Genomic DNA, 57671 nt, shown 5'->3' with positions numbered 1-57671 from the left:
TATCTCTTTCTTTGGCTTTTGATCTTCAGCCAATTGAAACATACTCCTGCGGGTCTTTTGCAGGACAATGTTCATAAATACTTTCAAACTATGGATTATATACAATCGGGCGGCGCCGATTTTTCCATTCACAATCATGATTATAAATTAGACCCGAACAATCAGTTCGGAATTTTCAATGTTCCTTTCGCGTATTTGATTCAAAACAAAATCTATATGACTTTCCCTTGGCTTTGGGTTTATTTGAACTCTCCCGGTTTGAAATCATTCGGATTTTTCGGGATTTATTTGATTGCAGGCTTTGCCGGTTTTTTGTCTGTTTTTTCTCTGAGATCTCTTCTTTCCCGTTTTACGGAGAATCAAAGTCTGATTAGAAATACATTATATTTTTATATATTTTGTTCTTCCTTGGTTATCTATTCGATTTGGTTTTATGAAGGAACATTATGCAGTCTCTGTCTGTTTCTATTCTTGAGTTTGGAATTAGGAAGAAAGACCGAAGATCATCATTTTAGTTCTGCTTTAAAATTCTTAGTAAGTTTGATCCTACTTTCCATTCTCGTTTTGCTCAGAACGGAAGTGCTTTTTTTTGCGGTTCTTATCTACTTCGCAATCATATTCCGTTCTTTTTCAAATCTGAAAAAGAAACTGGGTTATCTGGTTCTTTATGCAATGGTTCCTGGTTTTGTGTTTTTGTATTCGAACCATTTGATTTGGAACAATCCGCAAGGTTTGAGATTTCTTGGTACACATTCTTTCACTTTCTATGAAAGAATGGTTCGTGTTTTCGAATATTTCTTTTTTGAAAAGTATTGCATGTTGTTTTATCTTCCTACTTTTTTTCTTACCTTTTTTCTATTCAAAGATTGGAAAAGTTTGCGAAAGGAAACATTCTTTCGTATTTATCTGGCTTGTTTGGTATTTATGGTGGCGATTCCTCTTCTGTCTCCCCAACAACAAGGAAGCGATATTATGCCTAGATATTATTTTCCCGCCGTTCCTTTCCTGGCATTCTTTATTTTTTACACAATCGACAGATACGTTCCCAATCGGAAAAAACTGATTCACTCGTTTGTATTCATACAATCTGGTATCTATCTTTCGATCACAATTCTGGTTCTTGTTTTTACGAGCAGACGAATGGATCGTATTTATAAGGAAATTTCACCTTATATCGGTCAGACGAACGTGGTTTCCAATGAATTTGTCGGTCATTTGGTTCAAAATGCGGAGATTCGGAATGTTTATCAGGGAGAGGGACAATTTCAATTGAAGAGATTGACTAAATTACTTTCTCAAAATGGGAAAACATCTTTTCATTTTTTTATATGGGAACCCAGTTACTACGAATACTATCATAAGTATCTGAATGCAAATTATGAAAAGATCGCAAAAGTAGAGGATATTTACATTTACCGCTACAAGGGAAATATTTCAAAATAGGGAATTGAAACCAATCTACTCCCTATTTTTTGATACGATCTAGTTTCCGATCCGAGATTCTAAAAATCGTCCGTAACCTTTTTCTTTACCGAGGCCGGCACTCGGTTTTCCTTCTTCGAAAGCGAGTTTTCCATTCACAAACACTTGTTTTACGGTCGAATCGTTTCTTCTCACCCAACGTTTGAAATCTCCCATAAAAGGCATTGAGGCTTCCACATCCTTGGCAAGTGAATCGTCCAATTTTGACGGATCGATTAAAACCAAATCCGCTCGTTTTCCTTTTTGGACATACCCTGCATCAATTCCGAACCAATCTGCAATTTCTCCCGTTAAGCGGTGCACAGCAGTTTCCATGTTCATAAAAGGGTCTTTTTCTTTTTCCGCATCCTTTACCAATTTCATCATTCGTAACGGAAAATTGTAATGTGCCATTCCCCGTAAATGCGCTCCCGCATCGGAAAAGCCAATCAGGATATCGGGATGAGATACGATTTTACGAAGTGGTTCCGTTCTATGGTTTGCCATCACTGTATACCAGCGGATCGAATTTCCGTATTCCGCCACCAAGTCAAGGAATGCATTTACGGAATGAACTCCTCTTTCTTTGGCAACTTGTTCTATCGATTTTCCGAGCAAATCGGGATTAGGTGATTCAACGATTTTGGTTTCTCTGAAATCCCTGTGAAACACTCTTGGCAAAAACCAATTGGTCCATTGTCTTTTGAACCAGGATCTGTATTTCGGATCTTTCATCAGTTTTTTCCGTTCGAGCTCGTCTTCTATATGATTTGCCGCCGCACCAGCACCAAACTCTTCAAATACGACTACGTCCATTCCATCCGCGTACAAATCGAACGGTTCCGGCAAAGACTGATAACGGAAGTCGGCACCGAAAAATTTATTCGTAATTCTTCCAATCACTCCTAATAATTTATAAAGGCCCGGATCGTATTTTACATCCATCATGGAAATGATGGTAGTTTTGAGAGGTTTTGCAAAAACTCCGAATGCCTCCCATAAAAACAAAAGCAAATTGATCTTGGTTGAAACATTCGGAACACCTTGAAAAATTTTTCCGCGTTTGCGAAGAGTTTTATTTAGAAATTTATATTCGCTCCAAGGCGCGAAAGTCGAAGGTAAGGGACGGGAACGGAATCTACTTCCGTCCATCTTGTCCCAAACAAGAGTATTGATGGACATCCCCATAAAACCTTCGTTCAACGCTTCTTCTAAATGATCGTTCATTCGATTGAGCTCTTCTTTTGTTGCCCTTTCTCCTTTGGTGAGAGAACGTTCTAGTCCCATCACGTGAGCACGAATCGCAGAGTGTCCTGCAAAAGATGTTACGTTCGGTCCTAAAGGAAGATCGTTTAAGTGTTGTTTGTATTCTTTGGCGGAGTTCCAGTTTTTTCCCTTTTCCAAAATCGCAAGTACATGCTTGCGGGGGATCGCTTCCACTCTACTGAACATATCCGCAAGGTCCACAGGATCACCCAAAGCCAAACTCAAAGAACAGCTTCCCAAAGAAATCGTCGTGACTCCGTGACGGAGAGATTCGGAAAGATCGGGGGAAACTTCTACTTCCGCATCATAATGAGTATGAAAATCGATAAAACCCGGAGTGAGCCAAAGACCTGTGGCATCGATTATTTTTTCACCGGGAAGAGCAGACAGAGTGCCAGAAGAAAGATCTTCTACTTTGCCATCCAGAATCCGAAGATCTCCCACAAAGGAAGGATTTTTGCTTCCGTCAAAAATACGGGCATTGCGGATCAAGGTCGCTGACATAGTAAGCCTCCGAAGAACCATAAAAGTATGGCAGAATGTCATACTTTTGTCAATCCGCAATCAAGAATTTTGTTCGTTTTTAATAGAGAATTTTCCGGATGGAATGGTTGTGCCTGTCAGAGAAGAAGATAAAGTTTCCGTCCGTAGTGATGGATGTGTCGCAATTGGAAGCGTTGCAAAATCTGCTGGTTCCTGGGATTCCTATCGTTCCGTCCAGAAGTCCTGCGCTCTGAGGCGTCGCAATTGTGGTAATACCATTAGGAGAAGAAAGGGACATTTTTCGAAAACTTTTTCCGGACCCTTCCAAAAGATAGAGAAAACTTCCATCCATGGTAAGTCCATAAGGAGAATCCAGTGTGGCGGAGATTCCCGTGGAATTGTCCGAGTTCCCACTAGCGCCTGTTCCTGCAACAATCGATTGTAAGGAAGAAGTCAGATTGTATTTTAGTATCGTATGGTTCCCCGAGTTGGCAATATAGAGGTCGTTTCCGTCGGTAGTAATTCCGTTAGCATTGTTCATACCTGTCACGGAAAGAGAAGAAGTGACTCCCGTAGCAATCACGATTTTTTTTATCTTATTATTGGCGCGATCCGTAACAAAGAGATTGATACCGTCTGTCGTAAGATAGGTGGGGGTATTGAGCCTTGAGGTTCCGATTCCTCCGTCTACGTCCCCCGAAACTCCGGCAGCCCCTGCCATAAGTGTAATGGTTCCCGTCGAAATATTGATCTTGTTCACTGTATGATTATTGTAGCTGGTAACGTAAACATTTACTCCGTCTGTTGCGATTCCATGAGGACCGGGATTTGCGGCAAGCGTAGTTACGGAATTGTCACCTAAATTCTGTTTGCGGATCAGGTTACTGGTAAGGTCCGCTAAAAATAAATTCTGTCCGTCCGTTGCAATCGCGATCGGATTATTGAAGTGAGCTGCGGTTCCGATTCCGTTATTGGACCCGGAAGTTCCGTCTCCGCTCAAAGTCACGAGAGATGCAAAACTTTGATTTAAGGTAGGGGGATTGGGTGTGGAAAACAAAGTTCCGTTGAATACGAATCCACTCACACAGTCAAATGTTACTACCGCATGAGCACTTGCCAAATTTCCGAAAGGAGAACCTTCGACCGAACACACTTGAGTGCTTGGTTGCGTAACGACGGAAACGGAATAAGCGGAAAGATCCGTGAGCGCGGTAGCAAAATTATTATAGCCGGAACTGTTCAGACTTAAAGTTTCTGAACCGTTGTTTTTTAGAATTAGATTTCCGTTTAAGTTTTTAATAAACACCCTTACAAAATAATATCCCGGTATGTCGATGTTCTTATTGATGACTCCCACAGTTACTGTGCTTAGATTTTTGAAAGAACTATCCTCGGTTGATGAGGAAATTGAAATCGTATAACTGGTATCAGTTTGAACTCCTACGGTTCCGCGCGCTCCTTCTATCGTCACTGTTTGCGGAACGGTTCCTCCTGTGGGAGAAAATTCCAGATAAGATTTGTTACATGGTGTGCTTGCGGAAAATACGGGAGCGGATTCCACTATAGTTCCTCCGTTTGCGGTATCGCTACTTTCCAGACAAAGATACACTGACTTTTCAGGATTTTCGGAAAGTGCTACTGTGAAGTTTGCTCTCACTCCGAATTCATTTATGTTGCCACTGATTGCACTTACAACCAGGCTGCCTGTCGCCGCTTCAGAAGATGAGGAATTGACGGAGGAAAGAAGCGCTAGTACCCCTTGAGTCGGTTTAACATTACAAAAGGAAACAAAACCTAGGAGTATTAGATACAAAAAGGGCTTCACGATCTTTTTAACAAAGGAGAAAGCCCGGATTCTCTAATTTCTTTCTTCAGCCATGGAAATAAGTTCTTTCCCGGCGATTTCCCTATTTCCTTCTCTGCTTGAAACTTCTTTTGCTTTATGAAAAAGGATTTGAATTTCGGCATCCGAATAGAACCTCCCTTCACTCTCCAAGATGTGACGGATTGCTTTGGTTCCTGACTGATTTGTGAAAGAAATTTTTTCTCCGTCGGTGCGTCCCACAAATTCGGGTGAAAAGCTACGATAGGCGCCTTTTTTTTGTCCCAAAGTTTTGGTAACCCCGTCTTGGTGGATTCCGCTTCTATGGGAAAAAATATCCTCTCCAATGATGGGAGTTTTTTCCCCGATCGGAATCCCCGTCATTTCAGAGATCTTTTTGGCGGTGGGGTAGATTCTGTCAAAATGGATTCCCGACTCTTCTCCATTTTGGTAAAGCGCAACTGCAGTTTCATAAAAATTCGTATTCCCCGCCCTTTCACCTAATCCATTTAAGGCGACTTCTATTTGGGTGGCGCCTGCATAAAAACTTTCCACGGAAGTCGCTGTTGCCATTCCCATATCGTTATGAGTGTGCACGGAAACTTTGATATGATCCGGAGTCACTGCCTTGATTTCTCTTACCATCTCTACAAAAAGAAAAGGTCTGTATCTCTCCACAGTATTGGGTAGATTGATGACATTCGCGCCAGCTTCAATGGAAGTTTGAAATGCTTTTTTTGCAAAATCCATTCCGTCCCGGGCATCTCCGAAATGTTCGCCGGAAAATTGAATGCTGACGTCTTTGCCTGCAATCTTTCTTGCAAACGAAACGGAATCGTATATTTTTTCCAAAACCTGTTCGTAACTGATCCTTAATACCTGTTCGATGGCAAAGGGACTCACCGGATAGACTATATGCAATCTGGGAGTCTTTGCGTTTTGGATGGCTTCCCATGTGGTTCGGATTTCCTTTTCATTTGCACGTGTTAATGCTGCAATCGTGACGGATTCGGTAGCTCGTGCGGAAAGAATCTTTGTTGCTTCGAATTCCAACGAATTGGAAGAAGGGAAACCTACTTCGATGCCGGGAACATTTAAATCAACTAACAAATCAAATACGATTTGTTTTTCTTCGATGGTCCAAGGCTTTTTCAAAGCTTGATTTCCGTCTCTTAAGGTAACGTCTTGTATCCAAACGGTTCTATTTTGATGGTTCATTTTTTCCTCACTTTCCTTTGGCCCCTAGACCCGTCGGAGAGGAGGATTTTTACTAGCTCGTGCCAATAAAAAAGCCCACGACCCCGAAGGGAGTGGGCTTGTATGCAAACCTCTGTCTCCCTCGAACTAGAGTAGTTCGAGGAGGAGGAGAGAAGAATGCATGTATGCAAAAGATTTCATATCTATCTCTATAGACGGACTAAACTATCGATTCGGTCAAGATTTTTTTATAAAAACTTTACGGTTTAATTCTTTTCTTTATGCACCAAACGGAATTTGGTGAGGTTATGGCAGAACCAGTACTACTTTCTATTCTTTTCGCAGACCGGGTCATTACGGAAAATAATAATAAAAAAGGAATCATCGGTACTTTCGACAGGTTCATGTCTCCCAGTTTTCCCGTGATTTTCCCTCCTTGGGGAATTTACGTTGCGATTACAAACTTGATTGGAAAACATCAGTTTGTTTTGACTCTGACTGTGATTGATACGGATCAGGTTGTATTGCCGATTGAAGGAGAGTTTGAAAGCGCGGGCATTGACGGAGTTGTAGAGCTCACTCTGAATTTGAACGGAGTGTCTTTTCCGGAAGCAGGGCGTTATAATCTTTCCGTACATGTCGACGGGGAACTGATCGGAAGTAGGGTTTTGAAAGTGGATTTGTTGAACCAAATCGATGTTTGATGGGAAAACCCCAATGGGGTCAATTGGATTCTGTCGGAGATATTGCAATCTATCGGTTCAGTAACACGATCAGCAAACTTACCGTTCCGATGAATAAACAAAGCGGAGTGAAAATTTTTTTATCCTGTTTGGCAAAATCAGTGTCTTTGACTTTTCTGAAAAGACCCACATAACGAAATTCACCGATGGCACGCAGATAGAATATGGTTGTGATTCCAAGGTCCGCATAATGGATATAATTTCGGGGAATCCATTCATTGAAATTACCCAAGTTTCCCAAAGTCGCTAACGCAAATAAAAATAGTCCGATTGCTACGATAATGGTAGCAAAAACTCCAGGGAAAAAAAGTTTTTTGCCTTTTAGATTTGCGGGAATAGCGGAATGGCTTCCCCATTTTCCACCTAATGCCCAATAAATATGTATGCCTGAAATTGCGAAAAAGATAAATGAATTTACGAAAACTAAAAAAACGGTCATGCCCCAAAGTCCTCTTTTTCTAATGATCGTCAATTCTTATCCAAACTCGGATTGCAAGGAAAGCCCTTAAAAAAGGAAAATTATTTTCCTATTCTTTACCATGCCTTTCTCCAGTCTGGAACCTAAGACGAAGGTTACCCTTGCAAAAAAAAATAGAAACATTCTCGGATCTTTCCCTAAGCCCTCCCCTCCAAAAGGCAGTGAAAGAATCAGGTTATACCCAACCAACTCCGATCCAAATTCAAACCATACCGTTACTTTTAGACGGACACGACCTTCTAGGTTGTGCGCAAACCGGTACGGGAAAAACGGCCGCGTTTGCTTTGCCCATCTTACACCGATTGACATCGGAAAATAGAAAAACATTACCGAAACAACCTAGAACTCTAGTGCTTGTTCCTACTCGCGAACTTGCAGTTCAAGTTCATGATAGTTTTAAAACCTACGGAAAATACCTGCCTATCAAAACAGCTGTTATATTCGGAGGAGTGGGGCAAAGTCCGCAGGTGAAATCGATTGCAGCGGGAGTCGATGTACTTGTTGCAACTCCCGGGCGTTTGGTGGATTTAATCGATCAAAGATATATTTCTCTGGCAGGAATCGAAGTATTTGTGTTAGACGAAGCCGATAGAATGTTAGATATGGGATTTATTCATGCCATCCGCAAAATCATAACTCTTCTCCCGAAAAAACGTCACAATCTGTTTTTTTCAGCTACCATGCCTTCGGATATTGAAAAACTAGCAGCATCCATGCTTGTAAATCCTGTTCGTGTGGAAGTAACTCCTGCATCGTCCACTGTCGAACTCATTAAACAATCGGTGATGTATGTGGATCGGGATGCTAAAAAGGATTTATTGCTTAAGCTTTTTAAAGACAAAGCATTGAAACGTGTAATTGTTTTTACAAAAACAAAACATGGTGCCAATAAGGTCGCCGAACTACTGAGCAAAAGCGGAGTCGCTGTGGATGTGATCCACGGAAACAAATCGCAATCGGCACGCCAACGTGCATTGGAAGATTTTCGTACAGGAAAAAATCGTGCGTTGGTAGCGACTGATCTTGCCGCCAGAGGAATTGATATTGATGACATCACCCATGTGATCAATTATGAAATCCCTTATGTTCCCGAAACTTATGTACATAGAATCGGTAGAACGGCTCGCGCGGGTGCACAAGGAATTGCGATTTCCATCTGCGAAGCCGATGAACGCTCGTTAATCAAAGATATCGAAAAGGTAATCGGAGTGAAAATTCCGGTAGATAAAGATCATGGTTTCCATTCTCAGAAAGTGGAAGATCATACGGGAAAAGCTCCGAAGGAACACGGTTCCGGTCAATTCAAACAACGCAGAGGCGGTGGCGGTGCCCCTCCTTCCCGAGGCGGCTCATCGGCTGGCTATAAAAAACCTTCTAAAAAACAAGGTCGAAGCCGATAGGAAAAAGTTTATAAAATATGAATCATATCTTTTCCGATAGAATCTCTGATGTTCCGAAATCATTTCTTCGGGAAATTTTGAAGACAACCGTCAATGAAGACGTGATTTCCTTTGCAGGAGGATTGCCCAACCGGGATCTATTTCCGATAGGAGAGATCAAAAAAGCTTCCGTCAAAGTTTTGGATGAGTTCGGCGGAGATGCTTTGCAATACAGTAATTCGGAAGGATATCTGGAACTTCGAAAATGGATTAGCGACCGTTATGCGTTGAAGATGGGCATTTTGGTAAATCCTGACAATATTCTTATTACCACAGGATCTCAGCAAGGTTTGGATCTGATCGGCAAAACATTGATCAACGAATCGGAGTATGTCGCTATTGAAGAGCCCGGTTATTTGGGTGCCATCCAGGCATTTTCCCTTTATCGTCCCCGATTTTTGCCCATTCCTTTGCATTTTGACGGATTGGATTTGAAAACACTTCAATCGACATTTCAAAGTTATGCGGTTAAGTTGATCTACGGAGTTCCCAATTTCCAAAACCCGTCCGGGCTTTCCCATTCCGACGAAAATCGGGACGAGGTGGCGAAAATCATCTCGAATTCAAACACCATTCTTGTAGAAGACGATCCTTATGGAGAATTGCAATTTCAGGGAGAAAAAAGACGTAGTTATTTTTCCAGAATCCCCGAACAAACCGTTCTGCTCGGATCATTTTCCAAAATATTCGCTCCATCTCTCAGGATCGGATGGATGGTCGCACCGGATCGTTTGATGGAAAAGCTGATCATCGCAAAACAAGCGTCTGACTTGCATACGAATTATTTCGGACAGAGGATTTTGCATCAGTATCTGACGGACAATGATTTGGATCTCCATATAACGAAGATTAAAGAAAAATATTCGAAACAAAAAGAGGCCATGATTTCCGCTATAGGAAAATATTTTCCCAAGGAAATCAAATATTCCAATCCGAATGGAGGGATGTTTTTATGGGTGATTTTGCCTGAACAACTGTCTTCGCGCGTCGTCTTTGATTTGGCAATTAAGGAGAAGGTTGCATTTGTTCCCGGAGATCCGTTCTACATTAACAGAACCAATGCGAATACGATGCGACTTAATTTTTCCTGCGTGGATGAAGAAACAATTGAGACGGGAATCAGGAGACTTGGCAAAATCATTTCTGATTTTATATCTTAAAACCAATAGTTTTAGCTTTACTCTTTCCGCTCTATCTTGGCATTTAGGGAATAGTTATTTGTTTTAGTAGAAAATGACAAACAAAAGAGCCTTTATCCCTCCCGAGCTTGCTCACGAACTTGTAAAAAATATCCGACTCCTCGCATTATCCGGCAAAAAGAATTTCCGGCAATATCTTTATGACCCGTTAGTTTATGCGGGTTGGGAAAGAGACAAAGCTCATCTAGCTGCATCCACAGGCAAGCTTATGGACAAGATCCAGGAAGATTCGGCCGATCCGGCTTACCAACATGCGATCGCACTTCATTGCAAAAGACTGATCTCCCAAGGATTGACGGAAGGATTTTCCGCATTGGGAGATTCTTGTATTTTCTTTTTGGATAAAATGCAGGAAGAGCCGAATCTTGCCGCTTCAAACGAAGCCACCGACTTTGTGTTAGCTGTGGAGAAGTCATTAAAGGATTTTGCAAAAATCACAAGCGATACTAATGAGAAAAAATTCGAAGAGTCCATTCAGAGTCTTTCCATTGAAGATATGAAGTCTGCGTTTGATCCGGTTCGTTTGGACGGAACCCGCAAGAAAGTTTATTTGGAAACGGAACTGCATACTTTGTATCAACAGGTTCTTGTCGCAACCAAATCAAATAACCTGGCAAAATGTAAAAAATTACTTTCCCGCTATATTATAACTTATAATGAATCGGAAAATTATAATAAATCCGAAGTGGAAACCTTGCTCATTGCTCTGGACAAAAGAGAAAACGGTTTTCGTCAAAATCTTTGGGATTCTCTTGCAATTGAAATTTATTATTCCGTGACACGAGGAATTATGGAAGGCAATGCCAAAAAAGCCATCCTTGGAATTCGAAAATATGCATATATATTTGAAGGTGATCCCAATGCAAAATTCTATTATGAAATAGACGCATTGGAACGAAAGTTATACGGTATCATACAAACTAAAGATTTGATGAAAGATCTAAGGAAAGGAATGTAATGGCTAATATAAAAATTTCGGAAAAACCTGACGGAGACCGTACTATTATGCAGGTAGCAGGTGAGATTGATGCAAAGACTGCCCCGGAACTGAAAGTAAAACTGGAACTTGCGATTGGAAATGGCGCGGTAAAAATTGTTTTGGACTTTTCTTCTCTTACATATATTTCCTCTGCTGGCATCGGCGTATTGAACTCGATCCAAAAGTTTTTAAAAGACAAATCGGGAGAAATCATTCTCTGCGGTCTGACGAAAGAAGTAAAGGACACAATGGATCTGATGTATTTTACAAAAAAAGTAAAAGTATTTGCAAACGTGGAAGGAGCCTTGGCAAGTTTATAGGTTTTGCCTGTGAAGCCTGAAAACGAAAAGACTTATATCTTTCCCAATGATTTGGATTCCTTATCCGAAGTGAGAAGAGAGGTAAGGTCGTTCTTGGGAGAAAATTGTCCTGATCTGACCAAAGGCAGGATCGTATTTTGTCTGGATGAAGTAATAACAAATGTTATAGAACATGGGTTTCCCGAACCGAAAGAATCGGGAATCCGACTTAAAATGCAAAACCGTTCCAAAGAATGGAAATTCATCATCAACGATGAAGGAATCTATTTCGATCCGACAAAATTAAAAAGTGAAACTTGGAGGGAATTGTACGAATCCGGTGCTGACGGCGGATTTGGGATTCGTTCCGTTAAAAAAATCATGACAGTCAGTTATAAACGTTTGAAATCTCCTCCTGAAAACCAACTAACGCTTGTATATTCTAAGGAAGCCAATGAATAAGAAAAAAATCCTACGTACCGTTTTGCCAGGAATCCGAACCAAACTCAGTTTTTTTACGGCCATTCTTGTGATTTCGATTTTGGCAGTTACTACCGCAATCCATTACAATCAACAAAAGAATGCTTTGGAAGACAAGCTGGATGCTGAACTCAAAACTCCTTTGGAATATATCAATTCTGCGGTTTTGGATTTGGAAAATCTGAATCGAAGCCTTGTGATGATCGAAGAGTTTAAGGTTCGGGTTCGCGAGAAGAAAAAAGAGCTGAGTCGGTTCAAACGAACGGTTGTTAGTAAGGAGACGGGATTTTTGGGCTCTCTTAAAGCCTTAGGTCAATCCATGGGATTGAATGTAAAACGCGGGAATGTATATCATAGTGTAGATACTTATTTCACCCGTTATTTGTCCGAAAAGGAAATCGAAGATTTTGAATCCAAGGTTAGAAACGAACTTAGAAAAGAAACGGGTGCCCCGATTGATCCTGTTACTTATGAAAAAATCCGTGGTCTTGCGGAAAAAACCGCAGCGGGTAGAATCAGTGCGGAAAGATCCCGTTCGCGTATCGAGGAAATAGATGAAGAATTGCAAACGATCGAACCGGAGCTGATTCGGAATGATTTGGATCCTAAAAAAAGGAAATTGTTTGTCTCTGAAAAGGAAAAACTTGCCAAAGAACAAAGGTTAAATGAAAAAACAATTCCCGAAGGAGAAAAGAAAGCGCTTTATTTTGAAACTCTTTTGACAAAAGCTTTGCAGAATTTTTTTCGGGGCTCTTATAAAGATAGGATTTCTTCTTTGGGACTTATGCCTGATAAGATCCGGATTTTTGCATATGACAGAGTAGGTAAAGAAACTTTGGATACCGGATTACTTTTTCCTCAGTCCTCCGGTACCGGTAAAAAACTACTCACTCAGGAAAGTTTCTTAAAAAGCAAAAAATCTTTGTTCGATGATAAAGACGCAATCGGACTGGTTCAGGAAAAATCAAGGCCGGAAAACTACGAAGTCGGTGGCCGTCAATACGAGGTCGTGTTTCGACCGGTATTTCGTAATCCGAATACTGCCGAAAGAGCTAGGAGGATCTATGAAATTTTCATATCGGACGAAAATGGCTTTAAAAGTTATTTGGAAGAAGATAAAAAGACTTCCGCAGATATCAGGGAAATCGCGGTTAAATTGAAGAGCCGTATAACGGATCTTAAAAAGGAAGGAAAGGTAAAGCCCGGCTCAGATTCAGAATTCCGTAATTTAGCAGAAGGTTATCGTAAGCTGATAAAAAAAAGAGAGTCCAAATTTGAAGAACTGCAACCTAACAATCCTACATTCGAGAAAGCGGAAAAAAAGTGGAAAGAGGAATATCTTTCTTTGCAGGAAAAAGGTAAGATTACAGCAAAAGAAATTTTAGATTGGGAACAGCAGCTGAAAACTCCTCAGAAAGAGGGAGAAAAAAAATTCAGTACGGAAGAGATACAAGATAAGATTCGAAATTTGGAGGCATTCGCCGAAGAAGTGAAAGACTCGATCGTTCGCATGGAAGCAGGTAAGAACGACTGGACAGGATTCAAGGAACGGATATTAAACGATTCTTTTTTGGAAATTAGAAATGCAGCATTGGAAGATTTCGCATTTGTCCCTTTTAAAACAGGTCCTTCGGGACTAGTTCGTTATTATAAAGACAGTGAAGAACGAAAAACAAACTCTGCAAAGGCGAAGTTATTTCGAGAATGGATTTTGTCAGGTAACTCCGAAACGGATTTACCAAAACCCAGAGGAAAGATTTCTTTCGCAGATTCCGGAATTTTGGTTCGAAGTAGAACGGAAGCGGAAGAAATGATGTGGGAACTCGATTCTACTCCGCTTCTTGTTGAAAGCAAGGATGGTTCGGGGTTGGTGTATGATCTTTTGCGAAAGGACCTACTTGGTTTCAATATCATACTTTTGGATCGAACGGAAGGTTATCGTCAGATCCGAAACAACAGGGAAGAATCCGTTCGTTATGCGTCGATCATCGGAGTCGTTGCAATCCTTTTGGCCTATCTACTCGCTTGGCTTTTTGTCCGTAAAATCAAAACCATCAGTAGAAAAACGGAAGAGATCGAAAAAGGAAATCTGGATGTGGAATTTCCTTCTGCCGGTTACGATGAGATCGGGATATTGAGCGAATCTCTCAACGATATGGTGCACGGATTGAAAGAGAGAGAGGAGATGCGGGGAGAACTTGCCGCCGCAGAAGAGATCCAAAAACGCTTGTTACCCGAAAAACTGCCTACCGGATTGGAAGACAAGATCGAACTTGCCGCATTTTACAAAGCGATGGCAGGTGTCGGCGGGGACTATTATGACTTTATTGAGCTGGCGGACGGAAAGCTGGTGTTTTGCATTGGGGATGTTTCCAATCATGGAGTCGGTCCCGCCATTGTTATGGCACTTTTCCGAGCACAGATTCGATCCATCTTCAGAAGAGGGGAAAGGAATTTAAAAAAAATCCTTTTGGAAGTCAATGCCAGTCTTTATGAAGATACACCTGATCATATATTCGTTACTTTTTTTCTTGGGGTTTTCGATCCTTCCAATTCCCAAGTGGAGTATGTTTCCGCAGGGCACATCAAGCCTATGTTATATGATGCTTCTAAAAACAAAATCCATGAATTGCCTGCGGGAGGACTTCCTCTTGGTATGGATGAAAATTCATTTTTTGAAACAACAATTGAAAGAAGATCTCTTGTGATGGATGCAGGTGATATATTTTTCGAATATACCGACGGATTTGATGAAGCGCGCAGTCTTGACGGAAGTTTTTTTGGAAGGGAACGTGTCGCTAAATTGTTGTTAACGCATGGAGGTAAAGCTGTTCCGGAAGTAATCGCTCAAATGGTTACTGAAGCCGAGCTGCACACATCGCAAAACTTGAGTAAGCCTGGTATGTCCTCTTTATCGGATGATATTGCCATGATTGCGATTAAAAAGAAATGACTTGGGGAATTTGAATCGGGTTGTCCGGCGAAGGGAAGCGAGAAATTGAGGTGAAGAGGGAGTCGAAGGTATACCATCCCCGCCCTATTGACATTGGGTGGGGTTAACCGCCCGCCACCCAATGACTTCTCTTTATCATACCGCCTTCTTTCTGTAAAGCGATATCGCCTTTTCCCGCAAAAAGTTTCAAAAAAATTCGCCTTTTTGCCTCTATTTCCTAACGGCAAAGAGATGAAAGAGTCCCCATCCCGATCCGAAAATCAAAATTCCGGTTGGAATGAGGAGGGTGAAGGGAAGTGCGATTTCTCTCGTTAAAAAAATCAAAGCCAGGATAGAGCCGAATAATAGAACAGATACGACCCAATTTGGGAATCTGGGTTTGATTCCCCGAGCAGCAAATATAAAGAGAGCGATGGTGGGTCCGAGCGTATAGGAAAAAATAGTAAGTCCAACTTCCAGGATTCCTTTTTCTAATCTTTCTCCCATAAAGAATGGAAGGAGTGAGGAAAAAAACAAAATCACTCCGAAGATAAGAGAAAGTATTTTCGGTGTGAGGTAACGATCCATTTCCCAGTCGCGTGCCCAAGTGAGAGAGAGAGAATTGATTGTGGATGAAAGAGAAGACATGGCACTGGCAAGGATCGCGGAAAGAAGTAAGCCTAGAAAAGGGGAAGGGATTTCTTCTACGATAAACATACTGAACGCTTTGTCCGGGGCTATCGTTTTGCCTTGGTAAAATCCCGAGAGTAAGGTTCCGATTCCTAAAAACAGTAAAAACTGAAAAAATACGAATACTCCGCTTCCGATCAGTATCTTTTGGCCTTGTTTCAGGTTTTTGCTTGCAATGACTCGTTGAACAAGCATTAGGTCTGTTCCGTGGGAGCCTATCGAGATGAATGCGCCTCCGAGAATGGCAAATATAAAATAATATGCGTTATCGCCCGTTGAAAGCCAGTTTGTATGAAAGACACTCAGTTTGCCGTTGGCAAGCGATGTTGCAATCACATCCGGAAAAGGATTCCCTCCTGCACTCAAAAGGTTCCAAAGCAGATAGAACGCATAAAATCCGCCTAATAAGTATATAATGAGCTGGAGCGAGTCTGTAAATACGATCGCTCTGAACCCACCGTAGACCGAATACAAAATAGTGGCGAATGTTAATAAAAAGAGTGCAGTGATTCCTAAGGTGGATTCTCCGTATTCGGAAAAACCCATCTTTGTGAGTAAAAATGCAATCGGTAGGGAAGTAACATAAAGTCTGATTCCATCACCTAATACTCGTGAAATGGTAAAAAGTCCTGACATGGATTTTTGAGAGGATTTTCCGAACTTTTCACCTAAATAAGCGTAGATGGAAATTGTTTTTCCTGCATAATATTTCGGTAGAAGCAAATAAGCAACGGCCGTTCTTCCCAAAATATATCCGATTGCAATCTGTATAAAGGAAAAATCTCCTTTCATGGACAAGGAAGGGATGGACAGGAAGGTAAGACTGGAAGTCTCTGTAGCCACAAGAGAGAACATCAGCCACACCCAGTGGATTTCTCTTTTGGCCAGATAAAAGTCTTCTTCACTCGAACGTTTCTTTGAAAAATGAAATCCGAAATAAAATACAGCGATGAAATATACTACGATTACGGAAAAGTCTAGGATGAAATTCATATGTTTTGCACTATTTTGAAACTAGGCGAGAAGTGTAAAACCAGGAAATCTTACTATAGCCCGAATTAAATCGGTTCTCGTTAGAATTCCGACCAAACTTTGGTCTTCGTCTATAATCGGTAGGGAACCGATTTTCTCTTCTAACATGACTTTGGCGACTTCTCTGATTTCCGTTTGAATGGTTCCGGTCAAAAGCTTTTGAATCATAAAGGAACTCAAAGGTTTGGTCAGAGAATTTTCGTCTTCGCTGATGAATTTCCACACATCTCTGTCGGATAAAATCCCTGTCAGTTTTCCTCGGGAGTTGATGATCGGAATGTGTCTGAATCTTTTTTCCAAAATAAACTTTCGGGCTTCATCCAAATTGGAATCCGTAAACAGACTTTCTACAGGACTAGTCATCACTTGGTGTGCAAATAAAATCAACGAGGGAGGCGGTTCTTCGTTCGCTTCATCATATGCTTTTTTTGCTTTTTGCAAGTTTGGAAGAAGGGAGTTGTCTTGATCGGATTCATCAAAGGCTTTTACCGGTTTGGAAGAAACAACTCCTCCGATTTTGGGAAGTGCCTGCGAAGCAACTGAGGGTAGTCTGGGAGTGGAAATTCCTTCCTGAATCCAAAAGAACATAGCATTATCATAATTAAAATTAAATGTTTGGCAAGAATAAGAAAAAACTTGCAAAGAACGAACAGTGGTTTTTTATCTCAGGAATATTTATTCCACCGGAGAGGGCAAATTCACTATGAAAAAGAAAGTTTCCGTACTTTATGATTTACTTGAATTTGTATCAGAAACCTACCCTGATAAAATTTCTTTTAGAAAGAGAGCGGCCACAGGAGAATTTCCAGGAATTTCTTTTTCCGATTTGCGCAGATTTGTAGATCAGCTAACAGCTGGTTGGATCGAAGAAGGTTTGTCTTTTGGGGATCGTGTCGGATATTTTTGCGACTCCACTCCCAATTGGCTTAAAACCGATCTTTCCATTCTGACTGCGGGGGGAGTTGTGGTTCCCAGGGGAACTGATATCGTAGAAGACGAGATTTTATACATTTTGAATCATTCGGAAGCAAGGTTTCTTGTCGTTCAAAAGGAAAAAGACAGAGCTCGTATCCAAAGGATTCAGTCAAACCTTCCTAAACTTGAAAAAATTTATGTTTTGGAAACTGATACCGGTGAACTGGCGATAGGTGAAGGAACTGTTTCCGGTTTGGCATCGAAAGGAAAGGACGCTTCGGAATCAAAGCCTGGTCTCGTAAGAGAAAGAGTGTCCGGTCTTGATCCTGATGCACTTGCTACATTGATTTATACTTCGGGAACAACCGGCAATCCCAAAGGCGTTATGTTGTCCCAAAAAGGATGGATCACCGCCATTCACAACACAAGTCTTCGTTTGGATATGAATGCAAATGACAATGCGGTGAGTTTACTTCCTCCCTGGCATGCATTCGAAAGAGCCATTGAATACGCGGTGATTTCGCATGGAATTGATTTTTTGGTTTCCAATATGACAAACCTGAAGGATGATCTTAGGGATTTTCGTCCCACTATATTTCCATCCGTTCCCAGAATTTGGGAATCCGTCTATAACGGAATCATGGTGAAGGTGGCGAAAGAAGGCGGATTCAAAGAAAAACTATTTCAATTTTTTCTAAAAGTCGGGGGAAGTTTCGCAAAACACAAGTCAGTTGTATTTGGGTATGATTTCGCATTGGAACGAAAATTTTTTTTATCGGATATTTTACAAAGAGCTTATTCATTTTTCGTGCTTCTTCTTTTATCTCCTTTGAAGTTATTGTCTGTGAAAATATTTTCCGCAATCCACAAAGCATTAGGCGGTAGAATCAGAATTTGCATTTCAGCAGGCTCCGCACTCCCCAGCGTAGTTGATGGATTTTTGTCAGCCATAGGACTTAAGGTGCTCGAAGGTTACGGGATGACGGAAACTTCTGCAGTGGTTTCCATCCGTTCCAATACCAAACCTACCAAAGGTACGGTGGGAATTCCAATCGATGGTTATCAAATCAAACTGAAAGACGAACATGGGAGAGAGTTAAAGGAAATTGCCGCCAAAGGAACTCTTTGGATCAAATCTGATCAGATTCTAAAAGGATATTATAAAAGACCGGAATTGAATGAAGTGGCTTTTGATAAGGACGGTTTTTTTGATACGGGTGATCTGATGCAGATTTCCTACCGGAATGAATTGGTGTTTTCGGGAAGATCCAAAGACACGATTGCGCTCATCGGCGGAGAGAATATAGAACCGATCCCGATCGAAGACAAACTTCTTTCCTCTCCGTATATTGATCAAGTGATGGTAGTGGGCCATGACCGCAAAACTTTAGGCGCCCTCATCGTACCCAATTTTGAAGCTGTGGGAAAAAAGCTCGAAGGACTTATCGGTTCCTACGATACTTGGGATTCAAATCCGAAAATAAGAGAGTTGTTTCGAAGTGAAATTACTGCTATCATTTCCAAACATAATGGTTTTAAGGCGTTCGAGGTAGTGCCAGCTAACAACTTCTATATTGTTCCCCGGCCGTTCGACCCGGATCGTGAAATGACCCGGACTTTAAAGATGAAACGAAATGTGATCGCAGAAGTATTTGCAAAAGAAGTAGGCAGGATTTACCAATGATACATCCAAAATTAAATCCCTATATCAGCGAAGAAGATAGAAATTTTTATAATACAGTATTTCAGTTTGCGGAAGAAAAAGTTTTACCTACCGCATTGGAAAGGGATGAAACGGAAACTTGGTCCGATGACCTTTGGAAAGAGTTCGGAAAAGCCGGTCTTGCCGGACTTTCCATGCCTGTGGAATACGGAGGGCAAGGTGCGAATTGTCTGCAATGTTCCCATGCAACGGATGCATTCGCCGCAGGTTCGTTAGATGGTGGTATGGGATTGTCTTGGGCTGCCCATATGATCATCGGAGCCATGCCGATCGTATTTCAAGGAACCGAAGAACAAAAAAACAGATTTTTACCAAAACTTGCAAGCGGAGAATGGATTGCCGGATTTGCATTGTCCGAGCCTTCTTCAGGATCGGATGCCGCTTCTCTTCTCACCCATGCGGAAGAAACGGAGGAGGGTTGGAAAATGAACGGATCCAAAATGTTCATTACGAACGGTCCGGTCGGTCAGGTATTTATTGTGATGGCGAGGACTTCCGAAAAGGGAAGGGGGCCTTTCGGTATTTCCGCTTTTATCGTGGAGGACTCACGAAAGGGGTTTAAGGTGAGCAAGATTCTGAAAAAACTAGGCCACCATACTTCCATGACCGCAGAACTCGTATTTGAGGATATGGTTTTGCCCAAAGAAAATCTATTGGGACCTTTGAATTCGGGTTTTGTCAGGATCGGAAAGGAAAACTTGGAATGGGAAAGAACCGTGTTCGTGGCTGGTCTCGCCGGAGCGATGGAGTTTTGTTTTCGCTCAGGGATGAGATATGCTCGGGAAAGAATCCAATTTGGAAAACCGATTGCATCCTTTTTCGGTATGAAGGAAATTTTGGTAAAAAACTGGGTTTATCTGCAAGCGGCAAGAAGACTCATTTATTGGGTAGCAGAGAGAAAGGACAAAGGGATTCCTTCTCCTTTGGAAAGTTCGCTTGGAAAACTCATATCCTCTGAAATTTCGGAGGATGTAGCAAAGGACTCCGTACAGTTGTTTGGCGGATATGGTTATATGAAGGAGTATTCTGTGGAAAGATTTTACAGAGACGTAAAACTGGGAACGATCGGCGGCGGAACCAGTGAAATTCAAAGATCCATCATATCCTCGTTGTATCCGGGCAAACAAAAGTTTATGGCTGATTTTGAAAAACTGGAAACCGTTTTCTCGGAGTCGGACAAGATTCAAAATCATCTATTCGATATTCTGATTCAAATGGACGGACAGTCTGCCCGCAAAAAACAGCAGCCGATTGAATTTGCGTTTGCAGATGTTCTTTCTCTTTTTGTTATTCTTTCCCAATCTTATTCCGATCTTTCCGTTTCGTTGCAGCATTATTCCAAAGAAGAGAAGCTGATCGATCGAAGTCTGATTACTTTTTTTCTTGTGGGGAAATATTTATCTTCTCTCTCCAGGCTATCCGGTTTCGTAAAAGAAGAACTTAACACAATTTGGAGCAGTTATCAGAAATTAGGTGAAAAGATAGAATCTCTTGTAAACGAGCGATTTTCGACTCTTCAGGAAATTTCATAAAATGAAACCGGCAATCCGAGTATCTTTGATTTATTTCGTACTCGGATTTGTTTGGATTTATCTTTCAGACCATGCACTCGCCAGTTTTTTAAAAGAATCGGAAGATTTGCGAGTGGCTCAAAGTTATAAGGGTTGGTTTTTTGTAACTCTTTCTTCTTTTATTATATTTTTTCTACTACTGAGTGAGTTCAGAGTTCAATTTAAATTTCAAAAGGAAAAAGAAGACTCGGATCATCTTTACAGAAACATTCTGGAACAAATTCAGGACTCGGTAATCGTTTTCAATTTAAATACTTGGAAAATAGAACTAATCTCCAAACAAACTGCCAATTTTTATGAAACATCAGTTACGGCCATTGTGGACAATCCGTATTTACTGATTGAAAGGCTTCATCCTGAAGACAAGGATCGAATGGTGGATATGTGGACCAACCGGCTTAGGGAAAATCATTCATCCGTGCTTTATCGGTTGTTATTCCCTGACGGAAGAGTGAAGTGGGCTCTCGAAAATAGATTGTTTTACGATAGCGGATCTGAAATGCAAAACAGAGCGATTTCACTTACTACGGACATTACCGATTATATGCAGAACCAGGAGAAACTGGAAAAATCGTTAAAGGAAAACGAGGTTTTGTTAACGGAAGTTCATCATCGTGTAAAGAATAACCTAGCAGTAATTATCTCTTTTCTTCAGCTTCAGTCTTATTCCGCGCCTCCCGATGCGGCCGCCATATTGGATCAGAGTATCGCGCGAATCAGAGCGATCGCGCTTGTACACGAAAAATTATACAGTTCTAAAAATCTTTCCGGTCTCAATTCCAAAATGTATATAGAAAGTTTGGTGGAAAATATCAAATTGATGTACATGAGGATGGACATTCGGATTCATTTGAATATCGAACCGAGAGAATTGGATCTGACTTCCGCCATTCCACTCGGACTTATGCTCACCGAACTTTTAACAAACTCATTCCGACATGCATTTCCCAATCCTCAGGAAGCAGTCATATCGGTTGATTTTCGAATCAATGACAATGATAAGATAGAATTGATTTATAAAGACAACGGAGTGGGGCTACCTACTTCGTTTGATCGGAAGAGAATAGACACAGTCGGTTTGTCCGTGATATTTTCTCTTTCCAGCCAGATGATGGGAAGAGAGATCGAAGTATTGTCCAAACCTGGCGAAGGTGTTTTATTTCATTTCGAATTTCCGAATTATAAAGATAAAAAAGGGATTTCTTAGATGCACGAAAAAGGCAAGTCCTATAACGAAATACAAATCAAAGATACTGCTCAGTTTACCAAAACCATTACGGAAACGGATGTTTATTTATTTGCGGGCATCAGCGGGGACTTTAACCCTCTGCATGTGGACGAAGAGTATGCCAAAACGACTCCTTTTGGAACGAGGATCGCACACGGAGGACTTGCTGCATCGCTCCTTGCGCCCGTGCTTGGAATGAAACTACCGGGACTAGGTACGCTTGCTTTGGAAACCACTACAAAGTTCAGAAAGCCTGTCTATTTTGGGGATACTATCACTTGCAAGGTGGAGGTTACTGAAAAATTGGAAAAATTAAAAGCGGTTCGACTGAAAGTTGTTTGGACGAACCAAAAAGGGGAGGTTGTCAGCAAAGGAGATGCCCTTGTCATTCCTCCTGGCTAAGATATTGTCCTAGAAGACCTATTTCATCTTCTACAAATTCTCTTACTTCTTCCAGTTCATCATTGTCTATGATCTCTTCCAGGATTTCTTCGCCGTTCTCATCGTTGCCTAGCCTAAGTACAATATAACCGGGAACATCGGAATCCGGATCGTCTAACTCTACATTAACGAGATGGTATTCCGATTCCGTGTTCGGTAGAAAAACCAAATACTCGAATCCGTTCAAAGAAAAAGAATAGAACACTTCCCATAAAAACTGATTTCCCTTTTCATCCACAAGATCGATTTCTTCCGACGCTCTGGACGGAAAAAAATCATCTCCCAAACCCATGCCTTGCATTTCCATTACTTATAAAAATCCTTTTCGAAGGGTAGGCTATGTTTCTTTTTGAAATTGCATTCTTTGCAAGAAGGAACCAGGTTCCCTTTGACCGATTTTCCACCTCGTATAAGAGGTATTAGATGATCCATCGTAAGCTCGTCCACTTTGAACTTGCCGGAACAATAATGACAGATGCCCGAGGAACGTTTATTTTTCCACCAGGCAGTGTTTTTGAGTTCTTTTGCCTTTCTTCTTTCCCGGGCGATTTCTTCGTCCGATACGGTAGAAAAAAATCTATCTTCAGACAAAGTCTCATCCATACTTAAAACTGGCTTAATTTCAAGTGAAATGTCAAGAAAAGAAAAAGGATCGACGAATTCCCGAGAGGGAAATTCCTACAAGTAATGGGTCGATTGTATTATATCGATAATTTACGTTCATTTGCCTTATTGCTCGGAATTGTATTCCATTCTGCAATTGTTTATGCGCCTAAAATCGGGTATGCGATCCAAAATCCGGAACGTATCGAACCATTCGGCTATTTTTGTTTTTGGATCCATAGTTTCAGGATGCCTCTGTTTTTTATTATCTCCGGTTTTTTTTCCGGGCTCGTTTGGGAAAAAAAGGGAGCCCTTCATTTTTTAAAAGGCAGATGGGAACGCATCTTTATACCGATGTTAGTTGGTATTGTCTTTTTGGCACCTGTGCAGTATTTTTTAATTCAAAAAGTATCACATCCCCATCTTTCTTATTTTAACTATTATTTATCTTTTTTTTCAAAAGCAGAATTTGGTCAGTCTCATATCTGGTTTTTGGTAAATTTGTTTTTATACGGAATATTGTTTGCCTTTTTGCCAAAGGATTTTATAAAAAAAGCATCCTCCCTTTTTCAAAAAAAACACGAATCGATTCTATTTTTTGTTTTACTGGTTTTTTCCTTTTCTCTGACTCTTTTGGCCCACTCCTTTTTCCCCAGGGGTGACAATGAATTCGGCATCGACAAGCTTCTGTTTTGTTATCAATTCGCATTCTTTTTCGGAGGGGTATTTATCTATCATTCGGGTAAAATATTGATAACGGTATCCGAATCTGCAGCCGGATCTTCTTTTCGGCTGGTCAACTGGATTTTGTTCGGTATGATCGTCTACGTTCTGTTTTATGAGTGGGAAACCACCGATCCTCTGTGGATGCCTTATTTCCGGGGAGGAGTTTATAATCGAATGATCCATATTTTGTTATGGTGTCTTTCTCCTTTCGTTTGGTTTCAGGTGTTCGTATTATTATTTCAAAAATGGGGAAATGGAACCGGTGAAATAAGCAAGTATTTGATTGATTCCAGTTTACCTGTTTATCTGGTCCACCATCCCATCTCTCTTTTTGTTGCTTTTTATTTTAGGAATTGGGATTTCCCAATCGTAGGGAAATTTTTATTCCATCTTTTGATAGTTATCAGCCTTAGTTTTTTATTTTATGATTTGATTGTGAAAAATTCAACAGGTTTAAAAAAACTTTTCGGTGTTAAGTGATATCTTTGCACCGAAAAAGTTTGTATTGATTTACGGATTTTTAAATCAGGTTCGACTAACGGCTTGTATGGCGGACGCGACCGCTGCATCCATAGTTCCGTTATGTTTTGCCAAATGTTCTCCTGCAAAAAACACTCTTTCATAAGACTCCACCCATGCTTCTTTGATCCCCAAAGAGCCCGGAGGAAATAAGGATACAAACCCTTGGCTTCCGGTTGCTTTCTGAAAGGAATGAAATACATACTGAGAGTGATCCGCCAATTCCAAAATCTCATCCGTTTTTGTTTCGGATAATGACAATTTGAGCATCGCTTTCTTCTGTGCGTCCGATCCTTTTTCAAAAAGGGATGCTCTGTCTCCTGTGGCAAGAGAAGTAAGGAGGTACGACTTTTCCCCGATAGCTTCTTCACTTGCAACATAGAGTGCCTGGGCTGGCGTATCGGTTAACAAGAATTTGGGGAATAGGTTGTCTTTTTTTACGCACAGGATTATGTTTTTGGAAATTTTACCGGATTGCATTCTGAGTGCGGAATAAACCAAATCCTTGGGAAGTCCCGGTGACCATTTGATATCCAGAACCGCTGCAGGAGGAAGAGTACAAATGATTAGGTTCCCACGAATGACTTTTCCCGATGCAAGTTCTACTTGGGCTTGGGATTTCATCTGGCTTACTTTTGTGATGGGATCTCCGAGACAAATTTCTGTATCGCCTAACTGTGTAACAAGTGAAGAAATGATTTTGTCCGCACCTCCCGAAACATAAAAACCGGGACGAAGTGCTGATTCGGCCGAGGCAAGATCATTTAAAACAGCTTCACTTGAAATTTGATTCAGATCTTCGCCGAAAAAGATTCGATAACATTCACTTAAAGCCCGAACATCCTCTTCGGCTAACCCTTGATAGCGGGCGTAAGATAAAAAATTTATCTTATCCAATCCTTGTTTTTGACTCTCATTCAAGGATTTATGCAGATCAATTACCTTTTCCAAGGTTTCTACCGAGCTTTGAGAAAGCTGAATCAAAGAGGAGGACTCCCCAGTTTTTTTGATTTGGAATTTTTCTGCGAGAGGTGAGATTTTCAATTCCAAGCCGAGTTGTTTTACTAGACTTTTGATATCGGATTGTCCGTCCCCGATCCATTCCGCACCCAAGTCCTGAACGATATTATTTGTTTTGTCCCTATGAGTATAGATTCGTCCGCCCAATCTTTCCGATCGATCTACAATCGTAACATCATATCCTGTTTGGCGAAGTAGATAAGCTGAGTAGAGACCGGAAAGTCCTGCTCCCATGACGATTGCTTTTTTAGAAGAGGAAGATTTGCCCATTGGCTTTGTTTCTGCGGCTACCGGGGTAATCGCCCAAGAGTTGCGGGAAAGTACAACGCTGGAAACGGAAGTTGTGATTGCTAGTTTTTTAAGGAAGTCTCTGCGATTCATAAATCTTGCCCCTAAATTCTAGCAATTCAGAAAAAAGGCTAGAAAAATTACCAAATTCGTTTCTACTAGCCATTGCTTTTTTGCATCAAATCCGAGGACTCTTTGAAAATTAATTTGAAAAATATATTTTATTCTCTTGTTTTAGTTCTTTTTCTGCCGATGTTTCCTGTTTTTTCCCAAGCACCGTTGGTTTTGGATCATCATATGGAAGGAAAAACCGTTTGGCAAAACACTTTGATTTTGGAAGATACTTCCGCAAATTTTTCTAAAGAGGAAATTATTTCAGGCAAAAGAGATTCCGAATTTTCCAAGCTGCAAACTCCGAATCTCGGGTTTTCCTCTTCCCAGTTTTGGATTCGGCTTCCCGTTCAAAACCCGTCTCCCGACACATTGGAATGGATATTGGAATACAATTTCCCTTTGATTGATGAGATAGAAATTTACGGGAACCACCTTCCTTTCGGGATTCATAGTTTAACGGGTGATAGTTTTCATTTCTCCGAAAGAAATGCAGATTATCGAAATGTAGTGTTTCCTCTTGTTGAAAAACCAAAGACACAATCTGTTTATTATATACGTATCAAATCCGAATCAACGATCCCCATCAGTTTGGAAGCTTGGTCTACTAAAGAATTGATTAGCAAAATGACAAAGGAACAAATCCTGTTCGGTTTGTTCTATGGAATCATGTTTGTCATGGCGATTTATAATTTTTCCATATTTGTTTTCACAAGAGATTACAGTTATTTTTTTTATGTGGTATTCATAACGTCCATTTCTCTTTTTCATCTTTCTAACAACGGTTTTGCGTTTCAGTATTTATGGCCTGATTCCCTCTGGTGGGCAAATTATTGTCTTCCGTTTTTTATCTGTAGCTCCTGTTTTACTGGAATTTCCTTCGCAACTTATTTTTTGAATTTAAAAAAGCATGCTCCATTATTTACAAAGTTACTAACCTACTGGTTTGGAATTTTAGTAGCAGTAAGCGTTGTTGTTTTCTTTCTTCCTTACCGAATGGCGGTTTTGACTTCGATTGGTTTTGCCGTTCCTACCGCCATTATCATGATTATCAGCGGTATCATTGCAGTTTTAAAAAGATCCCGAACTGCCAGATTTTACCTGATCGCTTGGACTTTCTTTCTATTGGGTTGCCTTCTTTTTTCTTTGAAGAGCCTAGGCATTCTCCCTGACAATCATATTACCCGATGGACGATACAAATCGGAACCGCATTGGAGTTGGTTTTATTGTCCTTGGGTCTTGCAGATCGTATCAATTTTCTCTCCCGTACTTTAAGAGAAAATATCCGCGAACTATCGGGTACTAAGATAAGGATTGAAGAATCGGAAAAGCGGTTTAAGGAAATTTTTCAAGGGTCGGAAGAAGTCATTTTTATGTTAAACGAGTCATCTGAGATTTTGAATGCCAATAGATCTCTTTCCAAACATTTGGGATTTCGTTTGGATGATGTTAAAGGCAAAAAAATAACACATCTTCTATACTCCACAAAAAAGAAGGCGGGCTTTAACGAATTGTACGTGAATGACAAATTCGATGAGTTGAACAAAACCAAAAAGGTTGTCCATTTCCAAACTGAGTTTGCTCAAAAATACGTGAAAGAACCCAAAGACATGAAATGTAGTATTCAATTTGTAGAGTTGGATGATACAAGAGAAATACTTGTCAAACTTTCTCCTCAATACGAGGACACTCTTTCTAAATTAGTTGTTTCCGAAAGAATCGAATTTTCTATGAACAATTATCTGAGAAATGCAGAATTGATTTCTCAAAAGATCACATCTCAACTGGCACAACATATGAATTCGGTAGAACAAACGGAAGTGCGAACCGCTGTTAGGGAAATACTCATCAATGCGATCGAACATGGAAATTTAAACATCGGGTTTGAAGAAAAATCAAACGCACTCATAGAAGGAAATTATTTGGAGTTTTTGCAGAAACGTCAGGAAGACGCAAGATATAACCGAAAAAAAGTATTTATCAGTTATATTCTGAATGAGGAGTATGTCGCTTATCGGATATTAGATGAAGGGAAAGGGTTCGATCATCAAAAGGTTTTTTCCAAAACAATGGAAGAATTGAACGACGTGCTGGAACAACATGGCCGGGGAATCCTAATGACTCGTTCGGTATTTGACAGGGTGGAATACAACGACGCAGGAAATCAGGTGAGTCTGATCAAATATTTAAGAAAACCTACTTAGTTTCTGACCCAGTCGAGTACCCACCATTCATTCCATTCCTGTTCAAATAACATTTTGCCGGGAAGATGGGATTGTAATAGATCAACGAACGCGTCTTTTTTTTCCGTAATGATACCGGAAAAAATAAATCGAGGTGCTTTGATTTCGGCCAGTGAACGGATGTTTTGTGATAAAACTGCAAATGTGATATTTGCAATTGCAAGTTCATACTCGTAATTGTTTAAGTTAGGATTGGACAATCCGGATTCTTCTACCGTAAAATGAATCTTTCTACCGAAATCGTTTTCTTGCCAGTTGGACCAGGCCGCCTTCACCGCATTCTGATCTATGTCCAGAGCAAAGATTCTATCCGTTCCCAGTCTGCCGAGACCGATGGATAAAATCCCCGAACCGGTTCCTAGGTCGCATGCCGTTTTAAAAAAGCTTTTTTCCGTTTCCTTGATCGCATCCAGTCTTTCTAATATAAGTTTGGTGGTCTCGTGATGGCCGGTTCCGAAAGCTACTCCCGGGTTTATGAATAAAGGAATTCCTCCCGAAGGTTCCCAAAGAGTTTTTGTGCCTTCAGAATCTTTTTCCCAAGTAGGAATGACCCAAAGTTTTTTGCCCACGGCAAAAGGTTTATAAAATTCCTTGTATGCTTCTTCGTAATCTCTGGTTTCTATTTCTCTCGATTCGTAACTAGCTGATTCTAAAAAATTGATTTTGAGAAAGATGATGATTTTAAGTTCTTTTTCAATATCGTCTTTGTCCAAATAGATTCGGATATTCGTATTTTCCCTTAAAATTCCTTCTTGGTTCGGCTCTTTGGGAGCGTCTCCGTCAAATAGAATTTCATAATACCCTGCAACAGAGAGGCTGTCCAATAGTTCGTATAAACTATCCGAACCCTCTTTGGGTAAATTGACTTTAAGTTCTCTGTATTCCAAGTTAGGTGAAGGAATCGGTAGGAACTATCCTACTTCGTCCGTATAATCCATAACCAGATACATAAGCGTTTCCTGGTCGGTAGGATTTGAATATTCGTGAGAAACATCGGCTTTGAAAAATACGGAATCTTTTGGTTCGAGTTCCACTACTTTTTCACCAACGCGTAACCGAAGTTTGCCGGAAACAACAACGATATTTTCCGTTGTTCCGGTTTTATGAGCTTCTGCAACTTCATGTCCGCCCGGTTTTAATAATAATTCGTAAAATTCTGTTTTTCTGTTTCCGAGAAAAGGAAACAAGGCTCTACTCGCGAAAACTTTCGAGTTTGAAAAAAGCACTTTTGAATTTTCCGCTTTCAATACATGAATGCCTTCTTGGTTTTTCTCTTTGAGTAGTTCCGAAAAAGGAACGTTCAATCCGTTTGCAATTTTCCATAAAACGGAAATGGTAGGAACCGATTTGCCTTGTTCGATTTGAGAAAGCATTGCGCGGCTTACACCACAACGATTTGCTAATTTGTCCAGGGAGAACCCTTTTGTATGGCGGATGAGTTTTAGGTTTTCTTTGACCACATCCGTAATGTAATCTCCCGATTCTGCGAAAGCTTGTTCTTGTTCATCAGTGGGAGGTTCGAGTTTGGTAGCCATTGCTCAAGAATCCAATATAACAGAGGAAATGTCAATCCACTATCGGAAGAGTTTTAATTTTTTCTCTTCAATTACAAAAACAGGAGGAGATTTGGGAATTTTGGAAGCCATTTGAAACACTTCTTTGGCAGTTCCCCGGAAACTAAGCTCTCCTTCTGTCGAAATTCCCAAGGCCAAAAACACCCTTCTGTCCCCAGGCAGGAGTTTTGAAAGAGATTCCAGAAGGTGTTTGGTGCGATAAGGTGTTTCATAAAAAACGAGTGTATGGCCGAGGCTTAGATAGGTTTTGATTTCCCTCTCTCTTTCTTTTTGGTCTCGGGGGAAAAATCCGAGGAAGGTAAATGGAGAAGTGGAAAATCCGGAAGATGTGAGTCCGGCGATCGCAGCAGTAGGTCCCGGTGCCGATTTGACTATGACTCCCATTTCCCAGGCACGGGGAACAAGTCTTCTACCCGGATCTTCCAGCCCGGGACTGCCCGAATCGGAAATAACGCATGTTAATCGGGTCGTTGAGAGGCGAAGTGCTATCTCCTGCAATTCTTCTTCCGTGGTATGTTCGTTCAAGAGATCGAATGATTTGCTGATTCCTAATTTTTTCAAAAGAGTGGAAGTGGTTCTGGGTTCTTCTCCTAAAATCCAATCCGCTTTTTCCAGCAACTCCTTTGTACGCGGAGGTAGGTCGCGGTCATCCCCAAGAGAGTTGGAGACAAGATAGAGTACGGGTTTGCTTTGATCCATGATCTATTTAGCTCGTTCCTTAAGTTTCCAAAGCAAAGTAGGGTTGAATGGAGATTCCTTTTTCCGAACAGGCTTTTACAAATTCAGGATTTCCCCTGTCGATTGCCACACCCAGCTTCCTTGCATAACATAACATCGGATAATCGTTGAAAGAATCTCCGAAGACGAGATCGGGAATCTCTCCGATCCTGGACTGAATCGCTTTTACTTTTCCTTCACCGTAAGTGTACGGTTCGATGATCTCATGTGCGTAGATTCCGTTCGGATTTTTTTTCTGAACCATTCCGATTACATTCTCCTCTTTTACGGGAAAGTGATGAGCAATGGCTCTGATTCCGTCTTCCGGAGATGCAGTGACAATATAAATCTTCCAATGATTGGAATTTAAAAATTCAATGAGATCGAGCATCTCTTTTTGCGGAAACACCGCAAATCCTTCTCTCAGCCGGGCCACTTTTTCCCAAGTCCTTCGGGAAAGATCGTAAAAGCCGTCTTTGGTATAACCTTGGAAAATAAACGAAGTCCATCTATATCCCTTTTCAATTCCAAACTCTTTCAATTGGTAAGTGTATTCTTCCCAAACCAAATGCTCTTTTTCGGAAATCGGTTTGGTTTTATGATTTTTCCAATAATCCTTGTCTCTAAAAAAAAGGGAAAGGTCGTCAGGAAGAAATAACATTCCCTCGGAGATAACGGAATCCATGATCTTTTCACCGAAGTCGTTTCGGATCAGAGTGTTATCAAAATCAAAACAGGCGAGACCTGGGGAAGAGGAGATGATTTGAGTTAGGCTCGCATGCACGGAAGGAGCCCAACTTTTAAGAGGAAAAGAAGTCACTAAATCAATTTGCGAAACTCACCATGCTTGTGGCAACACCTTCTTCGAAAGGGGTTAGGAAGTTCTCCGGATTCAAATAAACATTATGGTATCTCACTTCGAAGTGAACATGAGGACCTGTCGACTTTCCCGTGTTTCCGGAGAGTGCGATGATCTGTCCTTTTTTAACAAAATCACCTGGTTTTACAAGCACCACATTATTATGACCGTAAACAGTGTGAAAGTGATTGAGATCATTATGATAGATTTTAACAGCATTCCCGTAGTCACCGCTTCTTCCTGAAACTTCAACTAGACCGTCTGCGGCAGCTAGAACGATTGAGTTTTTGGGGATTGCTATGTCCACACCGGTATGAAGTGTGTTCCATCTTCTTCCGATTCGGGAAGAGATTCTGGTTTTGCCATTTGGTAAGACCGGCCAGATGAACTGATCAATTTCCGTGCCGATTGCTTCTCTATAGCTACCTGCTTCCTGTAGGGAATTAGAATATTCTCTACTATAAGGAACAAAAATCGGGCGACCCAGTTTCTTTTTTTCTTTTTCGGAAATCGCATTTAGGCTGATCACGTCATCGTAATCTGCTCCGAATTCGACCGTTTTTTCCAATAATGTCTTTTTTTCCGAACGAAAATCCACCCAAAGTCCCCATTTCTCCTGGTATCTTTGGAAATCATGGTTATCTAAAAAGGCAGGTTCGTTTTTTCGCTTCTGATAAGAAGCAAATGCAGAGAAGGTAACTACGAAAACCATCGCCGCAAGAATAGTGAACAAATATCTTTTTCGTTTCATCGTTTTCAGCCTCACATTTTATTGTGCACCGCCAAATTCTCACAGAAAGGTTTCTGGTCAAGGAAAAGGGCTTCCTTATTTGGCACTAAAATGTCGAATTATGTCACATAATTAACCATGTTCAATGGATAGGCAATCTTAAAATCGAGGTTTTGGCGGGGAAAAATGTGAGACGGCACTGTCGTAGTGAGAAGTGAAATAACCTTCCTACAGGATTTTCCTGTGAGGAAGGTTCTAGTTCGTAAATAAATTATTTATTGGCTCTGCAATTGTAAAGAATGGTGAGAATTGGTTTGATTGCGATAAAGATAGAACCCGGCCATTACTAAGAACACGGTTCCGATCCCATAAGAAACCCAACCTAGACCGAAATAACCTAAAAGTCCGAATCCTAAAATCAAACGAATGATCTCCAGGGTGCCTCCCCAGGATTTTCCTTCGATCATCGCATTGACAGACACGAGAGAAAGAGTCACCCAGAGGGCAAAAAGTGCTTGGGAGAGCATTGTAAATTTGGTTACGAAAAGTAGAAACGCAAAAGATCCCAAAAGGATTCCCACAAACCATGCGGTCGTATAAGAACGAACTTCTGCATTTGGTTTAGGATCGTATTTTACAAAACTTCTCGCACTCACTTCCGGGATGGGAAGAAAACCGCCAGATTTGTTTTCTTCCGGTGGAAACCAACCGGGAGGCATTAGGAAAACTTTGATTTTGTTTAGGATTCCTTTTGCATGGAATGCTTGTTTGCAGAGCTCTGCATAATAATGATAATTCGCATAAACCGGATTGAAGCTTTTGAGAGGTTTCACCGTTCCGTAAACGCATTCTTCTTCTTCCACTTGGAAAGTACCGAACATGCGATCCCAAATGATGAAAATCCCTCCGTGATTGCGATCGATGTATTTCGGATTGATTGCGTGGTGGACTCTGTGATGGGAAGGAGTGGACAATAGATATTCCCCTACTTTTCCGATTTTATTCACAGCTTTTGTATGCACCCAGAATTGGTAGATCAGATTGATTTGGCCCACACCTAAAAACATCCAAGGGTGAAATCCGAGTAGGGCGATCGGAACGTAAAAAATCCAAGAAGAAAGTCCGCCGAGTCCGGTTTGACGGAGCGCCACTACCAAATTGTATTCTTCGCTGTGGTGGTGGATGACATGGCCTGCCCAAAAGAAATTCACTTCGTGAGAAACTCTATGGAACCAGTAATAACAGAAATCTTGTAAAACGAGGCAGATCACCCAAGCGAGCGGGTTTGTCAGTGCGAATTCGAAAATTCTAAAATGTTCATAAATATAAAAGTAGGCAAACAGTCCGACCCCTTTTTGGAAGAGTCCCCAAAGTTGGGAAATAATCCCTGTGCTCAGATCGGCAATGGAGTCATTCAATCGATACAGTTCTCTTTGTTTTTTGATACCGATGATTACCTCGATCCCGATGAGTAAAAAGAAAACCGGAATGGCGAATGTTACAAATGGCGGAGGTGTGAAATTTTCGAACATAACGAAATAGTTTTGCCCGTTTTATGACAAAAGGTCAAGTAATTCTTGACCAAGAGTCAGAAATTGTTTTCGGTTCAACTCTTCCGGTCGGGAAGTGGGGGAAATATTTGTTTTTTCCCAGGCCTTTCTTACTGCTTCCTGAAATTTTGGGTCTTGTGAAAAAGGAGAGTCTCTTAAACTAACTTGGATTTGTTTTCTTTTTCCCCAAAAAAAAGTGCGGAGAAGCCTGGACCAAACGGCTATATCCTCTTTCGAATGGAATAAACGTTCTTCCTTCGGGCGGGGAAGAATCCGAATCAAGGCGGAGTCAATTTTGGGAACGGGATAAAAACATTTTTTATTTACTTTTTTCAGGAATTCTATTTTTCCCATACCTTCCAGAAATATGGAAAGAGAGGATATTTCGCCTGTGACTCGTTCGGCGAATTCCTTCTGCACCATAAAAACACCGCCTCTCCAATTTTTAAATTCAGTAGCGATGATTGTCAGTATTTCGCTTGTTAGATGATAAGGAAGATTTCCGAATATGAATACTTCTTTGGAAAAGATATGATGGAGATTTTCCAAAGCGTCCCCTTCATAGAGAACGGCTTTTGGAAAAAGATTGAGGTATGTGGTTTTTGCAAGTTCGATATAGGCGCGATCAATTTCAAAAAGATAAGTAGGTCTTTCAAACTCCAAAATCGGATAAGTGAGAGTACCTAGCCCGATTCCGATCTCCGCAAGTTCCACATTTTCCTTTTCGAAAAAATCTTTGCTGCACTCTGCAATATAACGAACTATATTCTGATCGATTAGAAAGTTTTGTCCGAATTTCTTTTGCGCAACCAGAGAGTTAGAGGAAAGAAAATTTTTGATCTCGGAGAGTTTGATTATGGGAGCGTACAAGTAGTTCCTCTACGCTTATAATTTTCCAGTAAGAAGAAATCCCAAGAAGTTTTTGGTATTTTTTCCAATCTTCGGGATTTTCTTTCACCCATTTGGGAAAATCAAGTAACAAGATCCCCGCTTGTTCGGTTTCCGAATTCAGTCCCGATTTTATCCAATTTTTTTCATAGAGAGATGTGATTTCTAAAAGCTTGGAAAACTTTTTTTTGTCTCCCGTATAGCGAAGTACGGGGATTGGATTTTTCTTTCCGAAAAGAACAACCGGTAGAGTTTCCGATCTGTCGATTTGGAAGTTTTCGTTCCAGGCATTTATCTGTTTTAACCAGGGTTCCAGTTTTTCCTCGTTGGTAATGACGGAAAGTCTTGCAGAGACATTTGTTTTTAAAATTTCTTTTTGCAGATCCAACACATAACGGAGACAAGACTCCTTTTCGAAGAAGATGGAATTCGCATTCATATTTTGCAATCTTAGTGATTTTACAAATGTTTCAAATTGGTTTTGAGAATAACAATTCCCCAAGATCGAAATCTTTTCCTCTCCGAAAAAAAATGCGTTTCCTTTTTGAATTCTATGGACCGGCAAATTTTCCTGACTTTGTTTTACCGAGAGAATCAAAACTCCGAAAGGAAAAAACAAAACGATACCCGATAGGATCAGAAAATGGAAAAAAGAATAACCGATCTTCGGATTGTTTACGATGTCTTTGGGTTTGAAGATTTTATAGATTATGATAAAAAGGAGTATCGTGAAGATAAAATACAGCCAAATCCCCGTTTGTTTGTCATTCCATTCGTAATAGAATCCTATTTTTCCGGGCAATGCGGTTACCAATTTCAATAAAATTCTTAAGAATAGATCGGTTATGATCCAGAAGAGGTCCGCAATGTTTTGGAATAAAAATTTTTGAATGATAAGGCAAAGATAGAGTAAGGGAAGAATGATTCCTGCGAGAGGGATCACAATCAAATTGATCAGAATACTGCCGAATGAAAAAGAATGGAATACATAGGCGAGACTTGGGAAAGTTCCGAAGGAACAGGAAAGTGACAAAGTCAGATTGTCTTTCAAGAAGTGGGAGATGTTTGGAAATAGAACTTTGTCTATTGCAGGTTTTAAAAAGAAGATTCCGAAGACCGCCCCAAAAGACAGTAAAAATCCGACGCTTAGATAATCTCCCGGAAAGAAGAGTGCCACTGTGGCTCCGGAATAAAATAACGTGTCGGAAGATTGAGCCTTTTTATAGAAAATAACACCTAACATGCTGTAAAATGCGAATGAATAAGCTCTTACAAAAGAAACGGGAAAATTCAAGAGATATAGATAAAAATATCCAAACAGAAGGGACACAAGAACGGGAAGGATTCTGGAAAACCAAAAAACCCTCTTTAAAAATAACAAACAAAAACCTAGATAAATTCCCAGATGAAGCCCCGAAGCGGCAAACAAGTGCAATACTCCTCCTTCTTTCGCTTCCTGTTTGACGGATTTTGGCAAAGATTTGCCGGAACCGAGAACCAATCCTTCCGCAACTAATGCCAGTTCTTTGGGAAGCTTGCTTTCTTTGAGTAACCCTCTGACTTCTTCCTGAAATTTGTAAGGATTTGAGTTTTGATTTATTCTTTTTTCCTTTGGAAAACCTTTTGGAAAATAAATCTGAAAACATCCGAAAACTAAAAACCCTATGATCAGATAGAGAAATTTTTTTTTAAGATACGATTTTATAAATCGGGAAAAGAAAGGAGGAAGTAGTAAAAACAAAATGGAACCGATACAGATAAGGAAAGAAAAACCGGGAATGTTCGGATAAATCCGATTTAAGAGTCCGACCAGACAAATCCCGAGGGAAACCATTCCCCCTTCGGAAGCGGGAAAAATGCGTGGAAGTGGTGAGGACTTCATACCTCTTTAGGTAAAAAACTAAAGAGATCGGACCTGCCCTATTCAAAAATAAGAAAGAAAGATTCGTAGTTTTGACTAAAAAGGATAAATTCCCAAAGCCTTTCGAACTTCCTCGATTTTTTTTCGGGCGATCGAGCTTGCCTTGGTCTTGCCTTTTGCCAAAATTTCATTCACATAACTTAGATCATTCGAAAGTTCTTCTCTTTTTTTTCGAAACGGTTCGAAATGAGTCATCACTTGGTCCAAAAGTGATTTTTTCAAATCACCGTATCCTACCCCGCCGGATGTGTATCTGGTTTTAAGTATTTGTTTTTCTTCTTCATTTAAAAACAAAGAATGAATTTGAAAGATGATGGAGGTATCCGGATCTTTCGGTTCGGATATTTCTTTGGAATCACTTACAATCGACATGATTGCTTTTTTGATTTCTTTTTCCGTTCCGAACAGATCAATCGTGTTTTTGTAGGACTTTGACATTTTAGCACCGTCTACACCGGGTATGGCGGCGGTGTTTTCGTCAATATCCGGTTCGGGAACGGTGAGTGTCTCTCCGAAGTTTGAATTGAATCTTTCTGCAATATCTCTTGCGAATTCGAGATGTTGTTTTTGGTCTTTCCCTACGGGAACTTTATCAGCAGAATAAAGCAAAATATCCGAGGCCATAAGGACGGGGTAGGTGAAAAGTCCCGCTCCGGGAACAAATCCTTTTGCTACTTTGTCTTTGAAGGAATGGGCCAATTGCAATTGGGAAACTGTAATGGACTGAGATAGATACCAAGTCAGCTCCGTTACTTCGGGGACATCGCTTTGAATCCAAAAGATGGTCTTGTCCGGATCAACTCCCAGCGCAAGTAGATCCAAAGCCGCTGAGATAGTATTTTCTTTTAGATTTTCTTTTGAAGAAAAAGTAGTTAACGCGTGTAAGTTTGCAATGAAAAGCATCAACTCGGCTTTGTTTTGGTAATGTAGAATTTTCCGAATTGCAGAAAAATAATTTCCTAAATGGAGTTTGCCTGAAGGTTGTACACCGGTTAAAATTTTCATGAAATAGTTAAGTTGTATTTTGTTGCTATTCCGAAGATGCTTCTTCCGAATCTTCTCCGAAAGTAGACTCGGAATCATCGGAAGATTTTTTATAAGATTCGGAATTGAAAGAAGAATATGTCAGTCTTTCGTATTCTTTGTGCAATTTGATCAGTTCCTGTTCTATTTTTCTATGTGCGGTCAGTTTGGTTGTTGTCTGTTGGTCTTTGAAGATCACCGCATAATTGTACAAATACTTTGTAAACTGGGTCAAAACATCTTCCACATACATTCCGTTGATTCTTTCTTTAGCAACGACCGCTTTTTCGTGGTGGGGAATGAACCTTTGCATGATTTTGATTTCTTCTATCACTTTTTCCTTTGTTGTTGAAATTTTGTCGGATATTTTTCCTCTGGATTCGGTTTCTTTGGCCATCAGATGATTTTCTATGATGATATTGAGTTTGTTTGCAAAATTGCCGAAAAACTCGGAGGCTTCCGTGAGTGCGGTTAAAATCGTATTTGCAATTTGGTCGATAGTACCTTTGTTGTAATCTCCGTTATACTGTTGAAAAGTATATTGAAAGCTGGGGAACTTGCGATTGAAATTATCAATCGTTCTCACCAAATTGTTCATGATTTCGATTTCTTCTTTGAAAAGACCCGGCTGCACCAGAAGCAAATCCTGATTTTGGTTTTTATCACCTAGCCTTACATAACCTTCCAAAAGGTTGATATAAACCGTTTGGATGTCTCTTAGAAGCAGGTATACCAAACGATGCGGCTGTGACTTGTATGAGTTTTTGATTGTTTGGCTGCGGGCACTATCAGGCATATGGTGCGCCATATAATCGTCCACAACTCCATTCAAAAAATCGAAACTGATTTTTCCTTTGTCATCTATAGTAAAATAACGGGAACGGAGGCTTTGCAATTCTTCCTTTTTGAAAACCCTCGTGTTGATATCATCCGATATTTTCGCAACTGTGATCTCTACTTCTTTTTGAATCTCACGCGCCGCCTGAAATTTATGTTCCTGGATGGCAGGTACTTTTAAGTCGGCAACAATCTCCTGCCAGGAAAACATTTTCTTTTTGGAAACAATATAAAATGCGGTAATGGCATCCGTAAGTTTGGGCCTTGTGGATTCCAAAGAAAGTCCGAAACTGATTCCATCCATTACTGTGGAAAGTCTGGAAACCAGTTTATCATCTTGTCTGACTACTTCCGGCAAATGATCCAGAATGATTTGGCGTGCATCATCTCTTTGTAAAAAGCGCACATAGAACATTTGCATTTTAATGGAGCGATCCAAAAATATATCAGGGGAAATTTTGTCCAGGAATAGAGAATCGAGTGATACGAAAGCGCTGAAGAATTTATTATAGTTATTGATTACATTATAAACAAGAGGAGTCCATAATCTCCATCCTTGTTGTTCGGCCATTCGAAGCGCCTGGATCGTTGGAATAATTGTGTCCTCTTTTAACGTGCGGAATAATTTTTCAACTCCCGGTGAGATGCTCGGATTCCTTCCGAAAAGTCCTATATCAATGGCGCCGGTATCTTTGGCGAATTTTCCGATGGAAGAAGCTCCTCCTCCGCCTCCTCCGAAAAGACCCGCAAGTAATCCTCCACCCGTCTTGGTTTCGTTAGGTTTTTTCTTGCCTGTGCCTTGCTTTTGTTTGATGCTATCAACTGTTACCAGTTCGCTGGGAGATCTTAATCTTTTTTCGGATCTTTGTTTGTTGTCTTGGGAAGAAGACCCGTTGTCCCGGGAAAAGGAAGAACTGGAACTTTGTTTTTCTTCCGAAGCAGGCTTTTTTTTCTCTTCTATTCCCCGTTTTTTATTTAATATATCTTCATCCACTTTTCGGATCAGATCGATACGGATGAATACATCGTTGGATTTTAATATTGCTTCATCTATCAGTTGTTGGTGTTCCGGTGTTCTTGTCTTGCGATATAAATCGGCAAAGACTCGGTGAGCTTCTGTTCGCGAAACGGGTGTCACTCGTTATTCCTTCTGGTTTAATGGATTCTCAACGATCTGAGAACTGGTCGGGGGTTGAAAATTAAATAAAGAAGTCCCAAGACCTATATTGGTAGCGATTCCCGAAAAGGCAATTTCCGTAACTTCTTCGTCGTCCCTTTTCATTTTTAAAACCCTCGGCATATCATTATCGGATACTACTAAAATGACTTCTGTATATCTTTTGTTTGGTGAAGTTAGACGAAATGTTTTACCGCTTATTGTAACATTTTCATATCCCGATAAAAATCCACCAAGTCCGCCAGACACACCTTTCAGATCCTGTTTTCCGGAAATGGAGGAGTCAGGATTATAAAACCATAATGTCTTTCCATTTGACGAAATAATTCTTCCGTCATTCAAACGAACATGGAGCTGGTAGGGATTTTTGTAAGAGATGATTCCTGTAAGTCCTCCGTTCACAGTGACTGTGGCTCGGAAACTTTCCAGGGAATTCAAACGACCGATGACTGAATTGAGTTTATCTCTTCCGTCCTGTGCCAAAATTCCTTTGGAGAAAAGGCACAAGAGGGAAAACGAGAAAATTAATCTTAGAGAAAGAAGCACGGCTTCCATCTAAAAGAACGCATGGGATTACCCCAGCACTTTTTTGAATTCTGAAGTGAGAGCCGGAACTACTTCAAACAAATCCGCAACTACACCGTAAGTCGCTACTTTAAAGATCGGAGCGTCTCCGTCTTTGTTGATGGCAACGATGTATTTGGAAGATCCCATACCAGCTAAATGTTGGATGGCTCCGGAAATTCCACATGCGATGTAACAGTTAGGGGAAACCGTCTTACCGGTTTGACCTACTTGGTGTGAGTGGGAAATCCAACCCGCATCAACTGTTGCACGAGATGCTCCTAGGGCTGCCCCTAAAGTATCTGCTAAGTCTTGGAGAAGAGGCCAGTTTTCCGGTCCTTTGATTCCACGACCACCGGATACGATAATGGATGCATCCGCTAGTTGAACTTTGTTTCCGCCGCTTAGGTCTTTGGAAAGTGATTTGGTTCTCACTTCGCCAGCCTCAGCACCGGATTTTTCTACAGCACCCGCTCCGTCTTTCGGAGTTACTTCTTGGGAGTTTGCACGAACTGTGAAAATTTGAATGTCAGAAGTTACTTTGAAATTTGCGTAAGCTTTTCCGGAGTAGATTGGTTTTTTAGCAACGACTTTACCACCGTCAATGGAAAGACTAACTGCATCCGCTACGATTCCTGCGTTTGCTTTGATCGCAACACGAGCGGAATACTCTTTTCCTTGAGAGGAGTGAGGTAGAAGAACTACCGAAGGTTTTTTCTCTTGGATGATTGCGTAGATTCCGTTCGCATAAGCTTCAGGATTGAAATCACCTAGGTTGGCACCTATGATGGTATCAGCACCTGCCGCTTTCAGATCTCCTGCAAATTTGTCTATGTTGTCTGTAATGATTACAGCATGAACTTTTCCGCCGATTGCATCAGCAATCTTTCTGCCTGCTGAAGTAAGTTCTTTGGAAATTTTTTTAAGTTCGCCGTCTTTGAGTTCGCCTACTATTAATACGTCTGCCATGATCTTCTCCTTAGATAACTTTCGCTTCTTCGCGAAGAGCTTTTACGAGTTGGGAAGCAAAACCTTGTGCATCGGCTGCTTCTAATTTTCTGCCGGAAATACGTGGAGGAGGCGGTTCCAAACCAACCACTTCGATTTTAGAAGCGGTAGCTCCTAACTCATCAGGTTTTTTTACATCCACCGGTTTTTTCTTTGCAGACATGATTCCCTTTAAGCTAGGGTATCTTGGCTCGTTCAGACCTTTTTGAGCAGTCACAGCAACTGGTGCCTGTGTTTCTATGTTTTCAGTTCCACCTTCCACTTCACGTGTTGCAGTTACTTTTTTGCCGTCAAATTCGAGTTTGAGAGCCATTGCAATGTGAGGGATGTTCAATCTTTCTGCGATTTGGATGACTACTTGAGAGCTGTCGGTATCGATGGATTGGCGACCACCAATCACTAGATCCGCATTTTCAGATTTGATTAAATTTGCGAGCAGTTCAGAAGTGTAAGTAGAGTCAAAAGTGACATAATCGTCCACTTTTACGTGAACTGCACGATCAACACCCATTGCATAAGCGGTTCTAAGTGCTTCTACAACTCTGTCTGGACCTAGGGAAACTGCGATTACCTCGCCGCCCGTTTTTTCACGAATACGAATCCCTTCTTCAATAGCGAATTCGTCATATGGGGAGATGATCCATTTGACACCGGCTTCGTTAATAGCCTTATCTCCCACCTTAATGGAGGTTTCCGTATCTGGAACCTGCTTTACAAGAACAACAATTTTCATTCCTTAACCCCGTTTTCCTGGATTACCTTACGACCAGAAAATGAGAGCGAAGGGAGAAGGAAAGTCTTTTATTCTCGTAGAAAAACGTATTTGGACCAATTATAAGCCCAAATGATAAAGAAGATTACCACGAGGACATTGGCGTCGGTTTTGAGATAGAGACTCAGTCCGGTAGTCAAAGGGAGAAATAAAAAGAGCAGAAAGGAAAAAAATAAAATGAAATGGGTAGGTGTCTTCAGATGTTTCGGACTTTCCGAGAGGGTGGGAAAAAACCCTTGGGACGCCAAAGGTTCTTTTTTTTTCTCAACGAAAATGATATAAAAACAAAGACAGGCCAAAAGAAGAATATGAATCAACACTAAGATCATATGGCTAAGAAATTCCATTCGGACTTTGGAGAATAGAAAAAATTAAATCATCCAAAGAAACAAAAACGGTCCATAGGCAAGTTCGCAAAAAGTTTTAAACCAAACGGGGGAATTTTTTCTTCCCCAAGGTTCCAGAAATATCAAATAACAGAAAGTAAACGATAAACAGAGCGCGGGCAGATGATGATTCGGGTCTTGCAATCCGAAATAAATGCAAAGTCCGATCCCAATGCCTGAGAGAGTATAAAACAACATGGTAGTATATTCTTTTCCCAAATAAAGTGTAATCGTTTTGAAGCGGAATTGTTTGTCCCATTCCAAATCATTTCGATAAGTGAGAAGGACATTGCAAAGAACGCTGAGAAATAACGTGAAAAAAATAGGATATTCGTCATAGTCAGGAAATCTTTCGAGTAATACCGGGAAGGAAATTCCCAGAGTATAGAGTAAGGAAAGAACTATCTCTTTCGGTAAAAATGAAATCCGAAAAAATTGAGTGGAGATAAAGTATAAAAATACCAAAAAACCGAGAACGACTCCTGCTATAAAAAAAGATAACGGCAAATACAAAAAACCCAAAATCACGCTGAAAGTTAATGAAAGTAAGCCGGCAAAAACGGTCAGACCGATTTTGTTTTGATAAAAGATTCCCCTCTCCGTTTTGACTCCTCCTTTTTCCCTGATGGAATCGGAAGAACGATCCAAAATATAAATGGAAAAAACAGCGAGTCCCAAACAGACAAGGATAGGAATCTTCGGTTTTACGGAGAGGGACAGGCTCAGTAAGGCGACATTGCCGAATACTGATAATAGAACATCCGCGCTTAAATAGAAAAAAGGAAAAAATAATTTTTTAACCAAGAACCGGTGACTCCTCTTTTTGACCCGCCGTATCATCTGGGTCTTCTTTGTTTTATAAATCACTTAAAAAAAATCTTTCCTTTTTGAAAAGTTCATCTTATGAATGGCGGAATATGACATCGTTTTGGAAAAAAATCGACACTAAGATCAGTTTTAAAAATAAACTCAGTCCTACCATGATTGTGCTTTTGGAGGAAGAAGAAAGAAACGGTGCCAAGGTCGCGAACCAGTTCCGATATGTGATCGGTGCTGCCATGACCGTGAGTATAATCGCAAATCTCCCGAATATAGATACAATTTGGGGTTATGCGGTCAATTTCGGCGCTTTGTTTTTCTATTTTGTAAACACTTACTTTCATGCTTATATTTTGAGATGCCAACATGAGTATTGGGTGAAAAAGTATGAGTATATCAGTATATTCTTTGATAATTTTTTAGTTTCGATTACCATTTTGAATTGGTATCTTTTGAAAGGAGATGGGAATCCTAATTTTATTTTAAAAAATCCTGTGAATGCTTTTTATCTTTTGCCTCTCTCTTTGTCCATGTTTCAATTCAGGATTCGGCTGGTATTGTTTTCCTTTCTCTGCTTTTTTTTCGCTCATTGTATTTTTCTGATTTATACTTTTTATACAGGAACTCCCGTAGGATACGATTGGTACAAATACGTTCTGGGAGATGAGTTGATCGTAACCGACGCAATCGTAACACGCCCTATCATATATTTTTCTTTGGCAATCTGTCTTTCCTATGGAATTTACAGAACGATTTTGATGCTCAAACGTTTGGCAAATGCGGAAGCACAAAAAACATCTCTTGCACGTTATTTTTCTCCCGACCTCGTGGAAGAAATTACTTCACAGCCCGATGTGATTCAAAGCGGAAGAAGACAAAAAGTGACTGTACTCTTTTCTGATATCAGAAATTTTACAAAGATGTCCGAGTCGATGGATCCGCAGGATTTGTCCACATTCCTCACGGAATACAGGTCGGGTATGACAAAGGCGGTCTTCCATTTCGGAGGAACTCTGGATAAGTTTATCGGAGATGCGGTGATGGCTACGTTCGGAACTCCTTTGCCTGCGGGAGTTCCGGGTTTGGATTCCAGAAATGCGGTTTTTTCCGCCAAAAGAATGTTAGCCGAACTAAAAAAATTCAACTTAGAAAGGGAGTCGGAAGGAAAACCGGGAATAGAGATAGGGATCGGAATCCATACGGGAGAAGTGTTTGCGGGAAATATCGGAACCGAAGAGAGAATGGAATACACTGTAATCGGAGATACTGTCAATACTGCATCCCGAATCGAGTCCGCATGCAAAAAAGTTTCTGCTCACTTGCTCGTTTCCGAAGAGGTTTGGGCGGAAATAGGAAAGCCTGACGATTTCAGGCAAACGGAATCGATCCTACTTGCCGGAAAGGAAAAACAGGTGAATCTTTATAAATGGACGGAAGAGGTTTAACTTGCTTTGTTCATTTTATACACCGCATTGAACAACGGTTCGTTGAGTTCCCTGTCTATGATATAAATCACTCTTGTCGAGCCTGCGGTATGGGAAAGATCTATGATTGCTTTTCTTTTATCGATTCTGATATGATTCAAATCAAAGTCTGCGATTCTATATTTATTCAATTTTTTGAATATGGGTTTTATCGTACAAATTCTCTGTAGTTTGGGTCTGGTTTGAAATCGATCGACTTCCAATACTTCACAGATGTCGAAATGAACGTGTTTTTCCGAATCCATCGCAGCGGTGATGATAAAGTCGCCAACATTGATGATATTTTGATTATTGGTCAAACTGGAACCGACATAGTCGAGCAAGTGACGGATGTTTTTGTTGCTATAAGAAAAAAACGAATCATTCAAAATCATTTTTAAAGCTGTAGAAGATTTGAACGCAGGTCTCCAGGCTTGGTTCGAAGTCAAAGAGGCATACTCGCTTGCCAAAGAAAGAATCGCAATATCCTCTTCTCTACTACTTGAGGAAACATTGTTTTCCTGCAAATGGAGTTGCTTTTCGATATCGTTTACAATCCTTTCTTTTCCTATTTCCTTATTATACTTGTCACGAACTGACATCAATTTGGTGAATATGTTTCTTGTATCGGGAAAGTTGTTATTCACACCGGAGCCTCGATAGGGTCTATGGTGGTTTAAGATAAGAGTTCGAACATCAGTTGAAATTTCGGGTGCATTTAAAGTCATCAGATAACTGATGATAGGATGTTGTTGAACGATCGCATAATCTTCTTTGGATAATTTTGGATGTTCCTTTATGTCTAATTTCGTATAACCCACATCAGCCAGATAACTTGCCATCATTAAAGTTAGGTGGTCTTTCTTGTCCGGTTTTTTGTTGCTGTCTTCTACGATCTTTTTCGTTCGTACTTTCATTCCCATTGCAACGATCGTTCTTTTTGTCATGAGCTCGGATTCCAAAGGAACGCCGGCTACGCTTAAAATTTCCAAAATATTGAATATGCCCGATTCGAAATCGGGGTTGCTTGTAAAGTCCGTAAGTATCTCGTTAATGGAACGATCGACCATAATGGCCTGATCGGATGAGAATGATGTTTTTCGAAGGTCTTCAATCAGTGTTGCCGATTGTCTTGCAAACTTCGCCGTCTTTTCCTGGTCGAATAATTTGACAGTTTGTGACTTGCTTAGTTCCGCAAGTTTGCTTGGCGATTTTCCTTTGTTCAACTCGGAAACTAGAAAATATACTCCCTGCAATTCGAATTTGAGTAATTTGCCAAAATCGTCGACAGTTGGATTTTTCTTTTTATGAATGAGTATCTGACCGTCTTTGTTGTATAAGTCAAGAGGTATGCTGTTGTTCTTACGGAAACTATTCAAAGATTCTTCGGTTAATTCGAATTTGGCGAGCTGGTCTTTGGAAACTTGGTTTGGGCCGTTCAAGATATAATCTCCGTTTGTTGGCAATGTCTCAGCTTAAGGCAAATCCCGAAGAGGTTTTCTTGCTTGATCCTAAGCATTAAAGTATATAAAATTGCTTCCCTTGCTATGGAAATAATAACGATGGCCTTGTAAAATAAATTTACAATTTTAAAAAGTATTTGTCGTTCGTCGGAGAATCCGAACTCTCAGATTGTACATTCGATCGATGAAAGCTAGTATATATACTAGTGGTTTTGATGAACAAAGAAAAATATTTTTATAACTTTATTTCAAAAGAAATTCGCGTTTTTTGTCGTCGTAAAGCTCCATTCCTTATCAAAAACGATTTGTTTTTTACTGTCTGCAAGTTTCATGTATACTGTGTATTTTTCCGGAGCGATCTCGTATGACATAAAGTATACGAGCATGCCGGCTTCCCCTTTTCGCCATCTGTACAATCCGGTGGATTCGAAGTTAGGCGCTACGACCAGGCCTCTATGGTATGAAGTGTTGGCAAGATGGCGGAATAGGTATTCCGGTGTTGAAAACAGATCGTAATTATTAAACCCTCCCATTGTATTTCCGGTAAAATAACCCGGTGAAGATTTGAATCCGAAAGCTTTTGCCTGATCTTCGGGAGCTTTTCCGATGTAGCCGGGTTTTCCTTTTTCTTCGTTATGCCACTCGGTGGTGATCATTTCCCCGAAATGATTTTGATAAAGATATTCTGCATGTTTTTTTGCGGCACTATTCAATGCAGGATCAAGCTTAGTCGGTTTACCTCCGATGGATTTTTGAAATTCATTGAAATAGGCAAGTCCCGATTTAAGATAATCTCCTTCTATCTTTTCCAGAGGCAATAATTTGATCGGAGGAGCTTTCGGAGGATTGGCACTTAACTCTCTGTATTTTTTCGCATTGTTTGTGTCACCTAATGCATCGTAAATGCTCGCGATCCAACCCAGATGGGATTCCTTTTCCGGTTTCCCCATACAAAGACGCCCTGAGTTCGGAGTAGGGCGAGATGTTTTTAGAATTTTGTCCTTTGTGATCGGGATTTTTTGATTTGCTTTTATTATCGTATAATTACGATATACAATATGGCAATTAACAAAAAGGAAGAATTCGATGAAAACTTCCAAACACTTTCTCTATTTGCTAAGGCAATCTCGCATCCGGCAAGGATTGCGATTTTGCAAACGATCGCCGAAAGAGAAGAATGTATCTGCGGAGAGATCGTAGAAGTTCTGCCTCTTGCGCAGGCGACTGTTTCCCAACATTTGAAGGAATTGAAGGAGATCGGTTTGATTACGGGTGAAGTCGAAGGTAAAAAATCCTGCTACTGTATCAATTGGCCCGTTCTGGAAGAATTTCAGGAAAATGCGAAGGATTTTTTTATAACATTGAAGAAATACAAACCGAGAACCAAGAGGAACTGTTGTTAATGAAAACCAAAAATATACTAGTACTTTGTACCGGCAATAGTTGCAGGAGCCAGATAGCGGAAGGTTGGCTTAAGAATTATTCGGGAGGAAACGCGAATATCTATAGCGCCGGAATTGAAACTCACGGAGTGAATCCTAAGGCGGTAATGATTATGAAAGAGGCAGGTATAGATATTTCCGGTCATACTTCCAATCATATCAACGAATACAAAGAAATCGAATTTGATTATATCATCACAGTTTGTGATCATGCGAAGGAAAATTGTCCTTATTTTCCTTCGCATGCAATCAGGTTACATCAGAACTTTTCCGATCCGGCGAAAGCAAAGGGAAGTGAAGAAGAAATACTAAATGAATTTCGCAGAGTGAGAGAAGAAATTCGCATGTACTCGGAAAAGTTTGTAAAAGAAAATATCAAAATACAGTGAATACTAACGATTGCAAGTTTGTTATGGAAAGTAAAAAATTAGGTTTTTTAGATCAGTATCTTACATTGTGGATTATCCAAAAACAGCTTCGATTGCTTTCACTGCAACAGGAAATAACTTCGAATTGGCGATAGCAGTAGCCATTGCTGTGTTCGGATTGAATAGCGGGCAAGCATTTGCAGGAGTAATCGGTCCGTTGGTTGAAGTGCCGGTTCTGATCCTACTGGTTCGCATCTCTTTTTTTATAGCTAAAAAATATTACAGGTTGGAATTTTCAAATTGAATCAATCACCAATGCAATACTTGGAAAATAATACATTCGCCGAGTTTCCGAAACAAATCAAATACTCCGAACATAAACCCCGGATTTTAATCCTTTACGGATCCCTTCGTTCCAAATCCTATTCACGCCTGCTCGCTATGGAAGCAAAAAGGATTTTGGAATTTTTCGGTGCGGAAGTTCAAATATTCGACCCGGATGGAATTCCAGTATATGACGGAGACAGGTCGGTAAAACATCCTAAAGTAATTGAGCTTCGGAATTTGAGTCAATGGTCGGAAGGCCAGGTCTGGTCTTCCCCCGAGATGCACGGAAATATGACGGGACTTATGAAGACTATGATCGATTGGATTCCTCTTAGTCTGGGGGCGGTTCGTCCGACGCAAGGCAAAACTTTGGCAGTATTGCAAGTGTCAGGCGGTTCACAAAGTTTCAATGCGGTGAATAACATGAGAATTTTGGGGAGGTGGATGCGGATGATTACGATTCCAAACCAATCTTCTGTCGCAAAAGCTTTCAACGAGTTTCATGAAGACGGAACGATGAAAGAATCTAGTTATAGAGACCGCCTGGTGGATGTAATGGAGGAATTGATGAAATTCACTTATATGACTCGGGATATCTCCGATTATTTGGTAGACAGATATAGTGAAAGAAAAGAGAAAATAATTTAACACATGACATACGAGACAAGGCACGCTACCATAGAAGACCTGGACCGGCCCACCGCGATATTCACACTCTACCGGATTTTTTACAAACAAGCGCAAAGTATTTATGAAAAGAACGGATTCGAAAAAGATGAGGAATTTTATCATTATTTTGTCAGCGTAAAGAATTAAATAACAGGATCTTCTCTCGCTTTTTTCCTTTACAGAGTAAGGAATCGGTTTAAGACTTTCTGAATATGATCGCTTCGAATTCTACTTCCCACCAGATTGACCTTTTCAATCCCACAGATGCCCATTTATCTTTACGCGAATCTGTTGCCGGTTTTGCTGAAAAAGAGATGGATGAACAGGCAAAAGAACATGATGAACACGAGACATTTAACACCAGTTTGTTCAAAAAACTGGGTGCCGAACTAGGAATTTTCGGAATCACCGTTCCCGAAAAAGACGGAGGGCACGGACTCGATGCCGTTGCTGCTGTTATCATTCACGAAGAGATGTCCCGTTTTGATCCGGGGTTTACTCTTTCTTATTTGGCTCACGAAGTTTTATTCGTTAATAATTTTTACCATAGTTCCAATGCGGATCAAAGAAAGAGATATTTGGATAAGGTGATTTCTGCCGAATGGATCGGCGGTATGGGGATGACGGAACCGGGTGCAGGAACGGATGTTCTGGGCATGACCACTCATGCTGTTAAAAAAGGAGACCGTTATGTGATCAACGGAGTGAAACAATATATCACAAATGGTTCCAACGGACAGGTTTTTTTGCTTTATACCAAACTTGATAAGAACGCAAAAAAGATGACCAGTTTCGTTATTGAGTCGTCTTACAAAGGTTTTTCGGTAGGGAAAAAAGAAGAGAAGATGGGAATGCGATCTTCTCCGACGACCCAGCTTGTGTTTGAAGATATGGAAGTCCCGGTAGAAAATCTTTTGGGAGATGAAAATTCCGCCATCACGCATATGATGCGTAACTTGGAAATAGAAAGAGTGACTCTTGCTGCCCAATCGATCGGGATCGCGCGTAGATGTATCGATATCATGTGTGATTATACTGTTCGTCACAGAGAAGCGTTCGGCAAAAAATTGATCGAATTCGGCCAGATCCAAAGACTGATTTCCGAATCGTATGCGGATTATTCGGCGGCGCGGGCCCTTGTTTACCAAGTGGCATCGGGACTTTCTCCCGAAGTGAGAAATTCACTCGGTGCGGCCTCAGCAAAATTAGTAGCGACCCAAATGGCGGAACGAGTGTCCAGAAACGCGATACAGGTATTAGGTGGATACGGCTATTGCCGCGAGTATCCTGTGGAAAGACTTCATCGGGATGCGATTTTGCTTTCTATCGGTGGAGGAACCAACGAAGCTATGCAGAAAAACATAGCTTCCGATTTGAAAAAAATGTGGGGTGGCTGATTTCTTAAGCTGCCTGGTAGCCTGCTTCCATTTGGTGGGCTACCCTTACGATCCAGGAACTGAAATAGTTTCCGATTGATCTTAATAATAACAAATCATAGTCTGGTTTTTCCTTACTGGCAAGACCATGCAGAGTTCGGAGAGCGCTCGTGTAGTTCCCTCTGAAATCATGAAGGGATGTTCCCGGTGGAAAGTAGTTCGCTACAACTGCATATTGGTTTTCGTCAAAACCATATTCCGTCATCCAACCGCGTAACAAGGATTCGCAGGAGTATTTGCTTGCCAAAGCATGTTGTGCTACCAAAAGATAAAACATTGATTCCAAAGCGAGCCAGGTCACATCCGTATGAGCGGCTGCAATTGTAGTAAGGATGGGTTCGCCGTTTTCAATTGTTTTTTTCAAAGAAGGGGACTTTGTGAAATACACACCTAACTTATTAAAAACCTTTATATGAGTGATGATGGACTCTACTTCTTTTTTGTTTAAACTTGTTTCTCTTTGTAGAACGGTTGCCAGGTCTTCTTTGGGCCCTTCCGTACATAAAAATTCTATAAATTGAAATACGATATCAATGGAAAATCTGGATCTGGGATCTTCCCAGTAGTGCAGCTCTCTGTAAAAAGATTCATAAATTCTAAAAATCAAATACTCTACTTTTTCGTTGTCGAGCGTAACGATCGGTTTGAGCAATTCCTTCATTGCTACCGTGAATTCATATCTTTCTGATTGCAAATACCGTTTCGTTTGGTTTTTGAAAGTGCGGATGGTAATCTCCGGATTTAGCCTAAGATTTCCCGCTTGGAATTCGTTCTGCCTTGAAATTGCTTTCCATAATAAAGCGGCCGGATCAATTTGTTTGAGAGATTCTGAAACCATATCTGTGTTCCTAAATGGCAATTTGCTTTTTTTCTGAGCATCGCCTCTATGTTTTTCAAGACATTTTCCATTTCTGTCCTTTCCCTATACATTTTGCATAAGTCGTGCCAAGACACCCGGGAAGGGCAAAAGATATGGAACATAATAACGATTGGTTCAGGATTGGGGACTTGTGAATCGGTTATAACTCTAACCGAAATGACCATTTTGCACGAAACTACTAAAAGCAAAGAGAGGTTGATTTTACTCTTAGAAATAAAACCCTGGGCGGAAGCAATGACTCATATCCCAAAAATTAAAATTCGGGTTCCCGGAACTAGTGCCAATCTTGGACCGGGTTTCGATTTAATGGGTATGGCTTTGAAGATCTATAATGATTTTGAATTTACCTTTCCGAAAGAAAAGGGGTACTCAATCGTTCAAAAAAACGGAGAACCTCTTCCTTTTTCTTCCAAAGAAGACTTGGTCCGGGAAGCATACGAAGACTATTTTCAACATTTCCTCCCTACGGAAGAGACTCCAACTTATCATTGTAAGATGACGCTATCTCTTCCCTTAAAAGGAGGTTTGGGTTCCAGTGCTTCTGCCATCGTTGCCGGATTGTGTTTGGCCAGAGAAGTTCATAAAAGAAAAGAAACCAAAATTCCTGTTCCTACGGAGAAAGAATTTTTACAGTTTTTGGCGGAGTGGGAAGGACATCCGGACAATACATTGCCTGCTTATTTGGGAGGACTTGTATTTGCCTATTCCGTAAACAAAGAACCTCTTCGTTATTTTAGAAAAAACTTCCCTTCGTCCGTTTCATTGTTCATACTAACTCCCCATTTGCATATTTCTACGGAAGAGTCCCGTAAAACCTTACCAACGCTGTATCAGACTGCGGATGTGATTTTTAATTTGTCAAGGATCGGTGCTTGGATGCATTTCCTCGACAAGCGAAAGTTTGGCGACCTTTTGGTGGCTTTGGAAGATAAGATGCACACACCTTATCGAATCTATGAAAGTTCTCCTCTAAAGCCCATAACAAAAGTATTGGAAGAGGAAAAAATCGGATATTGCCTGTCCGGCTCGGGACCCAGTTTGCTTTTATTTGTAGAAAGAAAACATACTTCAAATATTCTTCCCAAGTTGCAAAAGAAAATAGAAACAACGATGAAAGGGTTGTCCATTTCCTATTCGTTTCAAAAAATCCAGGCGGATCATTTGGGAACCAAGATTTCCAGTTTTTAAAAACGGTTTTTATTCAGAGTCTTCGTTTTCTTCTTCCTTTCCGAACGCGTAAATGTCGCCCCTGAGTCTCACCTTACGGTTGATACCTGGCTGTATTTTTCCTACGGTAAAGGTAAATCTCATCCTTTCTTTTCCCAGTTTGTTGAAGTAAAACGAAGAGTTGAGTGCGATCTCGATAAAATTTGCCATTCTTTCTTTTACGATTTTATCCGAAATTCTGAATTCCACGGGATGGCCGATGATCTCATAGGAATCGAATATTTCTTTCGATTCCATTTTATGATAAATTTCCATGCGAGGCGGTTTGTAAAACGTAGGACCGTTTCTTAGAACGGTAATCGAATAATCTTCGCTATCTTTAGCTTTTTTTATTTGAAAGATCAATTGATCCTCCGAAATCGCATTGCACCTGGTTGCGATATTTCCCGTCTTACAACCGATCGTAAATTGAGCGAACCTTGTGGACTCATCCACAACCAAATCATAGCGGTCGCCCGTGTGTGCCGGATTGAAACGATCGGATTCCTTTCTGGAGATAATTGGTAAAATGAATTGAGTGTATAGCACGGCCAGGAAGCCTAAAATAGAAAGAACCAAAATACAACCTAGGATAACTAAAAAACTATCCTGGATCGCAATGAGAAGAGGAACCAGGTCGGATTACCTTTTTACATCCACTTTGTGTTCATCTACTTTGTTCAGCGCCGGGCTTCTAGTAACCAGAGAAAGCAAATCCTTTACTTCTTCGGCAGAGATGATTTGACTCAATCTCTCTTCCAAAGGAAGGGGGGTCGGCTTCATGAGCAAATCGTCTAGTTTGACCTCGGGAACCTTTTCTTCTTTTTTGTCCTTTTTAGTTTCCTCGACCAAAGGTAAACTTTGTTTTTTGGGAACCGGGGGACCTTCCTCTCCACTCTGTTTTCCCAGGTTGAAGGGTATAATTTGTTGGGGGGCAGCCGCTGGAACGGATGTAATATTCATAGACCCAAACCTCCGTTTGATAGTCTTCGTAGGAGAAAATTCCTTTTCTCCCAATTAGATCATCGGTAAACCTCAAAATGAATTGAGAAAAATCGCATTTTTTTACGGATTCCCGGGTGCGTGATTTAAAAATTTTTCGGTTTGCTCTCGGAATTTGGCACTAAGAAGCTGGTTTTGATGGAAAATAGTATTCAAAAATGGATCGAACAACCCTTCTCCAAATTGGCAGTGGGTGCGATCGTAGTATTGGCCGTGCTCGCAGGGGTTTCAATCCCTTCGTTCATCCAGGCAAAATTCAACCAAGATGCCGTCTCGATTGGTGGCAAAAAATATGATATAACGGATGTTAAAAAAACATCTCCGATTGCATATTCAAAATACCAAACCGATTACGCAAATCTAATCAAAAACACTCTTGCTGAGTTTGCTCAAGACAAACTTTTTGAAATCGTTGGAGCGGAAAAAAACATTCCGGCCGCAGATGTTTTGAAGCAGGGTTTTGTTCCGAAAGAACCTACCGACCAGGAAATAGCCGATATATATAACACATATAAGGCGCAGTTAGGTGGAAAATCTCTTGCTCAGGCAAAAGATCAAATCGTAGGTCTTCTGAAAAACCAACAGGAACAAGAACATAGCCGTAATGTATACAAAGAAATCGTTCAAAAATATCCTGTGGATTTTTTGATTAAAGAACCGGACGTAGTTCGTGTAACGGTTGATACGGAAAACAATCCTTCGATCGGTCCTGAAAAGGCAAAAATCACCATCGTTGAATTTTCCGATTTTGAATGTCCTTATTGCAAACGCAGCCAAGATGTAAACAGAAGACTTCGTGAAAAATACAAAGATCAGATTCGTTGGGTATTTCGCGACTTTCCTCTTCCTTTCCACCAAGATGCGATGTATGCTCATATGGCGGCAAATTGTTCCCTCTCTCAAGGAAAATATTGGGAAGTATTCCCTGTACTTTTCGAAAACTCGGGAAACCTTTCAGCGTCTAACGTGGATTTTTTGGTGATCAAAGCGGGTGTTGACAAATCGAAATACCAAGCTTGCATGAATGACAAAGACAAACTTCAAGCGGAGATAAACAAAGATATTCAGGAAGGACAAAAAGTAGGGGTAAGCGGAACTCCCGCTTTCTTTATCAACGGTATCTTTATTTCCGGTGCTCTTCCTTATGAAAGCTTCGAAGAGATCATTGAAAAAGAATTAAAAAACTAATCAGGAGAAATATATATAATGGGTAATACTGTAAAAGTAGCAGTCACTGGAGCTGCAGGTCAAATCGGATACGCACTACTATTTAGAATTGCTTCAGGACAAATGTTCGGTCCGGACACTGCGGTGGAATTGCAATTATTGGAGTTGGAACAAGCTGTTCCTGCGGCAAAGGGTGTGATCATGGAATTGGATGATTGTGCTTTCCCTTTGCTTCAAAAAGTATCCGTAAGTTCCAATATAGACGAAGCTTTTCGTGATATCAACTGGGCCTTGCTAGTCGGTTCCGTTCCCAGAAAAGCGGGAATGGAAAGAGGGGATCTTCTCAAAATCAACGGTGGAATTTTTACAACTCAAGGCAAAGCGATTGAAAAGAATGCAAACTCGGACGTAAGAGTTTTAGTCGTAGGTAACCCTTGTAATACGAACGCCCTCATCGCAATGAACAATGCAAAAGGAATTCCTTCTGATCGTTGGTTTGCCATGACAGGTTTGGACGAAAATCGTGCGAAAACGCAATTGGCGCAAAAAGCCGGTGTTGCCGTAAAACAAGTGTCAAACGTTGCTATCTGGGGAAATCACTCAGCTACCCAATATCCTGATTTTTATAATGCTAAGATCAATGGAAAACCGGCAACGGATGCGATCTCCGATCACGATTGGCTGAAAGGAGATTTTATCTCTACGGTTCAAAAGCGCGGTGCGGCAATCATCGCAGCTCGCGGTGCTTCTTCTGCGGCTTCTGCAGCAAATGCTGTGGTTGATACAGTTCATAACATCGTAACTCCTACAAAAGCAGGCGACTGGTTCAGTGCGGCATGCCATTCCAACGGAGAATACGGTGTGGAAAAAGGACTTATCTTCGGGTATCCTCTTCGTTCCGACGGCAAAAAAGTAGAGATCGTAAGCGGTCTTGAATTAAACGCTTTTGGAAAAGAGAAATTTGACCTCACTCACAAAGAACTTCAGGAAGAAAAAGCTGAAGTAAAAGATATGATCTAAAATTAAGCTTCTATTCTGTTCGCCGGTTTTCCGGCGGACAGTCATTTACGAAATCAACAGGTTTGTAATAAAATCAACTATCGTTTGTTTTGTTTCTTTTTCCCAAATAAGAAAGTTCTTTCTCAGCCGTGAAAAATTATTTGCCCTGTATTCAAATCCGAAATCCTGGAAAAATGATCTCTCTCAAACTGGATTTAGGAAAAAATATCTTATCTCAATCAGGATTGGTAAAAATTTTACTTTTTCTAAATTTAGTTTCGGCCTTATCTATTTCCAATTGCGCAAATCAAGTTCATAACAATCCTGAAGATCCGGGATCAAGCTCTTATCTTCCCAATCAACTGTTCAAATGTCTGATGACTCCGGGTTGCCTTGCGGGTCAAAAATTTAATTTTGGTTATACGGGAAGTCCTTTTGTTTTTTCCCAACATATAAAAATCGATGAAATAAAGCCGAGTCCGACAGGCAATTTTTCCAATTGTACGGCTTCTCCTTCTCTTCCGACCGGTTTGACTTTGGATCCGGCAACTTGCGTAATTTCAGGAACACCGTCTATCATTCGTTCCAATACGGAGTATGAAGTGAATGCCGCCCATTCATCGGGAAGTCTCTCTGCCAAGATCAGCTTGGAAGTCACTACCTTGGGTGCATATGCAATCGGATTATTGAAAACAGGTCAGACAGCTTGTTTTAATGCGACTACTTCCGTCACTTGTGGCAATGCTTCTTTTCCCAGACAAGACGGGGATCTCCTACTTCATTTGGCAAAAAGTTATACTGATCCGGGAGACGGAACGATTTTTGATAATATAACCGGTCTTTTGTGGCAGAAATGTTCGGAAGGTGGAAGCGGGGGAAGTTGTGCGGGTGCTACTAGTCAATCCTATGCCGTATCATCTGCTCTATGTTCTGCGAAGGGATTTCGGCTTCCTACTATTTTTGAATTGGCAAGTATTGTGGATGTTTCCGTAAGTTCCCCTTCAATCTTATCTGCTTATTTTCCGGGAACAGGAACAAGCGGATACTATTGGTCTTCCACTCCGTCACAAGCTAACGCAGGATCTTATTATATGGTGAGTTTTCTCCTTGGTGCGCTCAATGATCAAGCTCCTGCCGGAAGCAATTATGTGCGCTGCGTATCAGGGACGCTCCGGGAACCTAGTGGGGGTTATACGGATAATGGAGATGGTACCATCCTGGATAAAACCACAAAGCTAACATGGCAGAAATGCAGCTACGGACAGGGTGTTACGGATTGTACTCCTGCGGCAACTGCTCCGACTTGGGCAAATGCTTTGATTTATTGCAGAGACCTGAATCTTACAGGTAGAACTTGGAGACTTCCCAATCGTAATGAACTCCTCAGTATCATGGATTATACCAAATCAGGCAGTAGTCGTTTGCATGAGACTTATTTTCCAAATCCCTTTACCTACTATTGGTCCGGCACAACAAGGCAAGACACTACGACGAGCGCTCATGCCATTGTGACTACAACCGGTTTTTACGATCAATATACAAAAACGAATACCGGTTCTGGCTCAGCGAGATGTGTGAGCGGGCCGTAGCTTTTACCACATAAAAAGACTGGGCTTATATTCGTTGTTTGCTGAATTCAACGCAACTGTTAATAATTTACCTGAAGTTGGATCAATTAGTGCAAAAGGAAGACCGCCGGAGCCGGCTGGTTGTGCTGAAGAAATATCTGTATAAATACAATTTGTTCCATCCAAGTTGCATCGATACAATCCAGGTAAATTGACACCAGCGACTACAAGCAACTTACTAGAAAGTAAGTCAAACGTGACTGATAGAGTAAACCCAACCATACTTCCTTGCCCAGCTGAAATATCAGTATGCGTGCAATTGGAGCCATCCAGATTGCATCGGAAAAGACTGGATTTGTTGTTATTTGCTTGATTGGCGGTTATCACAAGTAGCTTGTCTGACTTTGAGTCTATTATTGCCGCAGAATATCCTCCGCTTGAATTAATGCCTTGTCCAGCAGATATATCCGCATACGTTCCCGAAACAGCAGTCCCCGGTGGCACCGAAGTAGTAAATACAGTCTGTTCTTGTGAAAGCAAGCTAACACCACCAACTCCATTCCTTGCTTCGACTCTTACATAATACAATGTACCACTGGTTAAACCTGTCATTTTGTAGTATAGGTTGCTAATTCCTGTTATGCTGGTGGAGTAGGTAGTCACAGGACTTGATGTGCTATAATAAACTCTGTATTCGGCAGCATTGGAAACAGGAGCCTACTGTACAAAGACCTCCGTTCCTGTGCCTAGTGCGGAAACTTGGGAAGGAGTGGCAATTGTAGTGTCAATAATGTAATTTTCACTGGAAACAGCGGAGGTATTTCCGGCCTGGTCGCGGGATCAGTCGGAGCGGAACCGGTTTGGGTAGAGTATGCGATTTTATCACAACCGGCACCGCCTGCATCATTGCAAGTCAGTGAAACGGAAAAGAATGTGATATAACTACCGCTTGTTGGATTTGCGCCGA

At 40.8% G+C, this 57671-nt stretch carries 55 protein-coding genes and 1 pseudogene (1 of these 56 running past the window's edge); 25 read left to right on the top strand and 31 right to left on the bottom strand.

Annotated elements, in window-relative coordinates; all coding sequences use genetic code 11:
- A protein-coding gene (locus tag EHS11_RS13000; protein WP_135764845.1) for an LA_3751/LA_3752 family putative glycosyltransferase crosses the window boundary here: on the top strand, positions 1–1443 show its 3' portion. 21 nt of this gene lie to the left of the window's left edge; the window shows 1443 of its 1464 coding nt (coding positions 22–1464); the start codon falls outside the window, past its left edge; it ends in the stop codon at positions 1441–1443.
- A gap of 39 nt (positions 1444–1482) precedes the next feature.
- Here the strand turns inward: EHS11_RS13000 and EHS11_RS12995 are convergent, their stop codons facing one another.
- The 3 genes from EHS11_RS12995 to leuA2 all read right to left on the bottom strand — a co-directional run bounded on the left by EHS11_RS12995 (position 1483) and on the right by leuA2 (position 6250).
- Positions 1483–3231 (bottom strand): N-acyl-D-amino-acid deacylase family protein, encoded by a 1749-nt coding sequence (locus tag EHS11_RS12995; RefSeq protein ID WP_135764844.1) that lies wholly within the window; start codon positions 3229–3231, stop codon positions 1483–1485.
- Between the two features lie 79 nt (positions 3232–3310).
- On the bottom strand, positions 3311–5023 hold the full coding sequence (locus EHS11_RS12990) for an NHL repeat-containing protein (protein ID WP_135764843.1): 1713 nt from the start codon (positions 5021–5023) through the stop codon (positions 3311–3313).
- 45 nt (positions 5024–5068) lie between these two features.
- Positions 5069–6250 (bottom strand): 2-isopropylmalate synthase LeuA2, encoded by a 1182-nt coding sequence (gene leuA2, locus EHS11_RS12985; protein ID WP_135764842.1) that lies wholly within the window; start codon positions 6248–6250, stop codon positions 5069–5071.
- A gap of 287 nt (positions 6251–6537) precedes the next feature.
- On the opposite strand from leuA2, the gene EHS11_RS12980 reads away from it, so the two are divergent.
- Positions 6538–6933: a DUF6941 family protein gene (locus EHS11_RS12980; protein ID WP_135764841.1), complete on the top strand. Its 396-nt coding sequence runs from the start codon at positions 6538–6540 to the stop codon at positions 6931–6933.
- Between the two features lie 49 nt (positions 6934–6982).
- Here EHS11_RS12980 and EHS11_RS12975 read toward each other — a convergent pair whose 3' ends face one another.
- Complete coding sequence (locus EHS11_RS12975; RefSeq protein ID WP_135764840.1) at positions 6983–7444, bottom strand: DUF3995 domain-containing protein; 462 nt, start codon at positions 7442–7444, stop codon at positions 6983–6985.
- Between the two features lie 107 nt (positions 7445–7551).
- Between EHS11_RS12975 and EHS11_RS12970 the strand changes: the two genes are divergently transcribed.
- The 6 genes from EHS11_RS12970 (at position 7552) to EHS11_RS12945 (ending at position 14799) form a co-directional block, all read left to right on the top strand.
- Positions 7552–8850: a DEAD/DEAH box helicase gene (locus tag EHS11_RS12970; RefSeq protein WP_135764839.1), complete on the top strand. Its 1299-nt coding sequence runs from the start codon at positions 7552–7554 to the stop codon at positions 8848–8850.
- Between the two features lie 17 nt (positions 8851–8867).
- Positions 8868–10049 carry an aminotransferase-like domain-containing protein gene (locus EHS11_RS12965; protein ID WP_135764838.1) on the top strand — a complete coding sequence of 394 codons (1182 nt, stop codon included), beginning with the start codon at positions 8868–8870 and terminating at the stop codon, positions 10047–10049.
- Between the two features lie 73 nt (positions 10050–10122).
- Positions 10123–11046, top strand: coding sequence for a hypothetical protein (locus tag EHS11_RS12960; protein WP_135764837.1), 924 nt, complete (start codon positions 10123–10125; stop codon positions 11044–11046).
- Complete coding sequence (locus EHS11_RS12955; RefSeq protein ID WP_135764836.1) at positions 11046–11387, top strand: STAS domain-containing protein; 342 nt, start codon at positions 11046–11048, stop codon at positions 11385–11387. Before EHS11_RS12960 ends, EHS11_RS12955 begins: the two co-directional genes overlap by 1 nt.
- A 9-nt stretch (positions 11388–11396) precedes the next feature.
- Positions 11397–11828, top strand: coding sequence for an ATP-binding protein (locus EHS11_RS12950; RefSeq protein ID WP_135764835.1), 432 nt, complete (start codon positions 11397–11399; stop codon positions 11826–11828).
- Complete coding sequence (locus EHS11_RS12945; RefSeq protein ID WP_135764834.1) at positions 11821–14799, top strand: PP2C family protein-serine/threonine phosphatase; 2979 nt, start codon at positions 11821–11823, stop codon at positions 14797–14799. The genes EHS11_RS12950 and EHS11_RS12945 overlap by 8 nt, the downstream gene beginning before the upstream one ends.
- 210 nt (positions 14800–15009) lie before the next feature.
- On the opposite strand, the gene EHS11_RS12940 is transcribed toward EHS11_RS12945, so the two are convergent.
- A complete protein-coding gene (locus tag EHS11_RS12940; RefSeq protein ID WP_135764833.1) occupies positions 15010–16461 on the bottom strand; it encodes a sodium:solute symporter family transporter in 1452 nt (483 codons plus the stop codon).
- Positions 16462–16482: 21 nt separating this feature from the next.
- Complete coding sequence (locus tag EHS11_RS12935) at positions 16483–17088, bottom strand: CBS domain-containing protein (protein ID WP_167884438.1); 606 nt, start codon at positions 17086–17088, stop codon at positions 16483–16485.
- Positions 17089–17203: 115 nt separating this feature from the next.
- Between EHS11_RS12935 and EHS11_RS12930 the strand changes: the two genes are divergently transcribed.
- From EHS11_RS12930 to EHS11_RS12915, 4 genes are read left to right on the top strand one after another with little or no spacing between them, the layout of a single operon-like run.
- Positions 17204–19099, top strand: coding sequence for an AMP-dependent synthetase/ligase (locus EHS11_RS12930; protein ID WP_135764831.1), 1896 nt, complete (start codon positions 17204–17206; stop codon positions 19097–19099).
- Positions 19096–20670: an acyl-CoA dehydrogenase family protein gene (locus tag EHS11_RS12925; RefSeq protein ID WP_135764830.1), complete on the top strand. Its 1575-nt coding sequence runs from the start codon at positions 19096–19098 to the stop codon at positions 20668–20670. Before EHS11_RS12930 ends, EHS11_RS12925 begins: the two co-directional genes overlap by 4 nt.
- A 1-nt stretch (position 20671) precedes the next feature.
- The gene (locus EHS11_RS12920) at positions 20672–21916 is read left to right on the top strand and encodes a sensor histidine kinase (protein ID WP_135764829.1); all 1245 of its coding nucleotides are present in this window, start codon (positions 20672–20674) and stop codon (positions 21914–21916) included.
- Entirely contained in the window at positions 21917–22339 is a 423-nt protein-coding gene (locus EHS11_RS12915) for a MaoC family dehydratase (RefSeq protein ID WP_135764828.1), read from the top strand. It begins immediately after the preceding gene.
- On the opposite strand, the gene EHS11_RS12910 is transcribed toward EHS11_RS12915, so the two are convergent.
- Together EHS11_RS12910 and EHS11_RS12905 are read right to left on the bottom strand one after the other, a co-directional pair.
- Positions 22323–22685 carry a DUF1292 domain-containing protein gene (locus EHS11_RS12910; protein WP_135764827.1) on the bottom strand — a complete coding sequence of 121 codons (363 nt, stop codon included), beginning with the start codon at positions 22683–22685 and terminating at the stop codon, positions 22323–22325. The two genes, EHS11_RS12915 and EHS11_RS12910, sit on opposite strands and share 17 nt — an antisense overlap.
- On the bottom strand, positions 22685–22981 hold the full coding sequence (locus EHS11_RS12905) for an HNH endonuclease (protein ID WP_135764826.1): 297 nt from the start codon (positions 22979–22981) through the stop codon (positions 22685–22687). Before EHS11_RS12905 ends, EHS11_RS12910 begins: the two co-directional genes overlap by 1 nt.
- An 84-nt stretch (positions 22982–23065) precedes the next feature.
- On the opposite strand from EHS11_RS12905, the gene EHS11_RS12900 reads away from it, so the two are divergent.
- The gene (locus EHS11_RS12900) at positions 23066–24187 is read left to right on the top strand and encodes an acyltransferase family protein (RefSeq protein WP_135764825.1); all 1122 of its coding nucleotides are present in this window, start codon (positions 23066–23068) and stop codon (positions 24185–24187) included.
- 45 nt (positions 24188–24232) lie between these two features.
- On the opposite strand, the gene EHS11_RS12895 is transcribed toward EHS11_RS12900, so the two are convergent.
- A complete protein-coding gene (locus EHS11_RS12895) occupies positions 24233–25627 on the bottom strand; it encodes a flavin monoamine oxidase family protein (protein WP_135764824.1) in 1395 nt (464 codons plus the stop codon).
- 102 nt (positions 25628–25729) lie between these two features.
- On the opposite strand from EHS11_RS12895, the gene EHS11_RS12890 reads away from it, so the two are divergent.
- Positions 25730–27850 carry a 7TM diverse intracellular signaling domain-containing protein gene (locus EHS11_RS12890; protein ID WP_246047869.1) on the top strand — a complete coding sequence of 707 codons (2121 nt, stop codon included), beginning with the start codon at positions 25730–25732 and terminating at the stop codon, positions 27848–27850.
- Here EHS11_RS12890 and EHS11_RS12885 read toward each other — a convergent pair.
- The 15 genes from EHS11_RS12885 to EHS11_RS12815 all read right to left on the bottom strand — a co-directional run bounded on the left by EHS11_RS12885 (position 27847) and on the right by EHS11_RS12815 (position 42699).
- Positions 27847–28776, bottom strand: coding sequence for a 50S ribosomal protein L11 methyltransferase (locus EHS11_RS12885; protein WP_135764823.1), 930 nt, complete (start codon positions 28774–28776; stop codon positions 27847–27849). The two genes, EHS11_RS12890 and EHS11_RS12885, sit on opposite strands and share 4 nt — an antisense overlap.
- 24 nt (positions 28777–28800) lie before the next feature.
- Positions 28801–29424 (bottom strand): helix-turn-helix domain-containing protein, encoded by a 624-nt coding sequence (locus EHS11_RS12880; RefSeq protein ID WP_135764822.1) that lies wholly within the window; start codon positions 29422–29424, stop codon positions 28801–28803.
- A gap of 39 nt (positions 29425–29463) precedes the next feature.
- Positions 29464–30162: a 16S rRNA (cytidine(1402)-2'-O)-methyltransferase gene (gene rsmI, locus EHS11_RS12875; RefSeq protein WP_135764821.1), complete on the bottom strand. Its 699-nt coding sequence runs from the start codon at positions 30160–30162 to the stop codon at positions 29464–29466.
- Positions 30163–30181: 19 nt separating this feature from the next.
- Entirely contained in the window at positions 30182–31000 is an 819-nt protein-coding gene (locus EHS11_RS12870; protein ID WP_135764820.1) for an HAD family hydrolase, read from the bottom strand.
- 4 nt (positions 31001–31004) lie between these two features.
- Positions 31005–31790, bottom strand: a complete 786-nt coding sequence (locus tag EHS11_RS12865; RefSeq protein WP_135764819.1) for a M23 family metallopeptidase — start codon at positions 31788–31790, stop codon at positions 31005–31007.
- A 254-nt stretch (positions 31791–32044) separates the two neighbouring features.
- The gene (locus EHS11_RS12860; RefSeq protein WP_135764818.1) at positions 32045–33301 is read right to left on the bottom strand and encodes a sterol desaturase family protein; all 1257 of its coding nucleotides are present in this window, start codon (positions 33299–33301) and stop codon (positions 32045–32047) included.
- 21 nt (positions 33302–33322) lie between these two features.
- Positions 33323–34189, bottom strand: coding sequence for a 16S rRNA (adenine(1518)-N(6)/adenine(1519)-N(6))-dimethyltransferase RsmA (rsmA, locus tag EHS11_RS12855; RefSeq protein WP_135764817.1), 867 nt, complete (start codon positions 34187–34189; stop codon positions 33323–33325).
- Complete coding sequence (locus EHS11_RS12850) at positions 34137–36089, bottom strand: ComEC/Rec2 family competence protein (protein ID WP_135764816.1); 1953 nt, start codon at positions 36087–36089, stop codon at positions 34137–34139. The genes rsmA and EHS11_RS12850 overlap by 53 nt, the downstream gene beginning before the upstream one ends.
- Positions 36090–36164: 75 nt before the next feature.
- Entirely contained in the window at positions 36165–37133 is a 969-nt protein-coding gene (gene trpS / locus EHS11_RS12845; protein WP_135764815.1) for a tryptophan--tRNA ligase, read from the bottom strand.
- Between the two features lie 25 nt (positions 37134–37158).
- A complete protein-coding gene (locus EHS11_RS12840; RefSeq protein ID WP_135764814.1) occupies positions 37159–39126 on the bottom strand; it encodes a hypothetical protein in 1968 nt (655 codons plus the stop codon).
- 3 nt (positions 39127–39129) lie between these two features.
- Positions 39130–39720: a LolA family protein gene (locus tag EHS11_RS12835; protein WP_135764813.1), complete on the bottom strand. Its 591-nt coding sequence runs from the start codon at positions 39718–39720 to the stop codon at positions 39130–39132.
- An 18-nt stretch (positions 39721–39738) separates the two neighbouring features.
- Positions 39739–40698 (bottom strand): electron transfer flavoprotein subunit alpha/FixB family protein, encoded by a 960-nt coding sequence (locus EHS11_RS12830; protein ID WP_135764812.1) that lies wholly within the window; start codon positions 40696–40698, stop codon positions 39739–39741.
- 10 nt (positions 40699–40708) lie between these two features.
- The gene (locus EHS11_RS12825) at positions 40709–41470 is read right to left on the bottom strand and encodes an electron transfer flavoprotein subunit beta/FixA family protein (protein ID WP_135764811.1); all 762 of its coding nucleotides are present in this window, start codon (positions 41468–41470) and stop codon (positions 40709–40711) included.
- Positions 41471–41538: 68 nt separating this feature from the next.
- Positions 41539–41856 (bottom strand): LIC10362 family protein, encoded by a 318-nt coding sequence (locus tag EHS11_RS12820; protein ID WP_167884437.1) that lies wholly within the window; start codon positions 41854–41856, stop codon positions 41539–41541.
- A gap of 24 nt (positions 41857–41880) precedes the next feature.
- A complete protein-coding gene (locus tag EHS11_RS12815) occupies positions 41881–42699 on the bottom strand; it encodes a UbiA prenyltransferase family protein (RefSeq protein ID WP_135764809.1) in 819 nt (272 codons plus the stop codon).
- 113 nt (positions 42700–42812) lie between these two features.
- Here EHS11_RS12815 and EHS11_RS12810 point away from each other — a divergent pair, with 113 nt between their 5' ends.
- On the top strand, positions 42813–44159 hold the full coding sequence (locus EHS11_RS12810) for an adenylate/guanylate cyclase domain-containing protein (protein ID WP_135764808.1): 1347 nt from the start codon (positions 42813–42815) through the stop codon (positions 44157–44159).
- Here the strand turns inward: EHS11_RS12810 and EHS11_RS12805 are convergent.
- Together EHS11_RS12805 and EHS11_RS12800 are read right to left on the bottom strand one after the other, a co-directional pair.
- Positions 44156–45619, bottom strand: a complete 1464-nt coding sequence (locus EHS11_RS12805) for an HD domain-containing phosphohydrolase (RefSeq protein ID WP_167884439.1) — start codon at positions 45617–45619, stop codon at positions 44156–44158. The two genes, EHS11_RS12810 and EHS11_RS12805, sit on opposite strands and share 4 nt — an antisense overlap.
- 269 nt (positions 45620–45888) lie before the next feature.
- A complete protein-coding gene (locus EHS11_RS12800; RefSeq protein ID WP_135764807.1) occupies positions 45889–46590 on the bottom strand; it encodes a CAP domain-containing protein in 702 nt (233 codons plus the stop codon).
- A gap of 108 nt (positions 46591–46698) precedes the next feature.
- Here EHS11_RS12800 and EHS11_RS12795 point away from each other — a divergent pair, with 108 nt between their 5' ends.
- From EHS11_RS12795 to EHS11_RS12775, 6 genes and pseudogenes are all read left to right on the top strand, one after another.
- Positions 46699–47043: an ArsR/SmtB family transcription factor gene (locus EHS11_RS12795; RefSeq protein WP_135764806.1), complete on the top strand. Its 345-nt coding sequence runs from the start codon at positions 46699–46701 to the stop codon at positions 47041–47043.
- Complete coding sequence (locus tag EHS11_RS12790) at positions 47043–47471, top strand: arsenate reductase ArsC (protein WP_135764805.1); 429 nt, start codon at positions 47043–47045, stop codon at positions 47469–47471. The genes EHS11_RS12795 and EHS11_RS12790 overlap by 1 nt, the downstream gene beginning before the upstream one ends.
- Positions 47472–47538: 67 nt before the next feature.
- Positions 47539–47754, top strand: a pseudogene (locus tag EHS11_RS12785) (arsenic resistance protein); the annotation flags it as partial.
- The gene (arsH, locus tag EHS11_RS12780) at positions 47751–48425 is read left to right on the top strand and encodes an arsenical resistance protein ArsH (RefSeq protein ID WP_281282578.1); all 675 of its coding nucleotides are present in this window, start codon (positions 47751–47753) and stop codon (positions 48423–48425) included. The pseudogene EHS11_RS12785 and the gene arsH, both read left to right, overlap by 4 nt.
- Positions 48426–48428: 3 nt before the next feature.
- On the top strand, positions 48429–48593 hold the full coding sequence (locus tag EHS11_RS19870) for a hypothetical protein (protein WP_167884436.1): 165 nt from the start codon (positions 48429–48431) through the stop codon (positions 48591–48593).
- Positions 48594–48658: 65 nt separating this feature from the next.
- Complete coding sequence (locus EHS11_RS12775; RefSeq protein WP_135764804.1) at positions 48659–49843, top strand: acyl-CoA dehydrogenase family protein; 1185 nt, start codon at positions 48659–48661, stop codon at positions 49841–49843.
- A gap of 4 nt (positions 49844–49847) precedes the next feature.
- Here EHS11_RS12775 and EHS11_RS12770 read toward each other — a convergent pair whose 3' ends face one another.
- Positions 49848–50720, bottom strand: a complete 873-nt coding sequence (locus EHS11_RS12770; RefSeq protein ID WP_135764803.1) for an LIC_13029 family protein — start codon at positions 50718–50720, stop codon at positions 49848–49850.
- Between the two features lie 198 nt (positions 50721–50918).
- Between EHS11_RS12770 and thrB the strand changes: the two genes are divergently transcribed.
- On the top strand, positions 50919–51950 hold the full coding sequence (thrB, locus tag EHS11_RS12765) for a homoserine kinase (RefSeq protein WP_246047861.1): 1032 nt from the start codon (positions 50919–50921) through the stop codon (positions 51948–51950).
- A 9-nt stretch (positions 51951–51959) separates the two neighbouring features.
- Here thrB and EHS11_RS12760 read toward each other — a convergent pair whose 3' ends face one another.
- Positions 51960–52547 carry a hypothetical protein gene (locus EHS11_RS12760; protein WP_246047860.1) on the bottom strand — a complete coding sequence of 196 codons (588 nt, stop codon included), beginning with the start codon at positions 52545–52547 and terminating at the stop codon, positions 51960–51962.
- Positions 52548–52610: 63 nt separating this feature from the next.
- Positions 52611–52931 carry a hypothetical protein gene (locus tag EHS11_RS12755; protein WP_135764801.1) on the bottom strand — a complete coding sequence of 107 codons (321 nt, stop codon included), beginning with the start codon at positions 52929–52931 and terminating at the stop codon, positions 52611–52613.
- A gap of 177 nt (positions 52932–53108) precedes the next feature.
- On the opposite strand from EHS11_RS12755, the gene EHS11_RS12750 reads away from it, so the two are divergent.
- The 3 genes from EHS11_RS12750 (at position 53109) to EHS11_RS12740 (ending at position 56725) form a co-directional block, all read left to right on the top strand.
- The gene (locus EHS11_RS12750; protein WP_135764800.1) at positions 53109–54158 is read left to right on the top strand and encodes a DsbA family protein; all 1050 of its coding nucleotides are present in this window, start codon (positions 53109–53111) and stop codon (positions 54156–54158) included.
- An 18-nt stretch (positions 54159–54176) separates the two neighbouring features.
- Positions 54177–55157, top strand: coding sequence for a malate dehydrogenase (locus tag EHS11_RS12745; RefSeq protein ID WP_109018419.1), 981 nt, complete (start codon positions 54177–54179; stop codon positions 55155–55157).
- Positions 55158–55330: 173 nt separating this feature from the next.
- Positions 55331–56725 carry an Lcl C-terminal domain-containing protein gene (locus tag EHS11_RS12740; RefSeq protein WP_135764799.1) on the top strand — a complete coding sequence of 465 codons (1395 nt, stop codon included), beginning with the start codon at positions 55331–55333 and terminating at the stop codon, positions 56723–56725.
- 3 nt (positions 56726–56728) lie between these two features.
- On the opposite strand, the gene EHS11_RS12735 is transcribed toward EHS11_RS12740, so the two are convergent.
- Together EHS11_RS12735 and EHS11_RS19865 are read right to left on the bottom strand one after the other, a co-directional pair.
- Positions 56729–57316, bottom strand: coding sequence for a fibronectin type III domain-containing protein (locus EHS11_RS12735; protein ID WP_135764798.1), 588 nt, complete (start codon positions 57314–57316; stop codon positions 56729–56731).
- Between the two features lie 134 nt (positions 57317–57450).
- Positions 57451–57671, bottom strand: a 221-nt coding sequence (locus EHS11_RS19865) for a hypothetical protein (protein WP_167884435.1), incomplete at its 5' end; no start/stop codon positions are given.

The sequence above is a fragment of the Leptospira ilyithenensis genome (genome assembly GCF_004771005.1).
Classification (GTDB): Bacteria; Spirochaetota; Leptospiria; order Leptospirales; family Leptospiraceae; genus Leptospira_A; species Leptospira_A ilyithenensis.
This window is presented reverse-complemented; position numbering and strand designations above follow the sequence as displayed.

What these genes read in the sequence shown, in the direction of transcription:
- EHS11_RS12995 (WP_135764844.1), bottom strand. Translation starts at nt 3,231, where the DNA reads ATGTCAGCGACCTTGATCCGCAATGCCCGTATTTTTGACGGAAGCAAA.
- leuA2 (WP_135764842.1), bottom strand. Translation starts at nt 6,250, where the DNA reads ATGAACCATCAAAATAGAACCGTTTGGATACAAGACGTTACCTTAAGA.
- EHS11_RS12980 (WP_135764841.1), top strand. Translation starts at nt 6,538, where the DNA reads ATGGCAGAACCAGTACTACTTTCTATTCTTTTCGCAGACCGGGTCATT.
- EHS11_RS12965 (WP_135764838.1), top strand. Translation starts at nt 8,868, where the DNA reads ATGAATCATATCTTTTCCGATAGAATCTCTGATGTTCCGAAATCATTT.
- EHS11_RS12960 (WP_135764837.1), top strand. Translation starts at nt 10,123, where the DNA reads ATGACAAACAAAAGAGCCTTTATCCCTCCCGAGCTTGCTCACGAACTT.
- EHS11_RS12955 (WP_135764836.1), top strand. Translation starts at nt 11,046, where the DNA reads ATGGCTAATATAAAAATTTCGGAAAAACCTGACGGAGACCGTACTATT.
- EHS11_RS12945 (WP_135764834.1), top strand. Translation starts at nt 11,821, where the DNA reads ATGAATAAGAAAAAAATCCTACGTACCGTTTTGCCAGGAATCCGAACC.
- EHS11_RS12940 (WP_135764833.1), bottom strand. Translation starts at nt 16,461, where the DNA reads ATGAATTTCATCCTAGACTTTTCCGTAATCGTAGTATATTTCATCGCT.
- EHS11_RS12935 (WP_167884438.1), bottom strand. Translation starts at nt 17,088, where the DNA reads ATGTTCTTTTGGATTCAGGAAGGAATTTCCACTCCCAGACTACCCTCA.
- EHS11_RS12930 (WP_135764831.1), top strand. Translation starts at nt 17,204, where the DNA reads ATGAAAAAGAAAGTTTCCGTACTTTATGATTTACTTGAATTTGTATCA.
- EHS11_RS12925 (WP_135764830.1), top strand. Translation starts at nt 19,096, where the DNA reads ATGATACATCCAAAATTAAATCCCTATATCAGCGAAGAAGATAGAAAT.
- EHS11_RS12920 (WP_135764829.1), top strand. Translation starts at nt 20,672, where the DNA reads ATGAAACCGGCAATCCGAGTATCTTTGATTTATTTCGTACTCGGATTT.
- EHS11_RS12915 (WP_135764828.1), top strand. Translation starts at nt 21,917, where the DNA reads ATGCACGAAAAAGGCAAGTCCTATAACGAAATACAAATCAAAGATACT.
- EHS11_RS12910 (WP_135764827.1), bottom strand. Translation starts at nt 22,685, where the DNA reads ATGGAAATGCAAGGCATGGGTTTGGGAGATGATTTTTTTCCGTCCAGA.
- EHS11_RS12905 (WP_135764826.1), bottom strand. Translation starts at nt 22,981, where the DNA reads ATGGATGAGACTTTGTCTGAAGATAGATTTTTTTCTACCGTATCGGAC.
- EHS11_RS12900 (WP_135764825.1), top strand. Translation starts at nt 23,066, where the DNA reads ATGGGTCGATTGTATTATATCGATAATTTACGTTCATTTGCCTTATTG.
- EHS11_RS12895 (WP_135764824.1), bottom strand. Translation starts at nt 25,627, where the DNA reads ATGAATCGCAGAGACTTCCTTAAAAAACTAGCAATCACAACTTCCGTT.
- EHS11_RS12880 (WP_135764822.1), bottom strand. Translation starts at nt 29,424, where the DNA reads ATGGCTACCAAACTCGAACCTCCCACTGATGAACAAGAACAAGCTTTC.
- rsmI (WP_135764821.1), bottom strand. Translation starts at nt 30,162, where the DNA reads ATGGATCAAAGCAAACCCGTACTCTATCTTGTCTCCAACTCTCTTGGG.
- EHS11_RS12865 (WP_135764819.1), bottom strand. Translation starts at nt 31,790, where the DNA reads ATGAAACGAAAAAGATATTTGTTCACTATTCTTGCGGCGATGGTTTTC.
- EHS11_RS12860 (WP_135764818.1), bottom strand. Translation starts at nt 33,301, where the DNA reads ATGTTCGAAAATTTCACACCTCCGCCATTTGTAACATTCGCCATTCCG.
- EHS11_RS12850 (WP_135764816.1), bottom strand. Translation starts at nt 36,089, where the DNA reads ATGAAGTCCTCACCACTTCCACGCATTTTTCCCGCTTCCGAAGGGGGA.
- trpS (WP_135764815.1), bottom strand. Translation starts at nt 37,133, where the DNA reads ATGAAAATTTTAACCGGTGTACAACCTTCAGGCAAACTCCATTTAGGA.
- EHS11_RS12835 (WP_135764813.1), bottom strand. Translation starts at nt 39,720, where the DNA reads ATGGAAGCCGTGCTTCTTTCTCTAAGATTAATTTTCTCGTTTTCCCTC.
- EHS11_RS12830 (WP_135764812.1), bottom strand. Translation starts at nt 40,698, where the DNA reads ATGGCAGACGTATTAATAGTAGGCGAACTCAAAGACGGCGAACTTAAA.
- EHS11_RS12825 (WP_135764811.1), bottom strand. Translation starts at nt 41,470, where the DNA reads ATGAAAATTGTTGTTCTTGTAAAGCAGGTTCCAGATACGGAAACCTCC.
- EHS11_RS12820 (WP_167884437.1), bottom strand. Translation starts at nt 41,856, where the DNA reads ATGGAATTTCTTAGCCATATGATCTTAGTGTTGATTCATATTCTTCTT.
- EHS11_RS12810 (WP_135764808.1), top strand. Translation starts at nt 42,813, where the DNA reads ATGACATCGTTTTGGAAAAAAATCGACACTAAGATCAGTTTTAAAAAT.
- EHS11_RS12800 (WP_135764807.1), bottom strand. Translation starts at nt 46,590, where the DNA reads ATGGGGAAACCGGAAAAGGAATCCCATCTGGGTTGGATCGCGAGCATT.
- EHS11_RS12795 (WP_135764806.1), top strand. Translation starts at nt 46,699, where the DNA reads ATGGCAATTAACAAAAAGGAAGAATTCGATGAAAACTTCCAAACACTT.
- EHS11_RS12790 (WP_135764805.1), top strand. Translation starts at nt 47,043, where the DNA reads ATGAAAACCAAAAATATACTAGTACTTTGTACCGGCAATAGTTGCAGG.
- EHS11_RS19870 (WP_167884436.1), top strand. Translation starts at nt 48,429, where the DNA reads ATGACATACGAGACAAGGCACGCTACCATAGAAGACCTGGACCGGCCC.
- EHS11_RS12775 (WP_135764804.1), top strand. Translation starts at nt 48,659, where the DNA reads ATGATCGCTTCGAATTCTACTTCCCACCAGATTGACCTTTTCAATCCC.
- EHS11_RS12770 (WP_135764803.1), bottom strand. Translation starts at nt 50,720, where the DNA reads ATGGTTTCAGAATCTCTCAAACAAATTGATCCGGCCGCTTTATTATGG.
- thrB (WP_246047861.1), top strand. Translation starts at nt 50,919, where the DNA reads ATGACCATTTTGCACGAAACTACTAAAAGCAAAGAGAGGTTGATTTTA.
- EHS11_RS12755 (WP_135764801.1), bottom strand. Translation starts at nt 52,931, where the DNA reads ATGAATATTACATCCGTTCCAGCGGCTGCCCCCCAACAAATTATACCC.
- EHS11_RS12750 (WP_135764800.1), top strand. Translation starts at nt 53,109, where the DNA reads ATGGAAAATAGTATTCAAAAATGGATCGAACAACCCTTCTCCAAATTG.
- EHS11_RS12745 (WP_109018419.1), top strand. Translation starts at nt 54,177, where the DNA reads ATGGGTAATACTGTAAAAGTAGCAGTCACTGGAGCTGCAGGTCAAATC.
- EHS11_RS12740 (WP_135764799.1), top strand. Translation starts at nt 55,331, where the DNA reads ATGATCTCTCTCAAACTGGATTTAGGAAAAAATATCTTATCTCAATCA.
- EHS11_RS12735 (WP_135764798.1), bottom strand. Translation starts at nt 57,316, where the DNA reads ATGACAGGTTTAACCAGTGGTACATTGTATTATGTAAGAGTCGAAGCA.